58 protein-coding genes, 2 tRNA genes and 1 pseudogene (1 of these 61 running past the window's edge) are annotated in these 55,673 nt (G+C 63.2%); 37 read left to right on the forward strand and 24 right to left on the reverse strand.

The annotated features are described in order from the left end of the window. Nucleotides 1–147: 147 nt before the first annotated feature. Genes E3O25_RS10430 through E3O25_RS10435 form a run of 3 tightly spaced genes read right to left on the reverse strand, consistent with a single transcriptional unit; the run spans nt 148 to nt 1,772 of the window. A complete protein-coding gene (locus E3O25_RS10430; RefSeq protein ID WP_092110644.1) occupies nt 148–786 on the reverse strand; it encodes an aminodeoxychorismate/anthranilate synthase component II in 639 nt (212 codons plus the stop codon). After that, nucleotides 783–944, reverse strand: coding sequence for a hypothetical protein (locus tag E3O25_RS16970; protein ID WP_166787647.1), 162 nt, complete (start codon nt 942–944; stop codon nt 783–785). The genes E3O25_RS10430 and E3O25_RS16970 overlap by 4 nt, the downstream gene beginning before the upstream one ends. Before the next feature lie 9 nt (nt 945–953). Continuing rightward, nucleotides 954–1,772, reverse strand: coding sequence for a class E sortase (locus E3O25_RS10435; protein ID WP_092110641.1), 819 nt, complete (start codon nt 1,770–1,772; stop codon nt 954–956). Nucleotides 1,773–1,852: 80 nt separating this feature from the next. On the opposite strand from E3O25_RS10435, the gene E3O25_RS10440 reads away from it, so the two are divergent. Further along, a complete protein-coding gene (locus tag E3O25_RS10440; protein WP_092110640.1) occupies nt 1,853–2,098 on the forward strand; it encodes a cell division protein CrgA in 246 nt (81 codons plus the stop codon). 156 nt (nt 2,099–2,254) lie between these two features. Here E3O25_RS10440 and E3O25_RS10445 read toward each other — a convergent pair whose 3' ends face one another. Further along, a complete protein-coding gene (locus tag E3O25_RS10445) occupies nt 2,255–3,091 on the reverse strand; it encodes a rhomboid family intramembrane serine protease (protein ID WP_092110637.1) in 837 nt (278 codons plus the stop codon). Nucleotides 3,092–3,110: 19 nt separating this feature from the next. After that, entirely contained in the window at nt 3,111–3,650 is a 540-nt protein-coding gene (locus E3O25_RS10450; RefSeq protein WP_134361105.1) for a peptidylprolyl isomerase, read from the reverse strand. Nucleotides 3,651–3,802: 152 nt separating this feature from the next. Here E3O25_RS10450 and E3O25_RS10455 point away from each other — a divergent pair, with 152 nt between their 5' ends. Then, on the forward strand, nt 3,803–4,330 hold the full coding sequence (locus E3O25_RS10455; protein WP_092110633.1) for a hypothetical protein: 528 nt from the start codon (nt 3,803–3,805) through the stop codon (nt 4,328–4,330). A gap of 208 nt (nt 4,331–4,538) precedes the next feature. Here the strand turns inward: E3O25_RS10455 and E3O25_RS10460 are convergent. The 9 genes from E3O25_RS10460 to dnaA all read right to left on the reverse strand — a co-directional run bounded on the left by E3O25_RS10460 (nt 4,539) and on the right by dnaA (nt 14,851). After that, nucleotides 4,539–4,611, reverse strand: a tRNA-Ala gene (locus E3O25_RS10460). 48 nt (nt 4,612–4,659) lie between these two features. Next, a tRNA-Ile gene (locus E3O25_RS10465) sits at nt 4,660–4,733 on the reverse strand. Between the two features lie 141 nt (nt 4,734–4,874). Beyond that, nucleotides 4,875–5,279, reverse strand: a complete 405-nt coding sequence (locus E3O25_RS10470) for a DUF3566 domain-containing protein (RefSeq protein WP_092110631.1) — start codon at nt 5,277–5,279, stop codon at nt 4,875–4,877. Next, nucleotides 5,272–7,848 (reverse strand): DNA gyrase subunit A, encoded by a 2,577-nt coding sequence (gene gyrA / locus E3O25_RS10475; RefSeq protein WP_241983786.1) that lies wholly within the window; start codon nt 7,846–7,848, stop codon nt 5,272–5,274. The genes E3O25_RS10470 and gyrA overlap by 8 nt, the downstream gene beginning before the upstream one ends. A gap of 91 nt (nt 7,849–7,939) precedes the next feature. Then, nucleotides 7,940–9,937, reverse strand: coding sequence for a DNA topoisomerase (ATP-hydrolyzing) subunit B (gene gyrB / locus E3O25_RS10480; RefSeq protein ID WP_206750216.1), 1,998 nt, complete (start codon nt 9,935–9,937; stop codon nt 7,940–7,942). A gap of 147 nt (nt 9,938–10,084) precedes the next feature. Continuing rightward, nucleotides 10,085–10,624: a DUF721 domain-containing protein gene (locus E3O25_RS10485; protein ID WP_092110624.1), complete on the reverse strand. Its 540-nt coding sequence runs from the start codon at nt 10,622–10,624 to the stop codon at nt 10,085–10,087. Further along, nucleotides 10,617–11,801, reverse strand: a complete 1,185-nt coding sequence (gene recF, locus E3O25_RS10490; protein ID WP_092110621.1) for a DNA replication/repair protein RecF — start codon at nt 11,799–11,801, stop codon at nt 10,617–10,619. Before recF ends, E3O25_RS10485 begins: the two co-directional genes overlap by 8 nt. A gap of 5 nt (nt 11,802–11,806) precedes the next feature. After that, complete coding sequence (gene dnaN, locus E3O25_RS10495) at nt 11,807–12,964, reverse strand: DNA polymerase III subunit beta (protein ID WP_134361107.1); 1,158 nt, start codon at nt 12,962–12,964, stop codon at nt 11,807–11,809. A gap of 468 nt (nt 12,965–13,432) precedes the next feature. Further along, nucleotides 13,433–14,851 (reverse strand): chromosomal replication initiator protein DnaA, encoded by a 1,419-nt coding sequence (dnaA, locus tag E3O25_RS10500; protein WP_092110617.1) that lies wholly within the window; start codon nt 14,849–14,851, stop codon nt 13,433–13,435. Between the two features lie 466 nt (nt 14,852–15,317). On the opposite strand from dnaA, the gene rpmH reads away from it, so the two are divergent. The 8 genes from rpmH to E3O25_RS10540 all read left to right on the forward strand — a co-directional run bounded on the left by rpmH (nt 15,318) and on the right by E3O25_RS10540 (nt 20,522). Beyond that, the gene (gene rpmH, locus E3O25_RS10505; protein WP_010204566.1) at nt 15,318–15,455 is read left to right on the forward strand and encodes a 50S ribosomal protein L34; all 138 of its coding nucleotides are present in this window, start codon (nt 15,318–15,320) and stop codon (nt 15,453–15,455) included. A gap of 22 nt (nt 15,456–15,477) precedes the next feature. Then, on the forward strand, nt 15,478–15,855 hold the full coding sequence (rnpA, locus tag E3O25_RS10510; RefSeq protein ID WP_092110615.1) for a ribonuclease P protein component: 378 nt from the start codon (nt 15,478–15,480) through the stop codon (nt 15,853–15,855). Further along, nucleotides 15,852–16,163, forward strand: a complete 312-nt coding sequence (gene yidD / locus E3O25_RS10515; protein WP_092110613.1) for a membrane protein insertion efficiency factor YidD — start codon at nt 15,852–15,854, stop codon at nt 16,161–16,163. Before rnpA ends, yidD begins: the two co-directional genes overlap by 4 nt. An 8-nt stretch (nt 16,164–16,171) precedes the next feature. Next, nucleotides 16,172–17,155, forward strand: a complete 984-nt coding sequence (gene yidC, locus E3O25_RS10520) for a membrane protein insertase YidC (protein ID WP_092110611.1) — start codon at nt 16,172–16,174, stop codon at nt 17,153–17,155. A 149-nt stretch (nt 17,156–17,304) separates the two neighbouring features. Next, nucleotides 17,305–17,772 carry a R3H domain-containing nucleic acid-binding protein gene (locus E3O25_RS10525; RefSeq protein ID WP_092110722.1) on the forward strand — a complete coding sequence of 156 codons (468 nt, stop codon included), beginning with the start codon at nt 17,305–17,307 and terminating at the stop codon, nt 17,770–17,772. 11 nt (nt 17,773–17,783) lie between these two features. Continuing rightward, a complete protein-coding gene (gene rsmG, locus E3O25_RS10530; RefSeq protein WP_092110609.1) occupies nt 17,784–18,524 on the forward strand; it encodes a 16S rRNA (guanine(527)-N(7))-methyltransferase RsmG in 741 nt (246 codons plus the stop codon). A gap of 76 nt (nt 18,525–18,600) precedes the next feature. Continuing rightward, nucleotides 18,601–19,572, forward strand: coding sequence for a ParA family protein (locus tag E3O25_RS10535; RefSeq protein ID WP_092110608.1), 972 nt, complete (start codon nt 18,601–18,603; stop codon nt 19,570–19,572). Then, a complete protein-coding gene (locus E3O25_RS10540) occupies nt 19,572–20,522 on the forward strand; it encodes a ParB/RepB/Spo0J family partition protein (protein WP_134361108.1) in 951 nt (316 codons plus the stop codon). The genes E3O25_RS10535 and E3O25_RS10540 overlap by 1 nt, the downstream gene beginning before the upstream one ends. A gap of 427 nt (nt 20,523–20,949) precedes the next feature. Here E3O25_RS10540 and E3O25_RS10545 read toward each other — a convergent pair whose 3' ends face one another. The 6 genes from E3O25_RS10545 to E3O25_RS10570 all read right to left on the reverse strand — a co-directional run bounded on the left by E3O25_RS10545 (nt 20,950) and on the right by E3O25_RS10570 (nt 28,840). Then, complete coding sequence (locus E3O25_RS10545) at nt 20,950–21,906, reverse strand: D-alanine--D-alanine ligase (protein WP_134361109.1); 957 nt, start codon at nt 21,904–21,906, stop codon at nt 20,950–20,952. 55 nt (nt 21,907–21,961) lie between these two features. Next, nucleotides 21,962–23,311 (reverse strand): PLP-dependent aminotransferase family protein, encoded by a 1,350-nt coding sequence (locus E3O25_RS10550; protein WP_092110605.1) that lies wholly within the window; start codon nt 23,309–23,311, stop codon nt 21,962–21,964. Between the two features lie 100 nt (nt 23,312–23,411). Then, nucleotides 23,412–23,735 (reverse strand): thioredoxin, encoded by a 324-nt coding sequence (trxA, locus tag E3O25_RS10555; protein ID WP_092110604.1) that lies wholly within the window; start codon nt 23,733–23,735, stop codon nt 23,412–23,414. Between the two features lie 10 nt (nt 23,736–23,745). Then, the gene (gene trxB / locus E3O25_RS10560; protein WP_092110603.1) at nt 23,746–24,717 is read right to left on the reverse strand and encodes a thioredoxin-disulfide reductase; all 972 of its coding nucleotides are present in this window, start codon (nt 24,715–24,717) and stop codon (nt 23,746–23,748) included. A 189-nt stretch (nt 24,718–24,906) separates the two neighbouring features. Then, complete coding sequence (gene murJ / locus E3O25_RS10565) at nt 24,907–26,529, reverse strand: murein biosynthesis integral membrane protein MurJ (protein ID WP_134361110.1); 1,623 nt, start codon at nt 26,527–26,529, stop codon at nt 24,907–24,909. After that, nucleotides 26,522–28,840, reverse strand: coding sequence for a DUF6049 family protein (locus E3O25_RS10570; protein ID WP_134361111.1), 2,319 nt, complete (start codon nt 28,838–28,840; stop codon nt 26,522–26,524). The genes murJ and E3O25_RS10570 overlap by 8 nt, the downstream gene beginning before the upstream one ends. An 80-nt stretch (nt 28,841–28,920) precedes the next feature. On the opposite strand from E3O25_RS10570, the gene E3O25_RS10575 reads away from it, so the two are divergent. The 11 genes and pseudogenes from E3O25_RS10575 (at nt 28,921) to E3O25_RS10625 (ending at nt 38,429) form a co-directional block, all read left to right on the forward strand. Next, complete coding sequence (locus tag E3O25_RS10575; RefSeq protein WP_092110577.1) at nt 28,921–30,351, forward strand: CCA tRNA nucleotidyltransferase; 1,431 nt, start codon at nt 28,921–28,923, stop codon at nt 30,349–30,351. Further along, entirely contained in the window at nt 30,341–31,222 is an 882-nt protein-coding gene (locus tag E3O25_RS10580) for a carbohydrate ABC transporter permease (protein ID WP_241983779.1), read from the forward strand. The genes E3O25_RS10575 and E3O25_RS10580 overlap by 11 nt, the downstream gene beginning before the upstream one ends. Then, complete coding sequence (locus tag E3O25_RS10585) at nt 31,209–32,039, forward strand: carbohydrate ABC transporter permease (protein ID WP_092110573.1); 831 nt, start codon at nt 31,209–31,211, stop codon at nt 32,037–32,039. The genes E3O25_RS10580 and E3O25_RS10585 overlap by 14 nt, the downstream gene beginning before the upstream one ends. A gap of 45 nt (nt 32,040–32,084) precedes the next feature. After that, nucleotides 32,085–33,425, forward strand: a complete 1,341-nt coding sequence (locus E3O25_RS10590; RefSeq protein WP_092110570.1) for a sugar ABC transporter substrate-binding protein — start codon at nt 32,085–32,087, stop codon at nt 33,423–33,425. Between the two features lie 168 nt (nt 33,426–33,593). Continuing rightward, a pseudogene (gene rpsF / locus E3O25_RS17205) lies at nt 33,594–33,962 on the forward strand (30S ribosomal protein S6); the annotation flags it as partial. Nucleotides 33,963–34,226: 264 nt separating this feature from the next. After that, nucleotides 34,227–34,745, forward strand: coding sequence for a single-stranded DNA-binding protein (locus tag E3O25_RS10600; RefSeq protein ID WP_092110566.1), 519 nt, complete (start codon nt 34,227–34,229; stop codon nt 34,743–34,745). A gap of 48 nt (nt 34,746–34,793) precedes the next feature. Further along, nucleotides 34,794–35,057 (forward strand): 30S ribosomal protein S18, encoded by a 264-nt coding sequence (gene rpsR / locus E3O25_RS10605; RefSeq protein WP_035835236.1) that lies wholly within the window; start codon nt 34,794–34,796, stop codon nt 35,055–35,057. Nucleotides 35,058–35,066: 9 nt separating this feature from the next. Then, nucleotides 35,067–35,516, forward strand: a complete 450-nt coding sequence (gene rplI / locus E3O25_RS10610) for a 50S ribosomal protein L9 (RefSeq protein WP_092110565.1) — start codon at nt 35,067–35,069, stop codon at nt 35,514–35,516. Between the two features lie 578 nt (nt 35,517–36,094). Then, nucleotides 36,095–37,402: a replicative DNA helicase gene (gene dnaB, locus E3O25_RS10615; RefSeq protein ID WP_370448759.1), complete on the forward strand. Its 1,308-nt coding sequence runs from the start codon at nt 36,095–36,097 to the stop codon at nt 37,400–37,402. A 95-nt stretch (nt 37,403–37,497) separates the two neighbouring features. After that, a complete protein-coding gene (locus E3O25_RS10620; protein WP_134361112.1) occupies nt 37,498–38,163 on the forward strand; it encodes a hypothetical protein in 666 nt (221 codons plus the stop codon). Then, nucleotides 38,160–38,429, forward strand: a complete 270-nt coding sequence (locus E3O25_RS10625; RefSeq protein WP_134361113.1) for a hypothetical protein — start codon at nt 38,160–38,162, stop codon at nt 38,427–38,429. Before E3O25_RS10620 ends, E3O25_RS10625 begins: the two co-directional genes overlap by 4 nt. Before the next feature lie 67 nt (nt 38,430–38,496). Here E3O25_RS10625 and purB read toward each other — a convergent pair whose 3' ends face one another. Continuing rightward, on the reverse strand, nt 38,497–39,879 hold the full coding sequence (gene purB, locus E3O25_RS10630; RefSeq protein WP_134361114.1) for an adenylosuccinate lyase: 1,383 nt from the start codon (nt 39,877–39,879) through the stop codon (nt 38,497–38,499). Further along, complete coding sequence (locus E3O25_RS10635) at nt 39,876–40,403, reverse strand: low molecular weight protein-tyrosine-phosphatase (protein ID WP_092110555.1); 528 nt, start codon at nt 40,401–40,403, stop codon at nt 39,876–39,878. Before E3O25_RS10635 ends, purB begins: the two co-directional genes overlap by 4 nt. Nucleotides 40,404–40,529: 126 nt before the next feature. On the opposite strand from E3O25_RS10635, the gene E3O25_RS10640 reads away from it, so the two are divergent. Then, the gene (locus E3O25_RS10640; protein ID WP_134361115.1) at nt 40,530–40,817 is read left to right on the forward strand and encodes a hypothetical protein; all 288 of its coding nucleotides are present in this window, start codon (nt 40,530–40,532) and stop codon (nt 40,815–40,817) included. Further along, the gene (locus E3O25_RS10645; protein WP_134361116.1) at nt 40,814–42,229 is read left to right on the forward strand and encodes an alpha/beta hydrolase; all 1,416 of its coding nucleotides are present in this window, start codon (nt 40,814–40,816) and stop codon (nt 42,227–42,229) included. The genes E3O25_RS10640 and E3O25_RS10645 overlap by 4 nt, the downstream gene beginning before the upstream one ends. A 22-nt stretch (nt 42,230–42,251) precedes the next feature. On the opposite strand, the gene E3O25_RS10650 is transcribed toward E3O25_RS10645, so the two are convergent. Beyond that, nucleotides 42,252–42,644 (reverse strand): phage holin family protein, encoded by a 393-nt coding sequence (locus E3O25_RS10650; RefSeq protein WP_092110550.1) that lies wholly within the window; start codon nt 42,642–42,644, stop codon nt 42,252–42,254. An 89-nt stretch (nt 42,645–42,733) separates the two neighbouring features. On the opposite strand from E3O25_RS10650, the gene E3O25_RS10655 reads away from it, so the two are divergent. From E3O25_RS10655 to E3O25_RS10720, 14 genes are all read left to right on the forward strand, one after another. After that, nucleotides 42,734–43,840 carry a histidinol-phosphate transaminase gene (locus tag E3O25_RS10655; RefSeq protein WP_241988566.1) on the forward strand — a complete coding sequence of 369 codons (1,107 nt, stop codon included), beginning with the start codon at nt 42,734–42,736 and terminating at the stop codon, nt 43,838–43,840. A gap of 118 nt (nt 43,841–43,958) precedes the next feature. Then, entirely contained in the window at nt 43,959–45,050 is a 1,092-nt protein-coding gene (locus E3O25_RS10660; protein ID WP_241983783.1) for a thiamine pyrophosphate-dependent dehydrogenase E1 component subunit alpha, read from the forward strand. Beyond that, entirely contained in the window at nt 45,050–46,054 is a 1,005-nt protein-coding gene (locus E3O25_RS10665; protein WP_092110547.1) for an alpha-ketoacid dehydrogenase subunit beta, read from the forward strand. The genes E3O25_RS10660 and E3O25_RS10665 overlap by 1 nt, the downstream gene beginning before the upstream one ends. A 37-nt stretch (nt 46,055–46,091) precedes the next feature. Next, nucleotides 46,092–47,474 (forward strand): dihydrolipoamide acetyltransferase family protein, encoded by a 1,383-nt coding sequence (locus tag E3O25_RS10670; RefSeq protein WP_134361117.1) that lies wholly within the window; start codon nt 46,092–46,094, stop codon nt 47,472–47,474. A gap of 55 nt (nt 47,475–47,529) precedes the next feature. Beyond that, nucleotides 47,530–48,555, forward strand: coding sequence for a metal ABC transporter substrate-binding protein (locus E3O25_RS10675; RefSeq protein ID WP_134361118.1), 1,026 nt, complete (start codon nt 47,530–47,532; stop codon nt 48,553–48,555). Nucleotides 48,556–48,562: 7 nt separating this feature from the next. After that, the gene (locus tag E3O25_RS10680) at nt 48,563–49,360 is read left to right on the forward strand and encodes a metal ABC transporter ATP-binding protein (protein ID WP_241983777.1); all 798 of its coding nucleotides are present in this window, start codon (nt 48,563–48,565) and stop codon (nt 49,358–49,360) included. Continuing rightward, nucleotides 49,361–50,245, forward strand: a complete 885-nt coding sequence (locus E3O25_RS10685) for a metal ABC transporter permease (RefSeq protein WP_092110543.1) — start codon at nt 49,361–49,363, stop codon at nt 50,243–50,245. Then, a complete protein-coding gene (locus tag E3O25_RS10690) occupies nt 50,245–51,096 on the forward strand; it encodes a metal ABC transporter permease (protein WP_134361119.1) in 852 nt (283 codons plus the stop codon). Before E3O25_RS10685 ends, E3O25_RS10690 begins: the two co-directional genes overlap by 1 nt. Further along, nucleotides 51,093–51,497 carry a Fur family transcriptional regulator gene (locus E3O25_RS10695; RefSeq protein ID WP_092110539.1) on the forward strand — a complete coding sequence of 135 codons (405 nt, stop codon included), beginning with the start codon at nt 51,093–51,095 and terminating at the stop codon, nt 51,495–51,497. Before E3O25_RS10690 ends, E3O25_RS10695 begins: the two co-directional genes overlap by 4 nt. A 195-nt stretch (nt 51,498–51,692) precedes the next feature. Further along, entirely contained in the window at nt 51,693–51,929 is a 237-nt protein-coding gene (rpmB, locus tag E3O25_RS10700) for a 50S ribosomal protein L28 (RefSeq protein ID WP_035835252.1), read from the forward strand. Beyond that, a complete protein-coding gene (gene rpmG, locus E3O25_RS10705; protein WP_035880539.1) occupies nt 51,929–52,096 on the forward strand; it encodes a 50S ribosomal protein L33 in 168 nt (55 codons plus the stop codon). The genes rpmB and rpmG overlap by 1 nt, the downstream gene beginning before the upstream one ends. Nucleotides 52,097–52,098: 2 nt before the next feature. Beyond that, nucleotides 52,099–52,404 carry a 30S ribosomal protein S14 gene (gene rpsN, locus E3O25_RS10710; protein ID WP_092110538.1) on the forward strand — a complete coding sequence of 102 codons (306 nt, stop codon included), beginning with the start codon at nt 52,099–52,101 and terminating at the stop codon, nt 52,402–52,404. Between the two features lie 311 nt (nt 52,405–52,715). Beyond that, nucleotides 52,716–53,003 carry an HU family DNA-binding protein gene (locus tag E3O25_RS10715; protein WP_035835256.1) on the forward strand — a complete coding sequence of 96 codons (288 nt, stop codon included), beginning with the start codon at nt 52,716–52,718 and terminating at the stop codon, nt 53,001–53,003. A gap of 127 nt (nt 53,004–53,130) precedes the next feature. After that, nucleotides 53,131–55,119, forward strand: a complete 1,989-nt coding sequence (locus tag E3O25_RS10720) for a cytochrome c oxidase assembly protein (RefSeq protein ID WP_092110536.1) — start codon at nt 53,131–53,133, stop codon at nt 55,117–55,119. 105 nt (nt 55,120–55,224) lie between these two features. Here the strand turns inward: E3O25_RS10720 and E3O25_RS10725 are convergent, their stop codons facing one another. Then, nucleotides 55,225–55,673, reverse strand: the final stretch of a protein-coding gene (locus tag E3O25_RS10725) for a hypothetical protein (RefSeq protein ID WP_134361120.1). Its footprint extends 634 nt past the window's final position; only the last 449 of its 1,083 coding nucleotides appear in the window; its start codon lies beyond the right edge, outside the window; it ends in the stop codon at nt 55,225–55,227.

The raw sequence follows: 55,673 nt of genomic DNA on the forward strand, positions 1-55,673 counted from the left end.
CGGATTCTGTTCGTCGGTCGAGGGCTCATTGGTCGGGTTTAACGTGGTCATACAAACTCCCAAGAGTCTGGGTGTTGCAACGACCAGTAGAACCCAAGAAATCATGGGCCCGGTTGCCTAAGGTGGGCCCGGAGACGCGGGTCGGAGTCAGGTGAGGCGCAGCAGCGGATGCAAGGACTTCGACGTTTCCTGCGCGCCCGCTAGGCCCGTGAGAGCCAGCCAGTTGCCGAGCATGCGGTAGCCGCCCTCGGTCAACACCGACTCCGGGTGGAACTGCACCCCAAGAATGGGAGCGGACGCGTGCCGTAACCCCATGATGACGCCGCCCTGCGTGCGCGACGTGACGATCAGATCGCTCGGAACGGTCGATGCGACGACGGCGAGCGAGTGGTATCGAGTAGCCGTGAATGGCTGCGGCACGCCCTCGTAGAAGTCGCTACCATCGTGCGTGATGAGCGACGTTTTACCGTGCATGAGCTCTTCAGCGTTGGTGACCGTGGCCCCGAAAGCCTCAGCGATGGCCTGGTGCCCCAGGCAGACGCCGAACAGGGGCAGCTCGACGGCCAGCGCCGCCTCCACCACGGCGATGGACACACCGGCGTCCGACGGCTTGCCGGGACCCGGGGAAACCAGAACGCCGTCGTAGTCGGCGAGGCGGGCGGCAGAATCCGCCTTCTCGAACGAGTCGTTCCGCACAACATCCGTCTCAGCGCCAAGCTCCATCAAATACCCATTGAGGGTGTAGACGAAGCTGTCGTAGTTGTCGATCACGAGAATACGGGTCATGAGCCGCCCACCGTCGCTTCCTGGCTGTTGAGAATGCCGTCAATCCACGGGTATACCCAGGTCGCGAGCATGGCGAGTACGGCCACCACCAGGATCACAGCCAGAATGATGCGCACCCAGAGGGGTCCGGGCAGAACACGCCACAGTGCTGCGTACATGGGAGCCTCCTAGCCCTGAGCTGCGATGATCGGTGCGAGTTCGGCCGGAGCGCCGGCCGAAAGCGGCTGCCACGATTCGAGCACGCCGTAAGCGATAATGCGCTCAGCGGTGGAATAGAGCGGGTTGCAGCTGGTCAGGGTAATGATGCGGTCCACCGCCGTGTTGTCGGGATTGTTCGGAACGGATGCCAGCACCTGCACCTGCGATGGTGCCACATACTCGGTATCACGGTAGCGGTAGGTGTAGTAGCCGTCGGCGGTCTGCACATAAATGGCATCGCCGAGTTGGAGCTCGTTGATCAGGTGCATGGCACCGCCGAACGCGCTGCGGTGGGCGGCGACGGCGAAGTTGCCGATCTCGCCGGGCATCTGGGTACCCGCGTAGTGCCCGATGCCGAGCCGGTTACTGTTCAAAACGTCATGACCGGTACCCTCAGCGATGCTGCGGTGATACTCGGCACCGAAACGGGGAACGTAGAGCACCGCGAAGGCTGTGGCGTTGGACGGAGCGGCAGCCACGACCGGAGAACCGTAGTCGACGGCAACCGGTACGGCGCTCGGCTCGACCGGATCGACGGTTGGAACAGGTTTTGGCGCCGCAGTGTCCTGGTCGATCCAGTCCTGGCTGATCTCGCTGGCGGCGCTGGACTGCGAGCTGGCCATGAGCATGTCATTCCACCAGAGCTGCCAGCCCAGAAAGAGCAGAACGAGTGCACCCACGGTGATAAGCAGTTCGCCCAGAACACCGACAACGGTGACTTTGCCCTTTTTCACGCGGCGCGGGCGCACAGCGGCAATCTCGACGGGTTCGTCTGCCTGTGGACACATACTGCGAGTCTACTGACCCGAGTGCCCCGGAGCTCCCTCGTCAAATCCACTAAAACAGGTGGAGCCGCTAGGATCGCAGAATGGCACGTAAGAATCCCCGCACCCGGCCCGCCCGCACCGAAGTTGCCCGCTCGAACGAGGACACGCCCAATGCCGTCTGGTTCAAGCCGGTCATGTTCGGCTTCATGCTACTCGGCTTGGCCTGGATCATCGTGTTTTACGTCAGTGGCAGTCAGTTGCCCATTGCCGGCCTCGGTGCCATGAACATTCTGGTCGGCTTCGGAATCGCCTTCATCGGCTTTCTCATGACGACCCGCTGGCGCTGAGCCAACTTCCAACCGGCAGCTGCCGGTCATCCCGCGAACGCGGAGTCGTTACCGCCCGGTTACCGGCAGGTACTAACAGGGGTAATGACACGGGTGTAATTATCCCCATGTGGATAGACCTGTGGATAACTCGTCGGTCCTGGCCGACCACGATCGCTAGAACGCGAGAAAGCGCACGAAACTCAGCAACACCAACACGGTAGCGAATACTCCGATCAGCCCCACCTGCAAGGACTTCTGGCGAATGCGCCTCGTCTGTACGAAGATCAGGCCGAGCACCGCGCCACCGATCAATCCGCCGATGTGCGCCTGCCACGCAATTTGCAGCCCCGGTATGAAGCCGATCACGAGGTTGATGCCGACCAGTACCAGCAATTGTTTGGCATTGCCACCGAGTCGGCGCTGAATCACCAGGAACGCGCCCATGAGGCCGAAAATGGCACCGGATGCTCCCACCACCGGCGTCGAGGGACTCGACAGGAACAGCACCCCGAGCGAACCGGCCAGCGCGCTCAGCAGATAAAGCGCCAGGTAGCGCCCTCGTCCGAGTAGTTGCTCCAGAAGCTGGCCGAAGATCCACAACGTGTACATGTTGAGCAGCACGTGAAAGATGGAACCGTGCACGAGCGCCGTGGTGAGCAGGCGCCAGGGTTCGAAACTGCCCGGATAGGAGTATGCCCCGGCGTACCAGAGCAGCACGGTGATCTGCGAACCGAAGACGAACTGCAGCAGGTAGACGACCAGGGTGATTCCGATAATGGAATACGTCACCGTTGGACGGTCGCTGCCGGTCAGCCGGGTCAGAATGGCGGGCTTGGTGCGGGGAGCGTTCTTGCGCTGCTCTTTCATGCATTCCGGGCAGATGACCCCGACGGCGGCCTGGGTTTGGCATTCGACACAGATGGTGCGCCCGCAACGCTGGCACAGAATGAAGCTCTGCCGCCCCGGATGGCGGTAACAAAAATTCGCCGCCGAGGTCGGCAGATCACTCATTCTGCAGGGAAGGTGGTGGTTAGATGGACTCGACGGAGACGCTCTGAATGACGACGTCCTCGATCGGGCGGTCGCGACCGTCGGTGGCGACGGTTGCGAGCTTCGCGACGATCGCGCGGGAATCTTCGTCTTCAACGGCACCGAAAATGGTGTGCTTACCCTGAAGCCAGGTGGTCGGAACGACGGTGATGAAGAACTGCGAGCCGTTCGTGCCGTGGCCGCCCTGGATGCCCGCGTTCGCCATGGCGAGCACGTAGGGCTGGGTGAAGTCGAGGTCGGGGCTGATTTCGTCGTCGAACTGGTAGCCGGGTCCGCCAGTGCCCTGGCCGAGCGGGTCGCCGGCCTGGATCATGAAGTCTTTGATGATGCGGTGGAAGATGGTGCCGTCGTAGAGCGGCGTGGTGGAGGCGACGCCCGTTGCGGGGTGCTTCCACTCGAGTTCGCCGGTCGCGAGGCCGACGAAGTTTTTAACCGTCTTCGGGGCATGATTGCCGAAGAGGTTGACCTTGATCGGTCCGAGGGTGGTGTTCAGGGTGGCGACAGCGGTGTGCTTAGACATACAGCGATTCTTGCACAGCAATCTCCACCGAATCTGATTGCCGCAAACTGCTCCCAGTGCATTAGCTGGCAACACGGCGATTGAGTGGCAAGATAGGCACTCAGTGGCAAGATGGATAGACATTCGCCACACGACATCAACGGAGGGTCCAGATGAGCCTGTCACGCAAGCGCCGCAAGGAACTCACTCGGCTGCGCAAAAGCGCAGACGAACTATGGAGCCACCAGCAAGAAGTATTGGAACGAGCGAACGTCCTCGCTCACCAGGCCGGTCATCAGGCCGGCATCCTCGCTCGCGAGGAAGTCGCGCCCCGCGTCCGCGAGGGCTATGACCACTACGTCCGCCCTGGCGTGAACGCCACGCAGGAAGCCGCCGACGGTGTGCGCCGCCGTGTCGTCAACACCGTGCTCCCCGGCATCGGTACCGCCATCGGTACCGTCATGTCCGTCGGCGACGTTGCCCGCGACGCCCGCGTGCGTGCCGCGCTGGGTCGCATCCGCTTTCAGAAGCCCGTCGTGGTGGAACCCAAGGGTCCGGGAGCCGGAACCTACTTCGCCCTCGGCCTGGCCGTCGTGGCCGCTGTGGGCGTGGCCTACGCCGTTTGGCAGACATTCCGCGCCGACGACGAGCTCTGGGTCGCTGACGACGAGGTCGAGCCGACCACGCAGCAGGAAGACTAGGGGCAGAACGCCCACCAGCTCGGCAGGGCCCGCATCCACCGGATGCGGGCCCTGCCGCTTTAACCGCCTGAAACGCCAACACAGGCCCACTGACGGCTGTACATTCACCCTCACAGCGGATGCCCGGTGCCGCACCACCGCTCCCGCACCAGAATGAACCCGGGTAAACGAAAAGGCCCGTCCGAAGACGAGCCTTATGGGTGAATTGTGGAGCCACGGGGAATCGAACCCCGGACCTCCTGCTTGCAAAGCAGGCGCTCTACCAATTGAGCTATGGCCCCGACTTCTCGGCGAAAATGGGCCGGGATCGGAATGAATCTGGTGCTGCGTGGGGATACCGGGATTTGAACCTGGGACCTCTTCATTATCAGTGAAGCGCTCTAACCAACTGAGCTATATCCCCCTCTTGGGCAGATTGAAGACTACCGGAATCTGGCCGGAACCTGAAATCGAGTCACCGTCCGAACGGAGGAAATGCCTGAATTCGGGTTACGAGGGCTGTTTTCGGGGAAAAACAGCCCTCGATCGTGCGTTAAACGAGAAGCTAGTTGTTGGTGAAGCCCACGAGCAGGCCGCCGGTGATCTTGACGCTCAGGTTGTACAGTACGGCGTAGATCGCGCCGAGGGCGGTGATCACGACCATGTTCAGAATGGCCACGACGACCGCGAAGCCCATGACGTTGCCGATTGAGAGCATGGCGGCCAGGTCGGCCGATTCTCCCGCGACGGTGGCGTACAGCTCGTCAACCTTGCTCAGCACCTCGGTCGACACGAGCACCGTGTAGATGAGGAACGTCGCCACGACGGTAACGATGGCGAGACAGACGGCGACCAGGAAGGAAAGTTTCACGCTCGACCAGAAATCGACGTAAACCAGTTTCAGACGAACCTGCTTGGTCGTGGTCTTGCGGGTGGATTTCTTGGCAAGCTTTTCGGCGACGCTACTCATTCGGTGTCTCTACTTTCCCTGGATCACGTTCGGGAGCGCCGTCTACAGCACTGCTGTCGACGGTACCAGCCGCTGCACCGGCATCCGCTGCGCCCGCACCCTCAGCTTCTGATTCGGCGGTGGCGACCAGATTACGTTCGATGTTTTTCGCGATAGAAATGATTCTGTCTTCATCCGCGAACTTCGCGAAGACGACGCCCATCGTGTCCCGACCCTTGGCCGGAACCTCGGCGACGTCAGAGCGTACCACCTTGCCGCTGGCAAGAACCACAAGAACTTCGTCCTCGGGATTCACGATCAACGAGCCGACCAGGTCGCCACGATCGTCGTTGAGTTTGGCCACCTTGATGCCAAGGCCCCCGCGATTCTGCAGCCGATACTGGTCGGCAGCGGTGCGCTTGGCGTAGCCGCCCTCGGTGACGACGAAGACATAACCGTCATCGTTGATAACGGATGCGTCGAGGAGCGTGTCCTCGCCGCGGAAGTGCATCCCGATCACACCGGAGGTGCTGCGGCCCATTGGGCGCAGCGCGTCGTCGGTGGCGGTGAAGCGGATCGACATGCCCTTGCGGGAGACCAACAGCAGGTCGGAGTCATCTTCGACCAGCAGAGCCGAGACCAGCTCGTCGCCCTCGCGCAGCTTGATGGCGATGATGCCACCGGTACGGTTGGTGTCGTATTCGCTCAGTGCGGTCTTTTTGATCAGCCCGTCACGGGTGGCGAGGGTCAGATACTGGGCTACTTCATAGTCGCGAATGTCGAGAATCTGCGCGATTTCCTCGCCCGGTTGCAGGGCGAGCAGGTTGGCGACGTGCTGGCCCTTGGCGTCCCGACCGGACTCCTGCGCCTCGTAGGCCTTGGCCCGGTAGACCCGGCCGGTGTTGGTGAAGAACAGCAACCAATGGTGCGTCGTGGTGACGAAGAAGTGTTCGACCACATCGTCGGCGCGCAGCTGGGCGCCTTTGACGCCCTTGCCGCCGCGGTGCTGGTTGCGGTAGTTGTCACTGCGGGTGCGCTTGATGTAGCCGCCGCGGGTGACGGTGACCACCATCTCCTCTTCGGGAATGAGGTCTTCGATCGACATATCGCCGTCGAAGCCGAACATGATCTCGGTGCGGCGCTCGTCGCCGAACTTCGCGGTGATCTCGGCGAGTTCTTCACTGATGATCGTGCGCTGACGTTCGGGGCTGGCCAGGATCGACTTGAATTCCGCGATCTGCAGTTCGAGTTCGGCGGCCTGGTCGATGATTTTCTGGCGCTCGAGGGCCGCCAGGCGACGCAGCTGCATGGTGAGGATCGCGTCGGCCTGCAGTTTGTCGACGTCGAGCAGGGCCATGAGGCCCTCGCGGGCATCGTCAACCGTGTTCGAGCGACGAATGAGCGCGATAACGTCATCGAGCGCGTCGAGTGCCTTCAGGTAGCCGCGCAGGATGTGGGCATCCGCTTCGGCCTTGTTCAGGCGGAACTGGGTGCGCCGAACGATGACCTCGATCTGGTGCGCGACCCAGGCCGAGATGAAGCCGTCGAGGGCGAGCGTGCGCGGCACGCCGTCGACGATGGCGAGCATGTTGGCACCGAAATTCTCCTGCAGCTGGGTGTGCTTGTACAGGTTGTTCAGGACGACCTTGGCAACGGCGTCGCGCTTGAGCACGATCACGAGGCGCTGGCCGGTGCGACCGCTGGTCTCATCGCGGATGTCCGCGATTCCGGTGATCTTGGCGTCCTTGACCAGGTCGGCGATCTTGATCGCGAGGTTGTCGGGGTTCACCTGGTAGGGCAGTTCGGTGATGACGAGGCAGGTGCGACCCTGAATCTCTTCGATGCTGACGACGGCTCGCATCGTGATCGAGCCACGACCGGTGCGGTACGCATCCTGAATGCCTTTGACGCCCAGAATTTGCGCGCCGGTGGGAAAGTCGGGGCCCTTGATGCGCGCAATCAGTGCGTCGAGCAACTCGTCGCGGCTGGCGTCGGGGTTCTCCAGGTACCACTGGGCGCCTGAGGCGACCTCGCGCAGGTTGTGCGGGGGAATATTCGTGGCCATACCGACGGCGATACCGACAGAGCCATTGACCAGCAGGTTCGGAAAACGGGCCGGCAGCACGGTCGGCTCGAGCGTGCGGCCGTCGTAGTTGTCTTGAAAGTCGACGGTATCCTCGTCGATGTCGCGCACCATTTCCAGGGCGAGCGGGGCCATTTTTGTTTCGGTGTATCGCGGGGCAGCGGCTCCGTCGTTGCCGGGAGACCCGAAGTTTCCCTGACCAAGGGCCAGCGGATACCGCAGGCTCCACGGCTGTACGAGGCGCACGAGCGCGTCGTAAATCGAGGAGTCACCGTGCGGGTGGAACTGGCCCATGACGTCACCGACGACGCGGGCACACTTGGAGAAGGCCTTGTCGGGTCGGTAACCGCCGTCGAACATGGCGTAGATCACGCGACGGTGCACCGGCTTCATGCCGTCTCGTACATCGGGCAGCGCGCGACCGACGATGACACTCATCGCGTAGTCGAGGTAGGACCGCTGCATTTCCAGCTGCAGGTCAACCTGGTCGATCTTGCCGTGCTGCACGAGGTGCGCGGCCGCAGCGGCAGCCGTTGCGGCGGTGTCCGTGGTGTTGGCGGAATCGGGATTGAGGCCGTCGGAGTTGCCCGTGGTGTCGTCAGATGTCAAGGAAACGCACGTCCTTCGCGTTTTTCTGGATGAAGTTGCGTCGTGATTCGACGTCTTCACCCATCAGGGTGGAGAAAATTTCGTCGGCGGATGCCGCGTCGTCCAGGGTGACCTGCAGCAGGGTGCGGGATTCGGGGGCCATGGTGGTCTCCCACAGCTCCTTGTAGTCCATCTCGCCGAGGCCCTTGTAACGCTGGATTCCGTTGTCCTTCGGGATGCGCTTACCCGCGGCGGCACCGTCGGCCAGGAGCGCGTCACGCTCGACGTCGGAGTACACGTACTGGTGCGGCGAGTTGCTCCACTTGAGGCGGTACAGCGGCGGCTGGGCGAGGTACACGTAGCCGAGGTCGATCAACGGACGCATGTAGCGGAACAGCAAGGTCAGCAGCAGGGTCGTGATGTGCTGGCCGTCGACATCGGCGTCGGCCATCAGAACGATCTTGTGGTACCGCACCTTGTCGGGGTTGAACTCCTCCCCGATTCCGGCGCCGAACGCGGTGATCATGGCCTGAACCTCGTTATTGCCGAGGGCGCGGTCAAGTCGAGCCTTTTCAACGTTGAGGATCTTGCCGCGCAGTGGCAGGATCGCCTGGGTCTCCGGGTTACGTCCCTGAACGGCGGAGCCGCCGGCCGAGTCACCCTCCACGATGAAGATCTCGGAGATCGACGGGTCTTTGCTCTGGCAGTCCTTGAGCTTTCCGGGCATGCCGCCGCCCTCGAGCAGACCCTTGCGGCGCGCCGTCTCGCGGGCCTTTCGCGCTGCCATCCGGGCGTTGGAGGCCTGCAGTGATTTGCGGATGATCTCGCGGGCCGGGTTCGGGTTGCGGTTGAACCAGTCGGTGAGCTGGTCGTTGGCGACCTTCTGTACGAAGGACTTCGCCTCGGTGTTGCCGAGTTTGGTCTTGGTCTGGCCTTCGAACTGCGGTTCGGCCAGCTTGATCGACACGACCGCGGTCAGGCCCTCGCGCACGTCGTCACCGGTGAGGTTGTCATCCTTTTCTTTCAGGATGCCTTTCTCACGGGCGTACTTGTTCACGAGCGTGGTCAGCGCGGCGCGAAAACCCTCTTCGTGGGTGCCGCCCTCATGGGTATTGATCGTGTTGGCGTAGGTGTGCACGCTCTCGGTGTAGGCGGTGGTCCACTGCATGGCCACTTCGAGGGCCATCTTGCGTTCATGGTCTTCCCACTCGAACGAGATGATCTCGTCGTTGACGAGGTCGGCCTTCTTGGCACGGTTGAGGTATTCGACATAGTCGACGAGTCCCTTGTCGTACTTGAAGGTGTTGGTGACGGCCTTGCCCTCGTCGGTGCGGTGAGCTTCACGCTCGTCGGTGAGGGTGAGGCGCAGGCCCTTGTTGAGAAAGCCCATCTGCTGAAACCGCGCGCGCAAGGATTCGTAGTCGAAATCGATGGTCTCAAAGGTTTCGGCACTGGGCCAGAATGTGATAGTCGTGCCGGTCTCGTCGTTGGCTTCGCCCTGTTCTAGGGGAGCGTTGGGAACACCGTTAGCAAAGCTCTGCCGCCAAATAAATCCCTGACGGCGAACCTCAACCTCGAGGCGGCTCGACAGGGCATTGACGACGGAGCTTCCAACGCCGTGCAACCCACCGGAAACTGAATAGCCACCGCCACCGAACTTGCCGCCCGCGTGCAAAACGGTCAGCACGACCTCCACGGTGGACCGTCCCTCAGCCTTGTGGATGTCGACCGGAATACCTCGGCCGTTGTCCTCGACGCGGATCGCGCCGTCGGCGAGAATACGAATGTCAATGGTGTCGCAGTGTCCAGCAAGAGCCTCATCGACGGAGTTGTCCACGATCTCATAGACGAGGTGGTGCAGTCCGCGCGGTCCGGTGGACCCGATATACATTCCGGGTCGCTTGCGAACGGCTTCCAGGCCTTCCAGCACCTGGATGTCGTCGGCACCGTATTCGTGTTCCGGCTCCCCCTCTGGCTGGGAAATAACTGGGGATATCTCTGGGGACATGCCTTCGGGCGTCGGTTCAACTGTCATCTGAAATTAGGCTCCTGACCTGGCACGGGCGACCATTTAGTCTACCAAACGGGGGGAGACGAACCGGCCATAATCGCCGTTTGACGCGTTTTGTTCAAGGGGTTGACCTTAAATGTTGGGTTACCCATAGGTATCGCGCGGACCACGCCCTGGAATTGATCTGGGACCCTTTTTCCAGGACGGCGCGTTGGGCCCCTGGAAACGAATTGATTGGATGCCGGCATCCGGGTACCGATTGGCAATGTGTTCCATGATGACATTACGCATCAACCGCAATTGGGTGGCCCAGGCGGTGGATTCACAGTGCACCGTGAGGACACCGTCATCGATGCCAGCCGGGGTGGAATGGTTGGCGGTTTCCTCCCCAGCGAGTTCCACCCACGACGCGAGAAGTTCAGATTGGGCCAACGGTGAGTTCCAGCCAAGCTGCATGGTGAGCGAGTTGATCGTGTCGCCGAGCCCGTGCGGATCACGCCCTATTCCAAAAGGAACGCTTGAACCGGCGACGGGCGCACTTCGCTTGCGCCCGCGTGACCGCCGAGCATTCGGATCCCCGAAGATGCTTTTGAAGCGCAGGTAGACATTCGCCGCTTCGCTGGTACTCGATTCTAGTGAAACGGGCAGCTCGGTAGTTTCACGTGGAACATCGTCGTCAGCCATGATTGGCCGTTCCAGACTGCACCTGACCGGCGTGAATGTGAATCGTGTTAGCAACGAGGGCTTTGGGGACGTCTTCGAGTACGGCGGCTGTGATCAGTACCTGTTCGAACGATCCGATCGCAGCGGCCAACCTGGCTCGGCGATCCAGGTCGAGTTCAGCGAACACGTCATCGAGAATCAATACCGGGTCGCCACTGGCAGAATCCTGCCGCAACAGCGCAGCGGATGCGAGTTTCAACGACAGCGCGAACGACCACGACTCCCCGTGGCTGGCATAACCCTTGGCTGGCAGGGAATTAAGCATGAAAACCAGGTCGTCGCGGTGCGGTCCGGCGAGGGTGATGCCCCGTTCCAGCTCCCGCTTACGCAGTCCGGCCAGCGCAATGCGAAAAATCTCATTGGTAGTGGATTCCACCGGGCCGACGTTTACGGACGACGCCGAGGATTTGTCCATGCCGAGATCAGCATCTTCGTCCGCGCCGAGGATGCTGAGACTCGCTACCAGGGCCGGACCATGGTCTTCATTCACGACGGCCCGATAGGCAGCCCGCAGCGGTTCCCCGAGCTGCTGCACCAGTTTGGCTCGTTCGTCAATAATTTCCGAACCAAATTCCACCAGGCGGTCGTCCCAGATATCGAGGGTCGAGAGCTGGTTTCCACGCACACCCGACGACCGCGCCGACTTCAGCAGCGTGTTGCGCTGCTTGAGAACCCGGTCGTAGTCGCTGAGTACGGCAGCGAGGCGCGGGTTGCGCAGCACGAGAAGCTGATCGAGAAACTTGCGACGGCCGGAAGGATCGCCTCGTACCAACGCGAGATCCTCAGGGGCGAACACCACGCTCGAAAAATACCGGGGAAGATCCCGAATTTTAATAACCGATCGATTGACTTGCGCCCGATTTTGCCCGGTGCGATTCAGCTGCACCTCGGCCAGGATATCCCGGCCGTTGTACTCCAGCCTGGCCCGAATGATGCCGGCATCCCGACCGGCCCGGATCATGGCTTTATCGTTGGAAACACGGTGCGAACTGAGCGTACTGAGAAAGCCGAGAGCCTCGACCAGGTTGGTCTTGCCTTGCCCGTTACGGCCGACGATGAGGTTCGGGCCGGGAACGAGCCCAACCTCGGCCGTCGCATAGTTACGAAAGTCGGTCAGCGAGAGGTGGGTAACTCGCACCAGCGTTAGCGCAGCAGCAGGTTGGGCTGAAGCAGGTACTTGTAGCTGTCCGCTCCGGCCTGCTCACGCGAGGTCTGGCTGGTGATCAGAACAGGCCCGGGCTTGTTCGGGTTTTCCGTCTTGGTAAACGAGATGCGCACAAATTCGGAGCGCACGGCACTGAGCCCGTCCAGCAGAAACTGCGGCTTGAGCGAGACGACTGTCTCGGTGCCGGAGAGGATGGAGTCGATGGTTTCTGTGGCCTGTGCCTGCTCGGAGCCCACGGCTTCCAGGGTGACCCCATCGACGGCGAAAGTAAATCGCAGGGCCGCTTCACGCTCGAGCACGAGCTGCACACGACGGGTCGCTTCGATGAGTTCGGCCGTGTTCATGACCGCGTAGTTGTCTACGGTGGCAGGGAACAAACGACGCACCGGGGGAAAATTGCCCTTGATGAGCAACGAGGTGACGGTTTTCTTATTGGCGGTGAACGCGATCAGTTCTCGATCGTCGCTGTTGGTGATCGAGACGGAGATCGTTCCGCTGTGGCCGAAGGTCTTACCGACTTCCTGCAAGGTTCGCGCTGGAACGAGGGCCGTTGTGGTTCCCGTTTCACCGGCGGTGGTGTTGGTGCCCGGATCCCAGTCGATCTCACGAACCGCGACGCGGTAGCGGTCGGTGGCGACGAGACTCAGGCTGTGTTCGGTGACTTCCAGCTGCACGCCGGTGATGACGGGAGTGACGTCGTCCCGCGATGCGGCAACGGCGACCTGGGCGACTGCTGCGGCGAAATCTTCAGCCGGTACGAGGCCGGATTGGGTGCTGACGACCGGAATGCTCGGATATTCCTCAACAGGCATGGACAGCAGGGTGAAGCTCGCGGAACCACAGCTGACCTTGATGCGCGAGTTCTCCGTGGAGAAACGCACGGGTGCGTTGGGGAGACGGCTGGCGATTTCAGCGAGCAGCCGGCCAGAGACGAGCACCTTGCCGGTTTCTTCCACCTCGGCGACGATTTCGGTCTGGGCCGAGACTTCGTAGTCGAAAGAGGAGAGGATCAGGCCCGTGGCGGTGGCTTCGATGAGCACGCCGCTCAGAATCGGCAGGGTCGTTCGTTGGGGAAGAAGTTTGACGGCGAAGGACACTGCCTCGCTGAAGACATCCCGATTTGCCTGAAATCTCACGAAACAGTCCTTGCGTTCGACGGGCGGGTGGGTGGGCCTCAATGCTAGCTGTTGTCACCGACCGGTTCGGCACCGCGTTGGATTGCACGGCCTGGTCGTCAAGGTTGTCGGCTAGATCCAGTTAAGTAATTCTTGTTAATCTTCTTAACCGTTGTGGAAACTGTGGATAACTCTGTGAAAACCGCTGAAGCATTGAGAACTACACGTTTGTAAGTTGTGGGCGAGCTGTGGAAGTTTGTCATTCGTTTGAGCAAGTCGAACTTCGTGTAACTACAGGTTTCAACAGGCTGGCCCAAAGTTTCTACAGGAATGGCCACGTTGTGTGAGTTAATTCCACAGGGTTATCCACAGGTGTGAAAACTAAAAAAAAAAACCCCCCCTCCGGGGCTAAACGTCTTCCAACACGGTGAAAAACGTGAAAACTCTCGGAGGGGACGCAGAATTTGGGCGCTCCCTGACACTGATGAACTACTTGTAGCGGTGGTCCTGCTTGATCCGGTTGGTCAGCTCAGTCACCTGGTTATAAATAGACCGACGCTCTTTCATGAGCTCACTGATCTTCTTGTTCGCGTACATGACCGTAGTGTGATCACGGTTGCCGAAGAGCTGTCCAATCTTGGGCAGCGACAGATTCGTGAGTTCACGGCACAGGTACATCGCGATTTGTCGAGCCGTAGCAATCGCTTGGGACCGGCTGGAGCCGTACAGATCGTCGACCGAAAGCTTGAAGTAGTTGGCCGTGTTCGTGATGATGTCCACCGGCGCGATCACGTTGTCTTCGTCGAGGGTGATGAGGTCTTTCAAGACTGTTTGCACCAGATCCATGTCGACCGGAGTTCGATTAAGGCTCGCGAAGGCGGTCACCCGGATGAGAGTACCCTCCAGTTCTCGAATGTTCGAGGAGACCTTGGACGCCATGAATTCGAGGATGTCATGTGGAACCTGCAGCTTTTCGCTCTGGGCCTTCTTACGAAGAATGGCGATGCGGGTCTCGAGGTCGGGAGCCTGGACATCCGTGATCAGGCCCCACTCGAAACGACTGCGCATGCGGTCTTCGAAGCCGGTGAGATGCTTGGGCGGCAGGTCGCTCGTAATGACCACCTGCTTGTTGTGGTCGTGCAGGGTGTTGAAGGTGTGGAAGAAAGCTTCCTGGGTTTCCGCCTTGTTCTGTAGAAATTGGATGTCGTCGATCATCAGGATGTCGATGTTGCGATAGCGCGACTGGAACGCCGCGCCACGGTTGTTCGCAATGGAATTGATGAAATCGTTGGTGAATTCCTCGGAACTGACATACCGCACTCGGATGCCTGGATACAGACTCATGGCGTAATGCCCGATGGCGTGCAGGAGGTGAGTCTTACCGAGGCCCGAGGATCCGTAGATGAAGAGTGGATTGTAGGCCTTGGCCGGCGCCTCTGCCACCGCGACGGCGGCGGCATGCGCAAACCGGTTCGACTGGCCGATGACGAAGTTATCGAAACTGTACTTAGGGTTGAGCCTGGTCTCATGCGGTTGCGCCGGAACGACACCTTCGAACACCGATTGTGGCGGGGCCGGCGTAACGACGTCGGGCGGAGTCAGCGTCTGCTGCACCGGACGCAGTGATTCCTGCTCGAGTTCGGGGTTGACGACCACATAGAACGTCGAGACTGCGGTGGCTTCATCGAGCTGCCCCATCGCGGTGAGCAGGGGAACTCGCATGCGCTGGTTGAGCATGCTGGCCGTGAATTCGTTGGGCACCTCGAGATAGAAGGTACCGGCGGCGATGCCTTTCGGCTCGACCAGGCTGAGAAAGCCGTAGAGCATGGGCGTGATGGTGGCGTCGGATTCCAAGGTGGTCAGAACGGACCGCCATGTCTCGGCTATCGGCGCTTCAACATCTGCCATTGTTCCTACAATCTGTGTATTTCGGGTTTGTACGATCGGGCCGCGGGCGAGCGTGTTGCGCGGGGCCGGTGTTGCACGTGGTTCCCGCTACGGTTACGTAGGCCGGACGATGGGTGTTTCCGAGCATGCTTCGAGCTCATCGTTTAAGTTATCCACCGCTTGTGTATAAAACCGACCCAATTCTCAGGTTGAGGCCTCCAACCTGTGGATAACTTGTCTTTACGGTAGTCAATCCCGGTCAGTGTGGCGAATTCACCCGTGACGTCGCCTGGCCTGTTTGGTATGTACGTTGGAGTCATTATTGTGGAGATTCCGATGATTCGGGGCCTGAGTTTGACCAGGAGTCCCCAAGGCCGTAGTTTTAATCAGTTGACCCCATCCCGCGGGCTTCCAACTTCTGTGCGCGCTGCTGTTCTGGCCGAGGGGAATTTGGCCAGCGGTGATTCAAATACGTGGAGATTGAACTATGAGCAAGAGAACCTTCCAGCCGAACAACCGTCGTCGCGCCAAGGTGCACGGCTTCCGTTTGCGCATGCGTACCCGTGCAGGCCGCGCCATCCTCGGTGCTCGCCGTCGCAAGGGCCGCACCGAACTCTCCGCGTAGGTCTCGTGGTCGCCAGGTTCTCGTGCTCGCTCACGTAAATCGCATTACGAGCGGCAGCGACTATCAAGGCGTCGTTCGGCGCGGTGTGCGCATCGTAGGTGCGCATACCGTTCTCTATGTACGAAAAAGTGCCGGGGGCCCCTCGGGCCCACTCGGTACACCGGTTCGTTTCGGCTTCATTGTCGCGAAGAATGTGGGTAACGCCGTGCGGCGCAATCTCGTTCGCCGCCGCCTCAAGGCGGTCACGTTCGAGATGCTCTCCCTGGTGCCTCCGGGAACGGATGTCGTGATCCGTGCTTTACCGACGGCGCGCGATGCCGCGTGGCAGACGCTGCACGAAGAAGTCCGATTTTCCCTGTCGCGTCCGCTACCGGCGCGAAAGGGAACTGCCAGCCGATGAACGCGATCCTCGCGACGATCATTCTGCTGCCCCGCAACGTGGGTGTGCTGGTTCTTCGCGTCTATCGGGCCGTTATCTCACCGCTGTATGGCGATGTTTGCCGGTTTTACCCGTCCTGTTCGGCTTACGCACTGGGGGCCGTTCAGGAACACGGACTAACGTGGGGCTGCGCCCTCACTGCTCGCAGACTGAGCCACTGTCATCCGTGGTCTGAAGGCGGCATCGATGATGTACCTCTCAAGAAGAAACGTCGCTTTAGGGTGACGTCGTTCGGTTTTGTCGTCGCACCCAGCCACGGAAAGGGCTAACCCACAGTATGGACCTCATAGGTACGATCCTCTGGCCTCTGAAATGGGTGGTCGAGCTGCTCCTCGTAGCCTTCCACTGGCTCTTTTCCCAGATCGGATTCGCGGGACTCGGCTACGACGACGGTCTCACCTGGGTGCTGTCCATCGTCGGCCTCGTCCTGGTTGTGCGCGCGGCCCTCATTCCCATCTTCGTGCGGCAGATCAAGAGCCAGCGCAAGATGCTTGAGGTCGCCCCCCAGCTCAAGAAGATCCAGGACAAGTACAAGGGCAAGAAGGACCAGTTCTCACGCGAGGCCATGAGCCGCGAGACCATGGCCATGTACAAGAAGACGGGTACCAACCCGCTGAGTTCCTGCCTGCCGCTGCTGTTGCAGATGCCGATCTTCTTCGCCCTGTTCTCGGTACTGAACGACGCCCAGCGCTCCACCCGTGGTGTCGGCCCGCTCAATCAGAGCCTCGCCGAGAGCTTCGGTAGTGCCACGCTGTTCGGTAATGCACCCTTGCACGATACCTTTGCCTCGCAGTGGTCGCTCTGGACCGCGGGTGAACCCTTCAACGTGACCGTCATGATCATCGCCGCCACCATGGTCGTGCTGATGACGGCGTCGCAGTTCATCACGCAGCTGCAGATCGTCTCCAAGAACATGTCACCGGAGACCAAGGCGAGCCCCATGTTCAAGCAGCAGCGCATCATGCTCTACCTGCTCCCCCTCGTCTTCGCCTTCTCCGGAGTGGCATTCCCGCTCGGCGTCATGTTCTACTGGCTCACCTCCAACTTCTGGACCATGATTCAGCAGTTCCTGGTGATCCGAAACATGCCGACCCCGGGCAGTGAGGCCGCCAAGGCGCGCGAAGAGCGTATGGCCCGCAAGGGCAAGCTCATCGCGACCGATGGTGACATCATTGTCGTTGAGGAGCCTGCCAAGCCTGTGCAGCGCCAGCAGCCGGTGGGCAAAGCCCGCGCCAAGAAGCAAACCGGCCCGAAAAAGTAGTGGAGATCACCGTGACGGACAAGACCGGCCTCACCGAGGTCAGCATCGAGACCACGAGCGTCTCGGCTGCCAGTGCAGTTCCCACTGCCCCCGCCACGACGGATGCCTCCCCCGCGGTTCCCGAGACGGGCAGCGTCGCTGAGGTACCCCTGACAACCGACCAGCTCGAGCGTGAAGGCGACATCGCTGCCGACTACATCGAAGAATTTCTCGACATTTGCGACCTGGATGGCGATATCGACATCGATGCCCGTAACGGCCGTGCCTACCTCTCGGTCAAGGCGTCCGATGCCGACAACCTGCGGGTGCTCTCCAAGCCGGAAACGGTCAATGCCCTGCAGGAACTGACGCGGCTGGCGGTGCAGAACAAAACGGGCTCGTTCTCCCGCCTGATTCTTGATATCGGTGGGTCTCGCGAGGTGCGTGAAGCTGAGCTTGGCACGCTCGTAGCGCGTGCCATTGAGCGGATCGTGGCTGGCGCGAGCGAGGCTGACCTTCCCGCCATGTCTTCGTACGAGCGCAAGCTCGTGCATGACATTGTCGCCGAGAGCGGCGGCTATCGGTCCGAGTCCTCCGGTGAGGGTCGCGACCGCCATACCGTCATCACCGCAGCGTAGCCTCGCTGGTCATGTCGGAATCTGCCACGCCGGAAGTAACTCGTTTCGCCGGAAACACGCCTGTGCCCGCGAGCGCAGAACCAGTCGAGTCCGCCCGGGATGTCTCTGACTCAGGTTCTGTGGAGCCGGCGGTTCTGGAGATCGAACCGGCCGCAGCGGCTGAACTTTTCGGGTCCCAAATTGATGCCATTCGTGCTTTTACCAACAATTTAGCTGATCAGGGCGAAATCCTGGGTCTGATTGGGCCGCTGGAGCTCCCCCGGCTCTGGTCTCGTCACATTCTCAACTGCGCCATCGTGGCACCACTCTTGCGACCGGGCTTCGTCGGTGACGTGGGTTCCGGAGCCGGCTTGCCCGGACTGGTGCTGGCCATAGCGCGGCCAGACGTTAATTTCGTGCTGATCGAACCGATGGAACGTCGGGTGGCCTGGCTGAATGATCAGGTTGCCTCGTTGCAGCTGGCGAATGTGTCGGTGGTGCGGGCGCGTGCGGAAGACGCGCGGCTGGCGCATCCGCTCGACCAGGTCACGGCTCGCGCTGTCAGTGCGTTCAGCAAGCTCATTCCCTTGACGGCGCCGTTGTTGCGCACCGGCGGTGAGCTTATTCTCATGAAGGGCGAGGGAGCCCAGCGTGAAATCGACGCCGCAGCAAAGCCCGTTCGCAAGTATCGGCTGCGTGATGTCGAGGTCATCACCCTCGGTGCTGGCGTGCTGCCCGAGGTAACCCGGGTCATCCGAGCTACAGTGGACTAGTCCCGAATGTCACCGGTTTTGGTGTTCGGGAGTCCCTTTCGGGTGGCTCATCAACCGTCGAACGTAAAGGTTTCACGTGAAACATCCTGCTGAAAATCAGCGCACGGGCAAGGCGGCCGGGTTTGACGGTACAACGCCGCTCGCCCGCGAGATAGCTGAACTCACGCGCCGCCGCCAGGTCATCGCGGCAGGCGAGTTGCCCAAACCCGAGAAGACCCGGGTGCTTACGATCTCCAACCAGAAGGGTGGCGTCGGTAAAACCACGACGGCCGTCAACCTCGCAGCCGCTCTTGCGCGGCAGGGAGCTCGCGTGCTGGTCATCGACCTGGACCCGCAGGGCAACGCTTCAACCGCTCTCGGTGTGGAACACCGCGCCGAGACGCCGAGCGTCTACGACGTCATTATCAACGACATGCCAATGTCTGAGGTCGTGCAGAAGAGCCCGGAATTCGGTGCCCTGTACTGTGTGCCCGCCACCATTCACCTTGCCGGAGCAGAGATTGAACTGGTATCGCTCGTCGCCCGTGAGCAGCGCCTGCGCCGGGCCCTTGACCTCTATCTGGTTGAGATGGCTGAGCCCTACGACTACGTCTTCATCGACTGCCCGCCATCGTTAGGGCTGCTCACCATCAATGCCTTCGTCGCGGCACGTGAGGTTCTCATTCCGATTCAGTGCGAGTATTACGCGCTTGAGGGTCTGAGCCAGCTGCTCAAGAACATCGCCCTGATCGAGAAACACCTCAACCCCGACCTGGTCGTATCGACAATTCTGCTCACCATGTATGACAGCCGCACCAATTTGGCGACCCAGGTAGCCCAGGAAGTACGCGATCACTTCCCCAAAGAAGTGCTGAACACCGCAATTCCGCGATCTGTGCGCGTTTCTGAGGCCCCGAGCTACGGGCAGAGCGTCGTCAGTTACGACCTCAACTCCGCAGGATCGCTCTCCTACCTCGAAGCAGCAGCAGAAATGGCCCATCGTGGGGCTCCCGGAACGGGAGAACCGGCCGAAAGAGGAGAAAAGTCCCAATTAGGAGAAAAGCAATAATGGCGAAACGAACTGGTCTGGGCCGCGGCATCGGTGCACTTATTCCGGTACAGGATGATGCTTCAGCTCCCCGCCCGGTTGACGTCTTCTTTCCCCGCGGTGTGGCGACTGCGGCGGATGCCTCCCCCGAGCTGATTCCCGTACCCGGGGCTCGCCTGGCTCACCTAAACCCGCAAAACATCGTGCCGAACCGGGCCCAGCCGCGCACGATTTTCGACGAAGATGACCTCGCCGAACTGGTGCACAGCATTCGCGAGGTCGGGGTGCTGCAGCCGATCGTCGTGCGTCCCCTGTCTGATGAGCCGGGCAAATACGAGCTCGTCATGGGTGAACGTCGTCTGAGGGCCACCAAGGAGGTTGGGCTCGACAGTATTCCGGCGGTCGTGCGCGAAACGGCCGACGTCGACATGCTGCGCGACGCCCTGCTGGAGAACCTTCACCGCGCCCAGTTGAACCCGCTCGAAGAGGCGTCTGCGTACCAGCAGCTGCTCGCTGATTTCGGTATTACCCAGGAAGAACTGGCGACCCGAATCGGTCGTTCGCGCCCTCAGATCACCAACACGCTGCGCCTGCTGAAGCTGCCGGAACCGGTGCAAATTCGAGTCGCCGCCGGCGTGCTGTCGGCTGGCCACGCGCGAGCAATTCTGTCGGTGGGTGACCTGGCCGGCATGCTGCGCCTGGCCGACAAGATCGTCGAGGAGGACCTGTCCGTGCGCGCAGCGGAGGCTGCAGCGACGGCCGTTCCGAAACTCGTTAAGGCTAAACCGCTTTCCGGGCGCCGCCAGGGACACCTCGATGAGATCGCCGAACACCTGGGTGACCGTCTCGATACGCGCGTGAAAATCAACCTGGGCGCACGAAAAGGCCAGATCACAGTGGATTTCGCTACCATCGGAGATCTCAATCGCATTCTGACCGTACTCGGAGAACCAGGCTTCAGCGCGAGCTAGAACTGTTTGGCAACTGCGTAGTTTCACGTGAAACATGATTTCTCGCCGGAGTGCTCGTGAAGGGGTGGGCATCGTCAACGGGTCATGCGCTCCCCGCCCAGACATTGAGGTGTTTGGGAGCATTGCGCGAAGTGCGTGCGCAACACCCCGAAACTCCTCAAAACTCGCAACTCCGCGGACAACCCGCCGCCGCTGCCTCAGCGTACATGTTGTTTCACGTGAAACATGGCGTATCGTGGGTCGACCTTACCGAGACCGTAATCACCGTCCCGATGGCTGGTTTCCGCGAGTCTGGACGCGGCTGTTTCACGTGAAACATACGTTCATTGTTGATCGAGTTGATCGACCTGGCCGAGACCACCAGCGCCGTGCCGCGAGCTATCTGCGGTAGGGCGATGGGATGTTTCACGTGAAACGGCGCGAGCGGCTACCGGTCAGTGCGGGCGTGAGTGGCGAGGGCCGAATAGGTCGCGCCGAGGGTCTGACCGGCGGCTTCGATAGCCTGGGGCACCAGGGAGGTCTCGGTGAGGCCGGGGAGCACGTTGGCCTCGAGGAACCAGGGGGTGCCGGCCGCGTCGACGATGAGGTCGATGCGGCTTAGGTGGCGCAGTCCGAGAAGCACGTGAATGGCGATAGCGGCCTCAGAAACGGCCCCTGCGATCTCGTCAGCAAGGCGGGCTGGCGTGTAGAAGTCGGTTTCGCCGGCGTTGTAGCGCGCTTCGAAGCTGTAGACGCCGTCTACGGGAACAATTTCTACAATGGGAAGGGCTGTGGGGCCGTCGCCGGTGTCGATAATGGCCACGGTGACCTCGGTGCCTTCGATGTAGGCCTCAACGAGGGCGGTATTGGCGTAGGTGTAGGCGTCTACCATGGCGCGCGGCAGGTCGGCGGGCGTGCGCACGATGGTGACACCCTGGGAAGATCCGCCCTGGGCGGGCTTGACGACGAGGGGCAGGCCGATCGCGCTGATCAAGTGCTCGAGCACGCTCGTGGCGCCGAGGTCTCGAAAGGTCTCGGTGGACAGTGCAATGGCCGGGGGAGTGTCGATACCGGCCCGCAGCACGAGCTCCTTGGCGGTGGCCTTGTTCCAGGCCAGGGCGGCCGCGGGGCCGCGCGATCCGAGAAAGGGAATACCGGTAGTTTCGAGCAGCGACAGCAGCGCGCCATCCTCGCCGGTAGCGCCGTGCAGGGTAGGCCAGACCAGATCGGGAGCCTGCTGGCTGAGGGTGGTGAGCAGGTTGGATCCGGGGTCCAGTACGGTGACGGAGTGGCCCGCGTCACCGAGGGCATCCGCTACTCGGCGCCCGGAGCGCAACGAAACGTCGCGTTCGTGTGAGATTCCGCCAGCGAGAATGACAATTTTCAGTGCGGTGAATTCGCTCATGATCAGGTCTTTTCCTAGCTGATTGCGGTTGAGGAGGCTCATCGACGTGACGGGGTCACGAGATATTGGCTGGCGGGCCGGCATATCGCTGGTTCGTGGCCCCTGGTCGGTCGGGCGCGGCGCCGAGCGCGCCGGTGCCGGCGAAGGTGTCGAGCAGATCCATCTCGCCGCGAATCACCGTGGCAAGACGACGGATGCCCACCCGAATGTTCTCCGGACTGGGATAGCAGAAAGCCAGACGCATACTCTGCCGCCCCTCACCATCGGCGTAGAAGGCCGTGCCGGGCGTGTAGGCCACGAGTTCCGTGACCGCGCGGGGCAGCATGGCCTTGGAATCGAGCTGTTCGGGCAGGGTTACCCAGACGTAAAAGCCCCCGGCGGGGTTGGTCCAGGTGAGGTCGGGCAGATATTCGTCGAGCGCGGCCAGCATGGCGTTCTTGCGTTCCTGGTACACGCCGCGGAAAGTGTTGATCTGCCCCTTCCAGTCGGCGGTGGAGAGATACTCCGAGATGACCATCTGCGTGAAGGAGCTGGGGGACAGCACGGCGGCCTCGTTCGCCAGAACGAGTTTTTCCCGGATTGCGTGCGGGGCGAGGGCCCAGCCGACCCGAAAACCAGGGGCGAGGGTCTTGGAGAAGGTGCCGAGGTAGACGACCCCGTCGCGCTCGAGCGAGCGGATGGCGTCCGGTGCCGGTTTGTCGAAGTACAGCAGCCCATAGGGGTTGTCTTCGAGCACCAGAATGTTGTTGGAACGGCAGATCTCAAGAATTTGCAGGCGCCGCTCCCAGCTGAGGGTGACACCGGCTGGATTGTGGAAGCTGGGGATCGTGTACAGGAATTTGATGGTGCGTCCGGCGGCCTTCAGGGCAGCGATGTGCTCGATCAGGGCGGCCGGGATCATGCCGTCCTCGTCCATCGGTACGTGGTCGACCTCGGCCTGATAAGACTTGAAGATGACCATGGCTGTGACGTAGCTCGGGCCCTCCGAGATTACGACGTCCCCGGGGTTCAGAAAGAGCTTGCTGACCAGTTCCAGAGCGTGCTGGGAGCCGGTCGTGACTACGACGTCGTCGGCGTTGGCCTTGATTCCTTCGAGCGCCATGACGTCGAGAATCTGTTCGCGAAGCAAAGGAACTCCCTGACCAGAGCCATATTGCAGGGCGGTCGCCCCCTTTTCGCGCATGACGCGGTCCATGGCATCGATCACCAGATCCTGCGGCAGGGCTGCCACGTACGGCATACCGCCGGCAAGTGAGACAACTTCGGGGCGGGAGGCCACAGCGAAGAGAGCGCGCACCTCGGAGGCTTTGAGGCCGGCGGCTCGCTCGGCGTAGTGGTGGTACCACGGGTCGAGGTTGTTGCCGCCTTGTTTGCCAACGGCCTGTGGAGAACCCTGATTTGTCACGTCGCATCCGTTCTGCTGTCGTCTTCATCGTATGGGGTGGTACCCGGCACGAAAAAACCCGCCCGGTCGAAGCCGGGCGGGTTTCACGCAGAAAAACTGGTTAGACGAGGTAGTCGGCCAGGTCCTTTTCGAGCTGCGGCTTCGGCTTGGCACCGATGACGGTCTTGACGACCTCGCCCTTCTGGAAGACCTTCATGGCCGGGATGGAGGTGATCTGGTATTTGGCCGCGAGAGCGGGGTGCTCGTCGACGTTGAGCTTGACGATGTCGAGCTTGTCGGCGTTCTCGGCCGCGATCTGGTCGAGAATCGGGCTGACGGCGCGGCAGGGGCCACACCACTCAGCCCAGAAGTCCACCAACACGGTCTTTTCGTTGTTGATGACTTCCTGGTCGAAGTTGGCTTCGGTGACGGATCGTGCGGTCATTCGGTGCTCCTTAGTTGACTGAAACGAGTTCGGTGTCGCCGGCCTGAGCCAGCAAAGCGGTGGGAAGAGTGCTGAGGTAGTGCTCGGCGTCGAGAGCGGCCGCGCAGCCGGAGCCGGCGGCGGTGATGGCCTGACGGTAGCTGGAGTCGATGACGTCGCCGGCTGCGAAGACCCCGGCCTGGCTGGTGAGTGACGACCGCCCGGCGACGGCGATGGTGCCCGCGGGGGTGAGGTCGAGCTGCTGGTGCACGAGATGGGTGCGTGGGTCGTTGCCGATCGCCACGAAGACGCCGCCGACCGGAAGGCTGGTCTCGGTGCCGGTGACGGTGTCGCGCAGGGTGAGACCGTCAACAGCGTCGGTGCCGGTGATGCCGACGACCTCGGAGTTCCAGGTGAACTCGATCTTGTCATTGGCAAAGGCGCGTTCCTGCATGATCTTGGAGGCGCGCAGCTCGCCCTTGCGGTGAATGACGTACACCTTGGAGGCGAACCTGGTGAGAAAAGTCGCTTCTTCCATGGCGGAGTCACCGCCACCGATGACGGCGATTTCCTTGCCCTTGAAGAAGAAGCCATCGCAGGTGGCACACCAGGAGACACCGCGCCCGGAGAGTCGTTCTTCGTCGCTCAGGCCCAGTTTGCGGTAGGCCGACCCGGTCGCGAAGATGACCGCGAGGGCTTGCTCCACGTCGCCGTTGCCGAGGGTCACAGTCTTGATCGGGCCGGTCAGATCGACCGACTCAACATCGTCATAGACCACCTCGGTACCGAATCGCTCGGCCTGTTCCTGCATCTTGGTCATCAGGTCGGGCCCCTGCACTCCCTCCGGGAATCCGGGAAAGTTTTCGACGTCGGTCGTGTTCATCAGCTCACCGCCGGCCTCCACCGAGCTGGCGATCAGGAGCGGCTTGAGGTTGGCTCTAGCGGCATAGATCGCCGCGGTGTAACCGGCCGGTCCGGAACCGATGATGATGATCTGACGCACGCGCACACTCCTTGCAATGGTGGGCAAGACGGGCAAAATCCCGGCTCACGTTTCGATACAACACATCCTAATCGGATGCTATTCCGGGCCCTCCCAGCTTGGGAGGTGCTGCACAGCCACGGGAACCCGCCCGACGAACGGGGGCGGCTCTCAGCCGGGCACCGTGGGTGTGACTGAGCGTCGGGGTACTCAGCGGCGAAGTCGCGCCCGCAAGGGCGTGAGGAACGCTGTGAGCTCCCCGCTGCGCATCACTAGCAGCAGGCCGAAGTAGGCGGCCGCCATGACAAGGCCGATCAGAACCATGGACACCATGGCGGTGAGACGCGACGATACGGCAAAGTCGTTCTCACCGGCGACGCCGAGGGTGAAGAGCAGGGTCAGGCCGAGGCCGATGGGAAGCATCGCGGCGGCGAAATACTTCACCAGGCTGCGTAGGATGCGACGCCCGTCGATGCCGCCCAGCCGACGCCGCAGCAGGATCGCCGCCAGAACGGCCTGCAGGGTGCCGGTCACGGTGATCGACGTGGCGATGCCGACCGCGATCCAGTCCGTGGGCAGGAGTGCGCAGGCAAGCACGGCGCCGATCAGCAGAACGACCTGGAACAGCGTGAAAAAGAACGGCGTGCGGGTATCACCGATGGCATAGAACGTGCGCTGCAGCACGAACAGCAGGCAGAACGGCACGAGCCCCACAATGAAGGCCAGGATGACGTTGCCCACGGCCGGAACCTGGTCGAAGGGAACGAAGACCGCAGCGAACGGATAGGCACAGACCGCGATGACGGCCGTAGCGAGCACGATCAGCAGTGACGTTCCCCGAATCGCGCTGGAGGCATCCGTTTTCAGCAATGACCAGTTACCGACCGAGGCGTGTTCGCTCATGCGGGTGAAGTAGGCCGTCGCGACCGACACGGTGATGACGGAGTGCGGCAACATGAAGATGAGCCACGCCGTTGCAAGCACGGCAACGGATGCCTTGCCGTGCGCGAGCGTGACGACCTGCGTTTCGATGATGCCAGCGTAGGTCGTGAGCAGCAGCATGCCGAAGGTCCAGCTCGCCAACTTGCCTGCGGCTCCGAGCCCGACGCCGCGAAAATGAAAGTCCGGGCGAAAGCGCAGGCCGATCCGCCGCCAGAAGTAAAACAAAACGACGGCCTGCGTGATCACACCCAGTGTCGCGCTGCCCCCGAGAATGGCCACCATGGCCGCCGTGGTGTCGGCGGCGGACCGATCACCCGCCGGGTCGGGGCTGAACACGGCGGCAAAGACGATCAGGCCGATGATGGCAACGACGTTGTTCAAAACCGGGACCCAGGTGAATGGCCCGAACGACTTGCGGGCGTTGAGCACCTCGCCGAGCAGCGTGTACAGACCGTAAAAGAACATTTGCGGCAGGCACCAGTAGGCGAAAGCCACGGCGAGTGCCTTCTGGTTCTCGGGAAGGTTAATTCCGATGAACCCGGTGATCATCGGCGCCAACAGAGTGGCGACGAGGGTCGTCGCGAACAGTATGACCAGCGCCAGGGTCAGCAATTTGTTGATGTAAGCCGTGCCGCCGTCGGCGTGCAGGGTGGCTCGAACGATTTGTGGCACCAGGACGGCGGTCAGGATGCCGCCGGCCACGATCGTATAGATCGTATTGGGCAGCTGATTGGCGATCGAGAACGTGTCGGCGGTGGCGCCGACGGCGCCGATGATGGCGGTCAAGACGATGACCTTCACGAACCCGAGAATGCGCGACACGATCGTGCCGGAGGCCAGGAACGCGCTGGCTCGACCGATTCCGCCGTTGCCGGTCACTGTGTCAGACATCGGGTTCCGCCGCCGGTATCGCCGGTTCAACTGCAGCAGCGGATGCCTCAGCGGCGCGTTCCCGGCGTCGACCAACGATATTGCGCCAGATGCCGAATCCGAAGAAGCCGATGACGAGGATCGCGAAGATGGTCGCGCCGACTCCCTCCCAGTCGGCGCGCACGCTGACATCGATGGGGGCCGGTTGGCCGAGCGGGGTGCCGTTCAGGGTGAACAGGGTGACCCGCAGGACGACGTCGCCGTTGCCGACGGCGGCGCTGAGCGGCACGGAGACGGCCTGTGCCGAGTTCGGTTGAATAATGGTCTCGAGGGTCTCACCGACGACGAGGCGTCCGTTGGACGGTACGATCTCGGTGCGCACGGTGACAGCCTGGTCGAGGGCGTTGTTGAGCGTGATGCGCAGGTCGACCTTGCTCCCCACCACGATGATGGGCCCGCGGGTGGTCACGGTCACGGCGTGCATCAGGTCGAAGGAAGCGGCGAGGCTCGCTCGAACCTGGTCTTCCCAGACCGACGTTTGGGCCGTCCAGGTCGTGTCCAGCAGAGCCAGCAGGTCCAGGCGGGCCGGGGCCGTGATGGCTACCGGATCGGCCAGGATCGTCGCGAATTCGGCGAGGGCACCTTCGCGCTCCAGCAATGATCGGGCGAGCGTGACCCGGCTGCCGTCGATGGCTTCAGCCTGAAAGGTCACCGTGGTGGCCGGGGTGGCGGCCAGGGCCGACTGTAGTGACGCCGCCGTCGACCAGGCGGCGCCGTCGAGGGCCGTGAGCGTTTGGCCGATTCTGGTCGCGGTCGCAGGACTGCTGCGGTCGAAGGTGACCAGCAGGGTGCGCGCCGAATCGGGATTCTCCGCCGAGACGATCGCCAGGAGCGAAGCCGCCTCGGTGACATTCACCCGCCATTCCTCGTCGGTGGTGGCTTCGGCGGCGGCACGGATGGCCGCAGAGAGCGGGCTGTCACTGACCAGGCCCAGCCCGGTCGGAAGGGTGACCGCGGTATTCGGCGTGAAGACGTCTGATTGCTCCACGTTGCCGCTCGAGAGGATGGTGGTGGTCAGGCCGCTCGCGGCGAACACGTCCAGGTCGCTGCGGGCGACCTGACCGGCGGCCGGCCAGCCGATGGCGGTGCTCGTGTAGTTCCAGGCCAGCAGGTCGCTCGTGCTCGGAATGACCGTCTGGCCCGGCTCCACCGTGGGCGTGGGTGACGGCGTCGGTGACGGGCTGGTCTGGGCCTTCGTGCGCGACGTCACACTGGGCACATCGGTCGGATCAGTGGTTGTCTCGGGGGCCGGTGTACTCGGGGGGACCACGAATAGACTCGCATCGATGGCCGGGTCGAAGGATGTCGGCGCGAGCAGTGTCGGGGCGCCCGCCTGCGCTTGCACCGCGATGTCGGCATCCGCGTAGCTGAGCGGAAAGATGTCATTGCTCGCGCCGGCCAGGCGATCGAGCCAGGCGAGCGCCGACGCGGGAGCTGCTGTGCCGAGCACCCGAATAGACGCGATAATCTGCGGATCGATCGCGATCGTTGCCGTCGGCGCGTCGATCGCGGCATCCAATTGGCGGGAGAGCAGACCGACCGAGCTCGTGTACGACTCGAGCGCCTTGGCGGTGATCAGGCCGGTCGCGCTGGCCGGAGTCGTGATCGGCAGAATGGTTGTGAGTGCCACCGGGGTGATCGCGCTGCCCTGCGACCACACGAACGTGCCGCGGCCTTCTGCCCGAACCACATCATCCGCGCTGAGAATCGCGGCGATTCCCCGAGCTCCCCACGCGTTCTGATCGGTCAATCCGACGGATTCCGCCGGCACCGTGACACTGACGGTCGTGCCGGCACCGGCTGGAATGATTCCCGCCGTCGGCACGCTCACGAGCTGGTCGCCGGAATTCGTGTCAGCGGAGGGTCGCAGCCAACTGTCGAGCGCAGCGCGGGTGGTGAGGGCCAGATCCGCCAGGTAGACATCGACTCGGCCGACGGGAATGTCGGCGTCGGTGTTGTTGTGCACGGCCACCGTCAGCAGCAGGTCCTGGCCGGGCGAAAGCTCGGACGAATCGCGCGGAGAAACGGTGATGCCGACCGTATCGGCGGGGGTGGTGGCGCTCGAAGCGGTGCCCATCTCGGTTTGCGCGCTGGCCGGTCGGAGGGATGGAGTCGGCGCAAAAATCAACGACGCGAGGGTGAGAAATCCGACCAGGACGGCCGTGAACGGTCGCCTGATTCGTCGCTTCTGACGGCGCCGGGCCGGGCGCACGGCACTGCACGCGGCAGCCGAGAGCGCGGGCCGATGCGCGGAATCTGAATCGGCCACCATAGGTGGATTCTACGGCGTGCCAGCCTTGAGCCACCTGCACCGCGACTGCGCGCCCTCCGATGGCAACTAATATGGGGCATATGCAGAGCGTCGCGGCAGCCCTCGCACGACTGGGCGACCTGGCTGCCACCCCCACGGTATCCCGTCTGGCGAACGCATTTGCGGCGGCCGGCCATGAGCTGGCCCTGGTGGGCGGCCCGGTGCGCGATGCTTTCCTGAACCGTACGCTCCACGACCTCGACTTCACAACCGATGCGACGCCGGATCAGATCCTTGCGCTCGTCAAACCGCTCTCCGAAGCCCAGTGGGACATCGGCCGGGCCTACGGCACGATCGGTGCCAGCCTGGCCGGCGAGACCGTGGAGATCACCACCTATCGAGCAGACAGCTACGACGGCACCACCCGTAAGCCCGACGTTCAGTTCGGGACGACCCTCGAGCCCGATCTGCTCCGCCGGGACTTCACCGTCAACGCGATGGCCCTGCGGCTGCCCCAGCTGACGCTGGTCGACCCGGCCGGCGGAATTGATGACCTCCTCGCCGGGCGCCTGCGTACCCCGAGCACTCCGGAGGTTTCGTTCGGAGACGACCCGCTGCGGATGCTGCGCGCGGCCAGGTTCACCGGACAGCTCGGTTTCACGCTGGACCTCGACACCGCGCTCGCGATGGAGAAGATGCGCGACAGCATCCGAATCGTGTCGGCCGAGCGCATCGGTGACGAGCTGTCGAAATTGTTGGTCTCAAAGGACCCGCGCGCCGGCATCGAAGTGCTGATGGAATCGGGCCTCGCCGCGATCGTGCTTCCGGAGATTCCCGGCCTGCAATTGGAAATCGACGAGCACCACCATCACAAGGACGTCTACCAGCACACCCTCACCGTGCTGGAACAGGCCATCGGCTACGAGACTTCTCGCGGCAACCTCGAGTCCCCCGACCTGATCGTACGTCTTGCCGCGCTGCTGCACGACATCGGCAAGCCCGCCACCCGTCGGCTCGAGGCGGGGGGAGTCGTGAGCTTCTACCACCACGATGTGGTCGGGGCGAAGCTTGCGAAGAAGCGATTGCGCGCCCTGCGTTTCGACAATGACACCATCAATGCCGTCGCCCGCCTGATTGAGCTGCACCTGCGGTTCTTCGGTTACACCGAGGGGGCCTGGACCGACTCGGCTGTGCGCCGCTATGTGCGCGACGCCGGGGATCAGCTGGAACGACTGCACATCCTGACCCGTGCCGACGTCACGACCCGCAATCGGCGCAAGGCCGACCGGCTCGGCTTCGCTTACGACGACCTTGAGCAGCGCATTGCCGCGCTGAATGAGCAGGAAGAGCTCGGCGCGGTGCGCCCCGACCTCGACGGAGAACAGATCATGGCCGTGCTCGGCGTGAAACCGGGGCGTGAGGTGGGCGAGGCCTACCGATACCTGCTGGAACAGCGGCTCGACGATGGGCCGATCGGCGAGCAAGAGGCCACCCGCAGGTTGCTCACCTGGTGGGCGGAGCGTGTTCAGTAGGGGCAGCCTACGTCGACGAAGTGCGATCACCGGCTATGCCCTGCTCGCCCCCAGCTTGTTCGGCGTGGTCTGCTTTTTGCTGCTTCCGGTGCTCGTCGTGCTCTGGCTCAGCTTTCAGAGCTGGGACCTGATCGGCCCGATCACCTTCGTCGGCCTCGACAACTACCGATCCGTGCTCAGTGACGGGGTCTTCGGCAACTCCCTGTTGGTCACGCTGATCTTCGTGCTGCTCGTTGTGCCGATTCAGACCCTGATCGGGCTCGGCGCTGCGACCCTGCTCACCCGGAGTCTGCCCGGGTCCGCCTGGTTTCGCACGATTTATGTACTGCCGTGGATTTGTGCCCCGCTTGCTCTCGGTGTGGTGTGGAAGTGGATTCTCGCGCCCACCGACGGAGCCCTCAATACCCTGCTCGGCCAGCGCGTCGAATGGCTCAGTGATCCCACCCTGGCGCTGCCGGCGGTGGCCGCCGTCGTGATCTGGACCAACGTCGGCTACGTCACACTGTTCTTCATGGCCGGACTGCTCAATATTCCGGGGCAGATTCTGGAGGCGGCCCGGATCGACGGTGCCGGTGCGGTGAAGATGTTCTGGCACATCAAGCTGCCGCTGCTGCGTCCGACCATGTTCTTCGTACTCGTCACCACCGTTATTTCGGCCTTTCAGGTCTTTGACCAGGTGTACGCACTCACCCAGGGCGGACCGGCGCGATCAACGGATCTCGTGGCCGCGCGTATCTATTACGAAGCGTTCGATGCTTTCGACCTCGGCCGGGCGGCCGTCATGGCCGTCGTTCTGCTGGTGATCCTGGTGGTCATCACCCTGGCCCAGCAGCTTTACTTTCGCCGGAGGGTCACCTATGAAATGGACTAAATTCGGTTCAACGGCGGCCATCTACCTGGTGCTGCTGCTCGGCGCCCTGTTAACTCTGGGTCCGTTCCTGCTGAGCATCCTGACCGCGTTCAAGACGCGAGAGCAGTTTGCGCAGCAGTCAGCGTTGAGTTGGCCAGACCCGTTCACGGTGGAGAATTTTGCGCAGCTGCTCACCGGGCCGGCACAATTCGGCCGCGCCATCGTGATCACGGTGCTCGCGGCCATGCTCATTCTGGTCGGGCAGTTGATCTGCTCGATCCTCGCCGCCTACGCCTTCGCCCGGGTCGATTTTCCCGGTCGCCAGGTGCTGTTCTGGGTGTACCTGTCGACCCTGATGATCCCGCCGGTCGTGCTCGTGGTGCCGCTGTACCTCATGATGACCGAGGCTGGGCTGCGCAACTCGTTCTGGAGCCTCGTGCTGCCGTTCGCTTTTGCGTCTCCCTACGCGATCTTTCTGCTGCGCGAATATTTTCGTGGGATTCCCCAGGAACTCATTGACGCCGCCCGGCTTGACGGGGCGAACACCCTCGACGTTCTGGTCGAGATCGTGGTGCCGCTGTCGAGACCGATCATCGCCACCTTGACCCTCATCACGATCGTGAGCCACTGGAACAGTTTCATGTGGCCGCTCGTGGTGACCACCGGCACCGAATGGCGGGTCGTGACCGTCGCCACCGCGAGCCTGCAGAGCCAGTTCAACGGCAACTGGACGCTCGTCATGGCGGCCACCACGCTTGCCCTGGTTCCGCTCCTGGTCTTGTTTCTCCTGTTCCAGCGCAGCTTCGTGCGGTCGATCACCATCGCGGGTTCTGCGTAGTCTGGTCTATTGGGGTTTAGGTTCGAACCGTCAACAGAGGACATCATGGCCAAGCGTTCCACCATCATTGCTGCCGGCGCTGCCGCCGTGTTGCTCGTCATCGTCGGGGCCGTTGCCGCACTGAACTTCTCCGACTCTGATGCGCCCGGCGAGGCCACACACGTCACCGTGCGGCTCTGGGACGAACCGGTCGCCGCCGCCTATGAGAAGTCCTTTGCCGCTTTCGAGGACAACAACACCGACATCGAGGTCGACGTTGAGGTCGTGCCCTGGAACGATTACTTCGAGAAGCTGCGCACCGACGTGGCCGGTGACGGTGCTCCGGATGTCTTCTGGGTCGACGGCGGCAGCTATCCCGCGTACGCCGACGCGGGCGCGCTGCTCAACATCACGACCGCTCTTTCAGCGGATGCTCCGGCCGGCTGGTCCGCGGCCGTAACTGATCAGTACACCCGCGACGGCGCACTCTGGGGGGTGCCCCAACTCGCCGATCCCGGCATCGCGGTGTTCTACAACGCAGACCTGCTCGGTGACGCCGGCCTGACCCCCGCCGATGTGTCCGCACTCACCTGGGATCCCACCGGGGAGACCGACACCCTCATTGCGGTCCTGCAGAAACTCACTAAGGACTACAACGGCAACACGGCTGACAGTGCGGAGTTCGACGGTTCCAACCTCAGCCAATACGGCTACAACGCGGGCTACGACCTGCAGGCGATGGTGCTGAACTATCTGGCCTCCAATGGTGCCCAGTTACAGGACGATAGCAATGAGTACTCCTTCGCGTCCGACGCCGGAGTCGCTTCGTTCCAATACCTTGTCGATCTCATGAATAAGTGGCAGGTCGCTCCGTCGGCCGCCGATACGAACACCAATGGTGATTTCAGTCGCGAGCAGTTCCTCCAGGGCAAGATGGCTCTGTTTCAGAGTGGTGTCTACAACCTTGCCAACGTGAGCGCCGGGGCGAACTTCGATTGGGGCGTCGTGCAGCTGCCGAGCGGTCCGGCCGGCGCGATCAGCGCCGTTGACGGCATCGCGGCCGCCGGCAATGCCGCGTCTTCGCACCCGGATGAGACCCAGCGGGTTTTGGAGTGGCTCGGAAGCGCGGTTGGAGCCGAGTTCCTTGGAACCTCCGGCGCTGCTTCCCCAGCCGTGCTCGCAGCGCAACCCGCGTATGCGGCCTATTGGGCCGCCGAGAAGGTCGACATCAGCCCGTTCTACGACGTCCTGGCCGCCGGAACGGCGCCGGCTCCGCGCGGAGCCGGCTGGCCGGCCGCCGAGAACGCCATGCGCCCGCTGCTCAACGAAGTCTTCCTCGGGCGCACGCCGGCCGGCCACGGTGTGCGCGCCGCCCAGGACGCCGCCAACGCCACCCTCGCCGAATAGCCCCCTGCGCCGATCAACGGATCGGTCGACTGGCGCATGGGCCGGGCATCCGGTAGTCTGGGCAGGTTGCCTGCGTGCCGGATTCCCGGCCTCCGCATTCAGCACATGCACAACCCTCCTGTTGCAGAAAGTCTGCAGCCGTTTTAGTCCGAAGGAGGTGGGTTAGTCATGCATCAGTACGAACTTATGGTTATCCTCGATCCCGAGATCGATGAGCGCACCGTAGCTCCCAGCCTTGACAAGTTCCTCAACGTTGTTCGCAACGATGGTGGCACCATTGACAAGGTTGATGTCTGGGGTCGTCGTCGTCTCGCATACGAGATCAACAAGAAGACCGAAGGCATTTACGCCGTCGTTGACTTCACCGCGAACGCCTCAGCGACGGTCGAACTCGACCGCCAGCTGAGCCTGTCCGAGGCAGTCATGCGCACCAAGGTGCTCCGCGCCGAAGAGGGCATCGCCCAGGTCGTCGTAGCCACCAAGCTGGCCGCAGAGAAGGCCGCCCGCAAGGCTGCCAACCCGAAGGTCATCGCTGCCAAGGCTGACGCCGCTGCTGCAGCCGCTGCCGCTCCGGCTGCGAAGGTAGCCGCTGCTGCCAAGCCCGTCGTTGCCGACGCAGCCGAGGTTCCGGCCGCTGCTGCTCCGGTTGCCGCCAAGGTTGAAGCTGCCGTTCCGGTTGCTGCCGCCTCCACCGCGGTTCCGGCCGCCAAGGTTGCTGCTGCCAAGCCCGCTGCTGCCAAGCCTGCTGCTGTCAAGCCCGCCGCGGCCGCTGTTGCCGACAAGGCGAGCGACAAGTAGCCCATGGCTGGCGAGACCGTAATCACCGTGGTGGGCAACCTCACCAGCGATCCGGAGCTGCGTTACACGCAGAACGGGCTGGCGGTTGCCAACTTCACCATCGCTTCCACTCCGCGCACGTTCGATCGTGCGGCTAACGAGTGGAAAGATGGCGACGCGCTGTTCCTGCGCGCGAGCGTTTGGCGTGAATTCGCCGAACACGTGGCGGGTTCATTGACCAAGGGGTCGCGTGTCATCGCTTCCGGGCGTCTCAAGCAGCGTTCGTATGAGACGAAGGAAGGTGAAAAGCGCACGAGCATGGAGCTCGAGATCGACGAAATTGGTCCTTCGCTGCGCTACGCCACTGCTTCCCTCACTCGCGCGCAGTCGTCCGGTCCCCGCAGCGGTGCTCCCGCTGCCGGTGGCCAGGGCAACGATGAGCCGTGGGCACCCAGCGCCCCCGCCAAGACTGCGTCGCCCGCAGCATCTGGTGGAGACGTCTGGAACAGTCCAGGCAACTTCAGCGACGAGACCCCCTTCTAAGCCACGCCTGGCGCGTAGCTAAAACCTTTTTGAGAAAGTAAGGAAATCATGGCTGGAAAGTCGAGCGGCGACCGCCGCAAGCCGCTTCGCGGAGCTAAGGGTGGCAAGAACGCCGCTCCCGCGAAGTCGATTCGGGTTGGTGTCATCGATTACAAAGATGTCCCCACCCTGCGCAAGTTCATCTCCGAGCGTGGAAAGATCCGCGCCCGTCGCATCACAGGCGTTTCCGTTCAGGAACAGCGCCTCATCGCCCGTGCCGTCAAGAACGCCCGCGAAATGGCTTTGCTGCCCTACGCAGGCTCAGGCCGGTAAGGAAACCAAATGTCGAAATTGATTCTGACGCATGAGGTCTCCGGCCTCGGTGCACCCGGCGACGTCGTAGACGTCAAGAACGGATTTGCTCGTAACTACCTCGTTCCCAAGGGCTTCGCTGTTGCGTGGACCCGCGGTGGCGAGAAGCAGATCGAGCAGATCAAGGCCGCTCGCGCAGCCCGCGAGCACGCCACCTTCGAAGAGGCTGAGGCGCTCAAGGTCAAGCTTGAGAACACCAAGGTCACCCTGGTCGTCAAGGCCGGCGCCGGCGGACGCTTGTTCGGTTCGGTCAAGACCACGGATGTGGCCAACGCCGTCGCAGCTGCCGGTCTCGGCACGGTCGACAAGCGCAAGATTGAGCTCACCGCCATCAAGCTGACCGGTGAGCACACGGCAACGGTTCGTCTTCGCGACGAGCTCAGCGCCACGATCACCCTCGTGGTCGTCGCCGCAAAGTAGCATCGCACGCCAGTAGGTCCGGTGCTGTGCGGCCGGTTGTTTGTCCTACTCCCATAGCGGGGGGTTCCGAAAGGAACCCTCCGCTATGCGGCGTTAAGAGCCCCTTTGGGGGCATTGACCCGCCGCTTTTGTGCACAGGTGAGCATTCGTCTCAGTAAGGTTCAAGGGTTGATTGAAGTTACTTTATTCACACCCGTGTGTAAAACTTAAACACCCGATCAAAGCATTTTTAATTGGACAAAAATAATGTTTGTCCACAGGCGAGTGCACAGGTTCTGCACAATCTCCACGGCGTTTCGCGCAGATTTTCCACAGACTTATCCACAGGGGGGTTTGTGACGGGTGTTGTTGGCTCCTTAGTGTGTTCCAGTACCGGCATCTCACTCACGCTGGTGCGTCACGTCCCGTGTCGGTGGGTCCTGATACACCTATTAGCACGACAGAGAAAGAGGTGCCGAGTGTCGATCGCTCACCTGGGTCTGGCCAACCAGCCAGCATCAAACGAGTACGGTTCATCGGCCCGCGGAGCGGTCGACCGTGGCGAGCGACCCGCCGAAGCCTGGAAGTCGGAGCGAGCGCTGCCCCACGACCTCCTGGCCGAACAGAGCGCCCTCGGTGGAATGATGCTCAGCAAAGATGCTGTCGCCGACGTCGTCGAGACCGTGCGAGGCGGAGATTTCTATATCCCCAAGCACGAGATCATCTTCGATGCGATCCTTTCGCTGTACGCCCAGGGTGAGCCCACCGACGTCATCACGGTCACCGATGAGCTAACCAAGGTTGGCGAACTGTCCCGAGCCGGTGGCGCCGATTACCTGCACACCCTCACGAGTCTGGTTCCCACCGCAGCCAACGCGGGGTTCTACTCGACCATCGTGGCGGAACGGGCACTGCTGCGCCGGCTCGTCGAGGCCGGCACGCGCATCGCCCAGATGGGTTACGCCGCCGAGGGTGAGGTGCTCGACCTCGTGAACACCGCCCAGGCCGAGATCTACTCGGTCACCGGGGGCACCCAGACCGAAGATTACGTTCCGCTCACCGACGCCGTCACAGCGGCCATCGAAGAGATTGAGGCCGCCAAGCTCAAAGACGGCCAGATGAGCGGCGTGCCGACGGGGTTCGCCGACCTCGATGAACTCACCAACGGGTTTCACGGTGGCCAGCTCATCATCGTGGCAGCGCGCCCGGCGCTGGGTAAGTCCACGCTCGCCCTCGACTTTGCACGGTCGGCCTCCATCCACCACAACATGCCGAGCATTTTCTTCTCGCTTGAAATGGGGCGCAGTGAAATCGCGATGCGCCTGCTCGCGGCGGAGGCATCCGTTCCCCTGCAGAGCATGCGCAAGGGAACCGTTGAGGCCCGTGACTGGACTACGATCGCCGCCACGCGCGGGCGCATCAACGATGCACCGCTGTACATCGACGACAGCCCGAACATGACCCTGGTGGAGATTCGTGCCAAGTGCCGCCGGCTCAAACAGCGGGTGGGGCTCAAGATGGTCATCATCGACTATCTGCAGCTGATGACCAGCGGCAAGAAAGTCGAGTCCCGGCAGCAGGAAGTCAGTGAGTTCTCGCGAGCGCTCAAGTTGCTCGCCAAGGAGCTTCAGGTTCCGGTCATCGCGCTCTCCCAGCTCAACCGTGGGCCCGAGCAGCGCGCCGATAAGATGCCGGCCATCTCCGACCTTCGCGAGTCGGGCTCACTCGAGCAGGACGCCGACATGGTCATTCTCCTGCACCGCGAAAGTGCCTACGAGAAAGACAACCCGCGGGCTGGCGAGGCCGACCTCATCGTGGCCAAGCACCGTAACGGCCCGACCCGGACCGTCACCGTCGCATTCCACGGCCACTACTCCCGGTTCGCCGACATGGTCGCGGGCGGGTAATCCCCACGATTCGGGCATGCAGGCGGCTCGCAGATGCGCCGGTGGGTCGCCGCGTAGACTAGGCCTGACAAATTTTGCAACGAAAGAGGTTGTGCGTGGCGAACGCCCAGGCACCATCAAGCGTCGGTCCTGGGTATTGGTCCGTGGCCGTCGGTCGCGCCCTGATCGCCGTGCTACCCGCCGTGATCATCACCTTCAACCGCGATCACTCCGCCCAGCTGGGCCTGATCGTATTCGGTGCCTTCGCCCTGGCGAGCGGCCTCCTGCTCGTTCTGAGCGTGCGACGTACCCTGACGGTCGCGGTCGATCGAAACCTGTTCCTCATCAACGGCATCGTGAGCATGACCGCCGGCGGGCTGGCCCTGGGCTTCCACGCTGGCGGCCACGGCTTCTTTTTGTTCGTGGTGAGTGTGTGGGGAGCAGTCACCGGTTTTCTCGAAATCTATGCCGGCATCCGTGTGCGTAAACGCCCGGCGCCCGCCAAGGACTGGCTGTTTACCGGGCTTGCCACCGCCACGCTCGCCCTGCTCTTGCTGCTGCTGCCGCCGAACCCGGTGGTCTCGGTCGGCTTGTTCGGTGCCTATCTGGTCTTCCTGGCTGTCTTCCTGCCCATCGCCGGACTCTCCCTCAAATGGGATACTCCCCGCCAGCGCCGCGCCGCACCAACGAACAGCGCACCCACGAGCGCTGCGCCCATGAACACCGCACTCGTGAAAAATGCACCTACGAACACCGCACCCAATGATTCGGACTCCCTGTGACCCCTACGACTCCTGGTACCCCCAACTCGGCGCACCAGCCCAGCCGATCCGACCGGTTGAAGCCGGCCGAATTGCTCGCAATCTCGGGCGGGATGGCCTTGTTCGTCGGCCTGACCATTTTGGTGACCACCCGCGAATTGATGCTCTCGGCCATCGGGCTGGGAGTGACGTTCATTGTGGCACTCGTGGTGATCGCGATGCTCGTGCTCGGAATGAAGCCGAATGCGTCGGAGCAGACCGACTTGGACGAGCAGAACGGCCACTAGCCGGCACGGGAGCAGAAAAATGGCACCTTCGTCGAACCGACGAAGGTGCCTTTATTTCTGACCCGGGTCAGGGCAGGTAGTCGACCAGGGGGTCGGCCAGCCCGACGTAACCCGCCGGCGTAAGGGCGAGGAGCCGGGTCTTGGCGGCGGCACCGATGTCGAGGGCGGAGACGAACGCCGACAGGTCGGTGCTCGTGATGCGCTTGCCGCGGGTGAGTTCCTTGAGCAGGGCGTAGGGATCCTCGATCGACGAACGCCCGGCCGAGACCTCCGCACGAATCACGGTCTGGATCGCCTCACCCAGAATCTCCCAGTTCGAGTCGAGGTCGCTCGCCAGGAGTGCGCGGTCGATGTCGATCTCGCCAAGGCCGCGCAGAATGTTGTCGAGGGCGAGGAGTGAATGCCCGAAGCCGACACCGATGTTGCGCTGGGTGGTGGAGTCGGTGAGGTCACGCTGCAGACGGCTGGTCACGAGGGTGGCCGCGAGCGAGTCCAGAATGGCGCAGGACAGTTCGAGATTCGCTTCGGCGTTCTCGAAGCGGATCGGGTTGATCTTGTGCGGCATCGTCGACGAGCCGGTGGCGCCGACCTGAGGAATCTGGCGGAAGTAGCCGATGGAGATGTAGGTCCAGATGTCGGTGGCCAGGTTGTGCAGAATACGGTTCGCGTGTGCGGCGCGCGAGTACAGCTCGGCCTGCCAGTCGTGTGATTCGATCTGGGTGGTGAGCGGGTTCCAGCCCAGGCCGAGGCCCTCGACGAATTCGCGCGACACGGCGGGCCAGTCGACGGACGGCTCGGCGGTCACATGGGCGGCGAAGGTGCCGGTGGCGCCACTGAACTTGCCCAGGTATTCGCCGGACTCGATCTGGCGCACTATGCGCTCGAGACGATAAACGAACACGGCGAGTTCTTTACCCATGGTGGTCGGCGTCGCGGGCTGTCCGTGGGTGCGGGCGAGCATCGCATCCGCTCGAAACTCGAGTGCGTTGCTGCGCAGCGCCTCGATGACTTGGCGCAGCTTGGGCAACCAGACCGTCTGTACGGCGTCACGCACGGTCAAAGCGTAGGAGAGGTTGTTGATGTCTTCGCTGGTCGCGGCGAAGTGGGTGAGTTCGCTGATGTGGTCGAGGCCGAGCGTGCCGAGGCGTCGCCGCACGAGGTACTCAACGGCCTTCACGTCGTGGCGGGTGGTGGCTTCAAGCTCGGCCAGTTCGTCGATCTCGGCCTGGCCGAAGTCGGTCACCAAGGCGCGCAGGGACAGCTTCTGCGCGGTCGTCAACGGCTCGGAGCCGAACAGGGAACGGTCGGTGAGAACGATCAGCCATTCCACCTCCACGCGCACCCGGGCACGGTTGAGGCCGGCCTCGGACAGGAATTCGCCCAGATCGGAAACGGCGGCTCGGTAGCGGCCATCTAGCGGGCTCAGAACCTGTACGGGTAGGTGACTCATCGGACTCCCTGTCGAATTGCGGGTGCAAGTTGTTTCACAAGTGCGTGGCTTGCCCTCTCAATCATGCCTAATACGGCGTCAAACAACGCATCGTCGGAATAGTAGGGGTCTGGAACGTCGAATAGGGCGGCCTGCTCCGCGTCAAAGCTCAGCAACAGCCGGATCTTGGCACGATCGCGATCTTCCAGGGCCCAATTGCGCAGAATACGCTCCTGGCTGCGATCCAGCACCACGACGAGGTCATGTTCAGCGAACCAGAGCGGGTCGAACTGGCGAGCTCGATGATGGCTGCCGTCGTACCCGCGTTTGGCCAGGGCCGCGATCGTGCGACCGTCAGCCTGCTCACCGACATGCCAGTCTCCGGTGCCGGCGGAGCTGCTATTGATGAGTCGGCCGAGTCCGAGCTTGGCCGCGAGGTCACGCAGCACAACCTCGGCCATCGGCGATCGGCAGATATTTCCGGTGCAGACAAAAATGATGCGAAACGGCGTCGACTCGTCGGGGGTGAGTGACGCAAAGGGCATGCCTCCCATTGTGGAACAGATTCGACTTCTCCACACACCCAGTATTCGGCGTCTGTGCACAGATAGCCCGAAGAACGGCCCAGCGAGGCTTGAGGCTGCGAGGATCGGCCCCGACCGGGAGGTGTCATGGACGTTCCCTACGGTAATTTCGAACCCAATCAGGCCGATCAACTCGCTGCGCTATGGGCACAGCGAAAACGCATTCTCCTGCTGACCGCAGACATCAGGGATGCGAAACTGCGACTGTCGATGCTCGATCCCAGTGAATTCTGGAGTTCCAGTGCCCAACGGGCCTACCGCGAGCGGATCGCGGAAATAGTGCACGATGTGCAGGGCGTGCTAAACCACCTCATCACCGCCCAGGACCAGATTTGGCGCAACATCCGCCAGTTGCAGGCGGCAGGCGAGGAGTGAGCGAGCGTCCGGATGCGGTGCCGGAGGGTGAACTGACTATTTCCGTGGGCGGAACGACGCTCGTGGCGACCGACGCAGTCCTGGCACAGGCCGAGATGTTGCGAAACGCTCAGGTGCAGGCCGGTGACTGGCAGAGTCGGGTGGAGAGCATCCGACAGCTGGATCTGGGCGGGGTGTGGACCTGGACTCCGGAGGACCCCAGCCTGACTTTGACCTGGGCGGGGGTTGCGCTCGGTCAATTGGAAGAGCGCACCGGCGATCTTGCCGCGAGTCTCACCGACGCCGCCGAACGGTACGGTTGGACGGAACGAGCGGTGATGCATATGGCCGTGCTGGGGAGCGCGGGGCTGGGCTACGACCTGGGCCGGTTTCGCGCTCTGGTATTTCTTCTCGCCGCTGGGCCCGCGGCCAGGGGCGCGCTGGCCTGGCGGGCGTGGAACAGCCATCATGGCTCACCCGGGATCGACTACCGGTTTCTGACGAGTCCGGCGGCCGTCGTCCTCACCAAGTTGATCGTCACATCCCTCGATGACGTCGCTGCGGGTGCCCTCGGTGTGCCGTTGCCCATCGATTTGTTGCTGGGCGACAGCGGCCTCGGCCTGGTCGGGGTTTCGACCACGGCGGTTGCCGTGCTTGCCGCTGCACGCAGTCGTGGGCTGTTTCGGGAGGGCCCGGTGAAAGTGGCGACGGCGGGCGCGGCTACGAGCGCGACGCCGCCCACGGGTGTCGGTGATTTGGCCGCCAGAATTCCCAAGGCGATCGCCGGGCAGCCGCAGGTACTCATCGAGAACTACGGCACGCCCGAGAATCTGTCCTGGGCGGTCTACGTCGGTGGCACGATCGACTGGAATGCCGTCGCCACGACCGAGCCCTGGGATCTCACCGCCAACGTCACAGCGATGGCCGGGCAGAATGCCGGCTCCCTCCAGGCAGTCATGCAGGCTATGCACGCCGCGGGCATTACCGCGGGCGATCCGGTTGTGATTGCCGGTCATTCACAGGGTGGACTGGTAGCCACCCAGGTCGCCGCCTCAGGCGCTTTCGCCGTGCGGGCGGTCGTGACCTTCGGGGCGCCCGAATCGCGTGTTAGCGTTCCTTCCGGCGTCGCCACTATGACGGTCGAGCACACCGACGACGTGACGACCGGGTTAGGCGGGGCGAGCATGGTCCAGTCCGAGGACCGGATAACGGTTCGGCGTGAGGCTTTCTTCTCAGCGGAACCACCGGCCGGCGAGGCACTGCCGGCGCACCACCTGGATACCTATCGGGAGACGGCGCTCCTGATCGACGCCTCGCCGGAAAAGAACCTGACCGACTTTCGCGACACCGTGACCCGTGTTCTCGGGAGCGAACCCGGCGACGCCGTCTTGTGGCGCGGCATCCGCTTGCCGGAACGACCGACGCCACGGTAGAAGGCGCGCGGGTATGACCGGATCAGTCGCGGGTGGTGACCGGGCGCAGAATGAGGCCGAGCAGCCAGGAGATGATGCCGAGCACCAGGGCGCCGAGTACACCCCACCAGAAGCTGTCCACGACGAGGCCGAAGCCCAAAAATCCGGAGATCCACCCCACGAGCAACAGCAGCAAGCCGTTGACGATCAAGGAGAACAGACCGAGCGTCAGGATGTAGAGCGGAAAAGCGACGACGCGCAGCACCCCGCCGACAACGCTGTTGACGAACCCGAAGATGAGCGCGATGAGCAGATAGGTGAGCACGCTGGCACCGGCGTCGGGGGCGTAGGGGGTGACGTGCACCCCGGTCACGAGCAGGGCGGTGAACCACAGGGCTACCGCATTGACGATCAGTTGGATCAGGAATCTGGCCATATCTCTACTATCTCACCGGCTCGGGGCGGGCGAAAGTCACGCGAACATTCATTCGCTATTGCGAATATATCCGGGCGTAGACTCACCGGGTGAGCCCTTCAGACCGACCCACCGTGCGCCTGCGCCCGGAGATCATCGCCCTCCCGGCCTATAAGCAGGGAAAACCGGCTGACGCCAGTGCCTTCAAACTTTCGAGCAATGAGAACCCCTTCGACCCGCTGCCCGGGGTCGTCGCCGTGGTCACGGCCGAAACGGCGTTCAACCGTTACCCGGATGCCTCGGCGCTCGCGCTGCGTGAACGCCTCGCCGCCAAGTACAGCGTCGACGTCGATCAGGTGCACGTTGGCTCCGGCTCAGTCGCGCTGCTGGCTCAACTGATTCTTGCTGCCGCCGGTCCCAATGATGAGGTGCTCTACTCCTGGCGGTCGTTTGAGGCGTATCCCTCCCTTGTGACGGTGGCCGGGGCCACGAGCGTGCGCGTCGCCAATCGTAGCGATCACGGCCACGACCTGCCCGAAATGGCCGCGGCCATCGGCGACCACACCCGGGTCGTCATCGTCTGCTCGCCGAACAACCCCACCGGCACCATCGTCACGAAAGACGAATTCGAGGCCTTCATGGCCGTCGTCCCGACCGATCTGCTCGTTATTCTCGATGAGGCATATATCGAGTTCGTCACCCAGACGGATGCCGTGAACGGCCCGCCCCTGCTGGCTCGCTACCCAAATCTGGTTGTACTGCGCACGTTCTCGAAGGCCTACGGGCTCGCCGGACTGCGGGTCGGCTATGCGCTCGGCCCGGTGGACATTCTGAATGCTGCCCGCTCAACCGCGATTCCTCTTTCGGTGACAGCGCAGGCTGCCGCCGCCGCGATTGCCTCACTCGAGGCTGAGAAGGAGTTGCTCGCCCGAGTTCGGATCCTGGCTGCCCGCCGCGACGCGACCTGGCAGGCGCTCACCCGCCAGGGGTGGAACATCCCCGTGCCGCAGGGAAATTTTCTCTGGCTGCCGACCGGGGCTGAAACGACGAGCGTGGCTGAGGCGCTCGGTGCGGCCGGGCTCGTCGTGCGTCCCTTCGCGCCCGAAGGCATTCGAGTCTCCATCGGGGAGGAGGAGGCTGTGGCGACACTCCTACTTATGAGCGCGGATCTTGTCGACGCCCTTCCCGCCGATCACCCGGCTCGGAAGATAGGTTAGAACGGTGTCAGCCACCCGAGACGACTCGACCGCACCAGCTCCCGACATGCGCACTGCCGCAGTGACTTCCTCCGCAGCTGAGGCCTTCGGCCTCGATGGGGCCGAAACCTGCGTGCGCATGATCGCCCCGAACGGGGCGTTCGAGCCGAATGCGGCCGCCGAAGAGTACCTGCCCTATCTGGATCGGCTGACCGAAGCCGATCATCGACGGTTTTACCGCGACATGGTCGTGGTGCGCCGGTTCGACACCGAGGCAGCCAACCTGCAACGGCAGGGCCAGCTCGCCCTCTGGGTGCCGAGCCACGGGCAGGAAGCCGCCCAGGTCGGGTCGGCCTACGCCACGCGAGTGCAGGACCACGTGTTCCCCTCCTACCGGGAACACGTCGTTGGCATGATCCGCGGCCTCGATGTCGTCGACATTCTGCGCATGCTGCGCGGGGTCACCCTCGGCGGCTGGGTGCCCGAAGAACACGGAAACTTTCATCTGTACACCCTGGTGCTCGCCTCGCAGACCCTGCACGCGACCGGCTATGCCATGGGCATGCAGCTCGATGGTTCAACCGCGACCGGCAATCCGCAAACCGATCAGGCCGTCATCGTCTACTACGGCGACGGTGCCTCCTCACAGGGTGACGCAAACGAGGCGCTCGTCTTCGCGGCGAGTTACCAGACGCCGCAGGTGTTTTTTTTGCAGAACAACCACTGGGCCATCTCGGTGCCCGTCGCGCGGCAGTCCCGCACCCCGCTCTACCTGCGTGCCGGCGGTTTCGGTATGCCCGGCACGCAGATCGACGGCAACGACGTGCTCGCGAGTTTCGCTGTCACGGCCAAGTCGATGGACGACGCCCGCGCCGGGCACGGCCCGTCACTGATCGAGGCGCTCACCTATCGCGTCGGTGCCCACACCACCGCCGACGACCCCACCAAATACCGTGATCCCGACGAACTCGCTTACTGGGTGGCCCGCGACCCGATCGTGCGCTTTCGCAGCTACCTGCAAGGCCGGGGCATCGAGCAGCAGTTCCTCGACTCCGTCGACGAGGAAGCCGCCGATTTCGCCGCCGACACCCGGCGTCGGGCGCTGGAGGTCACCGGCCCCGAGAAGTCGGTGATCTTCGATAACGTCTACGCCGAACCGCATCCGCTCGTGGCTGAGCAAAAAGCCTGGCTGGAACGCTACGAAGCGTCTTTTGACGAGGGTAAGAATTGATGATCGCTGCTACCGACACGAGCGTGGCATCCGCTGCGCTGCCGATGACGAAGGCCCTGAACGCCGGGCTGCGCCGCGCGATGCTGGATGACCCCAGGGTGCTGCTGATGGGCGAGGACATCGGCCCGCTCGGCGGCGTTTTTCGCGTGACCGAGGGCCTGATCGCCGAGTTCGGTGACAAGCGGGTGCTCGACACCCCGCTCGCTGAATCCGGCATCATCGGCACGGCCATCGGCCTGGCCATGCGCGGGTTCCGGCCGGTCTGCGAGATTCAGTTCGACGGGTTCGTCTTTCCCGGCTTCGACCAGATCACCAGCCAGCTGGCCCGCATGCGCAACCGCCACGAGGGCGGCTTGATCATGCCCGTGGTCATTCGCATTCCCTACGGCGGGCACATCGGCTCGGTCGAGCACCACCAGGAGAGCCCCGAGGCGTACTTCGCGCACACCCCCGGACTGCGCGTGGTGAGCCCGTCCAACCCGCACGACGCCTACTGGATGATGCAGGAAGCCATTGCCAGTGACGACCCGGTGATCTTCTTCGAACCGAAGAGCCGTTACTGGCCCAAGGGCGAGGTGCGTTTCGGCGCGAGTGGAACTCCGCTGCACGCCAGCCGCGTGGTGCGGGCCGGTCTCGACGTCACCGTCGTGGGCCACGGCGCCATGGTGAGTGTGCTGCTGCAGGCGGCCGACCTCGCCGCAGCCGAGGGCATCAGTCTCGAGGTCATCGACCTGCGCTCGATTTCCCCGATCGACTACGGCCCGATTCTCGGCTCCGTGCAGAAGACCGGCCGACTCGTCGTGACCCAGGAAGCCCCCGGCTTCGTGAGTGTCGGAAGTGAGATCGCCGCCACGGTCGCCGAACGCTCGTTCTATACCCTCGAAGCTCCCGTGCTGCGGGTCTCCGGCTTTGACACGCCGTTTCCCCCTGCCGCCGTCGAGACGCACTTTCTGCCGAGCCCCGACCGGGTGCTCGAAGCCGTCGACCGCGTTCTCGCCTACTGATCATTCTTACTTTTACCAGCAGCAGGAAAGGCGCAGCATGAACGCGATGAAGTTCACTCTCCCCGACGTGGGCGAAGGCCTGACCGAGGCCGAGATCGTCGAGTGGAAGGTTGCCCCCGGCGACACCGTGACGATCAACCAGGTGCTGGTTGAAATCGAAACGGCCAAATCGCTCGTCGAACTGCCGTCGCCGTTCGTGGGCGTGGTCGGGGAAATCCTGGTCGCTGCCGGCACCACGGTGGACGTCGGCACGCTCATCATCACGATCAATTCCGACGCCACTGCGAGCACAGACCAGTCGGCGGCGGCTTCGACGGCGGATGCCGCAGCATCCGCCGCCGACACCCTGGCAGCGACTGCACTGGCTGCAGACGTGAGCAGCAGCATCAGCGACGAAGCTCCGGAGCCGGTGCTCGTCGGTCGCGGCGCCACCGCCACGATGCCGACCCGACGTCGCCGGCACACCGGCGCTCCCGTCGCCCACGAGACCCTGGCCCCGCAAGCCCCGACGCGATCGCACTCCGAGCCGCTGGAACCGACCCGGCGCGCGGCATCCGCTGGACCGGTCATGGCGAAACCACCCATTCGCAAGCTGGCCAAGGACCTCGGCGTCGACCTGACGCTCGTTGAGGCAACCGGGCCCGTCGGCGACGTGACCCGGGAAGACGTGCTGCGCGGCGCGACCCAGGCCAGCGTGTTCCGCAACATTCAGACGCCGGAATGGCCAATCGATCGCGACGAACACATTCCGGTGAAGGGCGTGCGCAAGGCCATCGCGCAGGCGATGGTCAAGAGTGCGTTCACCGCGCCGCACGTGAGCCTGTTCGTCGACGTCGATGCCACCCGCACCATGGAATTCGTCAAGCGACTCAAGGCGTCCACCGATTTCGCCGGAATTCGGGTGTCGCCGCTGCTGATCATGGCCAAGGCCATGATCTGGGCGGTGCGACGCAACCCAACGGTGAACTCCACCTTCACCGATGAGGAAATCATCGTGCGGCACTACGTGAACCTCGGGATTGCCGCTGCGACCCCGCGCGGGCTGATCGTGCCGAATATCAAGGAAGCGCAGGACATGAGCCTGCTCGAGCTCGCCTCAGCCCTCGAGAAGCTCACGATGACCGCGCGTGACGGCAAGACCAGCCCGGCGGAGATGAGCAACGGCACTATCACGATCACCAATATCGGTGTGTTCGGCATGGACACCGGAACCCCCATCCTCAACTCGCCCGAAGCCGGAATCGTGGCCCTCGGCACGATCAAGCAGAAGCCGTGGGTCGTCGACGGTGAGGTGCGGGTACGGTACGTGACCACGATCGGTGCAAGCTTTGACCATCGGGTCGTCGACGGTGATGTCGCAAGTCGATTTCTCGCCGACGTCGCGAGCATCATCGAGGAGCCCGCACTGCTGCTCGAGTAGCGCAATCCCTGCTAATGGTTTTGACAATCATTATCAGCAAGGATAGTGTCGAGGAATGCACAAAAGATTTTTTATTGTTCCCGCACTCCTCGGGTCAGCCACTCTAGCTCTGTCGGGGTGCACGGCCGGCACCACAGCGAGCGCCGACGGGGGTGGCGACCTCAAAGTCGTCGCGACGACCACCCAGGTCGCCGACTTCACCCGCAACGTCATTGGTGACTCCAGCGGTGTCGACCTGACCCAGCTCATCCAGCCGAACCAGAGCGCCCACAGCTACGACCCCTCTGCGGCCGACCTGACCGCGCTCGGTGCCGCCGACGTGCTCGTGGTCAACGGTGTCGGCCTCGAAGAATGGCTCGACGATGCCATCGCCGCGTCCGGCTTCGACGGCCTCACGATCGATGCCGACGAGGGCATCACCATCTCCGACGTGGGAGCCGGAGCGGGTCACTCCGGTGAAACAACGGACGCACACACCGACGTCACCGAGGACGAGCACGCCCACGAGGGCGGCGACCCGCACATCTGGACGGACGTGCAGAACGCCGAGACCATCGTCGCGACGATCGCCGACGGCCTCACTGCCGCAGACGAGGCCAACGCGGCGACTTTTGAGTCCAATGCGACGGCGTATACGGCCCGGCTCAGCGCCCTCGACGAGTGGATCCGCACCAACGTCGCGACCGTTCCGGAGAGCGACCGGTTGCTCGTGAGCAACCATGATGCCCTCGGCTACTTCACCGCGGCGTACCACATCGACTACGTCGGCTCGGTGATTCCGAGCTTCGATGACAACGCTGAGCCGAGCGCCGCCGAAATCGACACCCTGGTGGCAGCCATCACGGCGACCGGCGTCACGGCCGTGTTCTCCGAGGCCTCACTCAGCCCCAAAACCGCCGGGACGATCGCGACCGAGGCCGGCGTCACCGTCTACTCCGGCGATGATGCCCTCTACGTCGACTCCCTCGGACCCGAGGGGAGCTCGGGCGACACCTACATCAGGGCGCAGCTGCACAATGCAACGCTCATGCTCGAATCATGGGGCGTCACGCCCTCTGCGCTGCCCGCCGACCTGCAATAGTTAACCCGTGATCGAGAACACTTCTCAAGTAACACCCACAGCGAACGCTGCCGCCGCTCTCCGAGTGGCGGCGGCGTCGTTCGCGTACGATGCTGAGCCCGCGCTCACCGGGATCGACTTCATGGTGCTGCCCGGCCAGGCCGTTGCCCTGATTGGCCCCAACGGTTCGGGCAAGTCCACCCTGCTCAAGGGTATTCTCGGGCTCATCGCCCGCACGGCGGGTGACGTCGAGGTGCTCGGGCAATGGCCGGCTCCGGCCGGCTACATCGGTTACGTGCCGCAGACCGACCAGCTCGACCCGAACTTTCCGGTCTCGCTCGAGCAGGTCGTCATGATGGGCCGTTACCGCTCGCTCGGCTGGTGGCGCATGCCAGCCAAAGCCGATCGCCGGGCAGTCGCCGAGGCGCTGGAGACCGTCGGCCTGGGCAACCGCGCGAAGACTCGCTTCGGTGAGCTGTCGGGCGGCCAGCAGCAACGCGGTCTGCTCGCGCGCGCCGTCGCATCCGCCCCGCGCTTGTTATTGCTGGATGAGCCGTTCAACGGTCTGGACCAGGTCAACCGGGATGCCCTCATTGACACCGTGAAACGGCTCAAGAAGCAGGGTGTTGCAGTGCTGGTCTCGACGCACGACCTTGATCTGGCTCGTGCCGTGTGCGAGAGCGTGCTGCTGCTCAACGGGGCGCAGGTGGCGTTCGGGCCGCGCGACACGGTGCTGACTCTGGCGAACGTGCAGCAGGCCTTCGGGTCGGTCGGTGTGGAGATGGACGAGCACACCATCGTTGTTCCGGGCCACGGAGGTCACTGAATGGACCTGGCCATGCTGTTCACCGCCTTCGACCTGCCGTTCATGGCGCGGGCGCTGCTCGTGCTCGTTGTGCTCAGCCTGGTCGCCGGGCTCGTCGGTGTGCTCGTCAACCTGCGCGGGCTCGAGTTCATCAGCGACGGACTGACCCACGCGGTCTTTCCCGGGGTGGCCATCGGATTCGTCTGGGGCGGCCGCGACGGCCTGTTCGTGGGTGCCATGGTGGCGGCCCTCATCGCCGCCGTCGTGCTGACAGTGATCGTCAAACGCGCGGTCACCTCGGACGCCGCCATCGCCATTGTGTTCACCGCCATGTTCAGCGTGGGAATCATCGTGGTTTCACGGGAAACAAATTATGTCGGTCAGCTCGATGCCCTGCTGTTCGGACGCCTGTTGACCGTGAGCCCGGCCGAGGTCAATCAGACCGTCGTGGTCTGCCTGATCGCGTTGATCATCGTGGGGTCCACCCTCAAGGAGCAGGTCTTTCGAGCCTTCGACCTCGAAGGCAGCCGGGCAGCCGGATACCGCCCGCTCGTGCTCGACGTTCTACTCAATGTCGCCATCGCCCTCGTCGTGGTGGCCGCGAGCAGTGCCGTGGGCAATCTGCTCGTGCTCGCCGTGCTGATCGTGCCCGGCGCGGTCGCGCGTCTGGTGACCAATCGCCTGTGGCTGCTCTTTCCGGTCGCCGCCGGCTTCGCGATCCTGGCGGCATGGGTCGGGCTCGCGCTCGGCTACGACGCCTCGGTGAACGGTGGCGTCGACCTGCCGAGCGGAGCCACCGTCGTGCTCGTGCTCGTTGCGGGCTACGTGGTGGCCCTGATCGTGCGCCTGGCCCTGGACCGGACCGGCGGTCCGCGCCGAGCACGCCGTGTGGCGGTGGCGCACTGATGGGCTACTTCGAGCAGGCACTGCTGGCCGCGGTATTGATCGGGGCGGTCAGCGGCCTCGTGGGCACCCTCGTGGTCTTGCGGCAGCGCACCTTTTTCGCCCAGGCCCTCACCCACGCGACTTTTCCGGGAGCGGTCGGCGCGGCCATCCTGGGAGTGAGCATCCCCCTCGGCGCGGCGCTGGCGAGTGTGATCATCGTGGGCGTCATGACCATGATCGGGCGCGTCAAGCGGCAGGGCAACCAGGTGGCCTCCGGCATTCTGCTGACCGCGGGATTCGCCCTCGGCGTGCTGTTGCAGGGGCTCAACCCGTCTTTGCCGGTGAAGGTCGACTCCTATCTGGTCGGGTCCATTCTCACGGTGACCGAACGCGATGTGACGCTCGTGGCCGTCGTGCTGGTGTTCGCGGTGCTCGCCATCGTCTTTCTCGGCAAGCAGATCATGTTCTCGACCTTCGACGTGAACGGTTTTCGCGCGGCCGGCTACCGGGAGTGGCCCATCGAACTGCTGACCCTCGTGCTGATCACAGCCACCGTGGTGACCGCGATGCCGGCCGTCGGAGCCATTCTCGCGATCGCCCTGATCGCCGCGCCCGCCGCGGCCGCCCGGCTCGTCTCCCGCACGACGACCCAGATGTTCGTCATTGCCCCCCTGCTCGGTGCCCTGTCCGGCCTGGCCGGCGTGCTGTTCTCGCGATCCTTCGACGTGGCGGCCGGCCCGGCGATCGCCCTCACGGCGGCTGCGCTATTCCTGCTCGCCCTGCTGCTGCGGCGGCTTGTGCGCGCAGGAGGAGGCCCAGGCCCCGCGGATGCGAATCGGAGGTCGCGAACATCGCTACGGTTGAAGTCATGAAGCGAAACACCTGGCAGCGCGAGGCCGTGCGTGGCGCCCTCGACGCGAACGACGGCTTCGTCAGCGCCCAGGCACTGCACTCCGCCCTGCACGCGACCGGATCTCCCATCGGCCTTGCCACGGTCTATCGGGCGCTCGCCGACCTCGCGACCAAGGGCGATGCGGACTCGCTGCAGTCGCCGGAGGGTGAAAGCCTGTATCGCGCCTGCAGCACGAGCAAGCATCATCACCACCTGATCTGTCGCAATTGCGGGTTGACGATCGAGATCGAACCGCATGCCGTCGAGCAGTGGGCGAACGACGTCGCCGCCGCGAACGGGTTCACCCAGGCGGAGCATGTCGTGGACGTCTTCGGGCTGTGCGCTGCCTGCAGTGCCCTGGCCGCGGCATCCGCTTCGTAAACTATTCAGCGCTGATGCGCTGACGAGTTTGCAGGACGCTCTGCCATCGAGTAACGTAGGGAGCTGCTACGCCTGTGTGCGTACACTGCGGGCGTTTCTCTCCCGGCCTTGAGTTCGCTCGGGGCTGCTGTGGGGTTGTGCCCGTCGACAAGGGATCTTGGGAAGGGCACTCGCCCTTCGGTAATGGAGGTAACCATGGCATCTGTATGCCAGGTGACCGGAGCTGTTCCCGGCTTCGGACACAACATTTCGCACTCGCACCGACGCACCAAGCGTCGTTTCGACCCGAACGTTCAGAAGAAGACGTACTACGTGCCGTCGCTTCGTCGCAAGGTCACACTGACCTTGTCCGCAAAGGGCATCAAGGTTATTGATGCTCGTGGTATCGAGAGCGTCGTCAAGGACGTTCTCGCTCGTGGGGTGAAGATCTAATGGCTAAGGCTCATGACGTACGTCCGATCATCAAGCTTCGTTCCACGGCTGGAACCGGTTACACCTACGTGACCAAGAAGAACCGCCGTAACGACCCCGACCGTCTCGTGCTCAAGAAGTACGACCCGGTCATCCGTAAGCACGTTGACTTCCGTGAGGAGCGCTAAACATGGCGAAGAAGAGCATGATTGCCAAGAACAACCAGCGCAAGGTCATCGTCGAGCGCTACGCCGTCAAGCGCCTTGAGCTCAAGAAGGCACTGGTTGACCCGGCCGGCACCGACGAGTCGCGTGAAGCAGCTCGTAAGGGCCTGCAGAAGCTGCCGCGCAACGCGAGCCCGGTGCGCCTGCGCAACCGTGACGCCGTTGACGGTCGTCCCCGTGGCCACCTCTCCAAGTTCGGCATCTCGCGCGTTCGTTTTCGCGACATGGCGCACCGCGGCGAGCTGCCCGGCATCACCAAGTCCAGCTGGTAACTCCTGCTGGAAGCCGGTTTTACCGGCCCCTGCACCATAGAAACGGGATGTCGACTTCGGTCGGCATCCCGTTTTGTGTTCGGGCGGTGTTCACCGTAGCCCCTCTGATGTTTCGCGGAGAGCGAAAATCGGGTGCCACTGAGGGGGAAATTGCCTTGAAATGGCCTAAAAACGCCGTAAATCCGGGGATTTTGGTGGATCAATGCTAGATTTCAACTCGGTCGAACCGACCAGCGGGGTTTCTCTCTCGAGGAGCATCCGTACTACGAATATCGCTGTTTTTACAGACGAAGGTCCGAGGAGGACACTCAATGGCTGACAAGTCGCTGAACAAGACCGAGCTCGTTGCCAAGGTTGCCGCTGACTCCGGACAGAGCCAGGCCGCCGTTGACGGCGTTCTGAACGCATTCTTTGCAACCCTGGCCGAGACCGTTGCCGCTGACGGCAAGGTCACCATCCCGGGATGGTTGGGCGTCGAGCGCACCGCAACCGCCGCTCGCACCGGCCGCAACCCGCAGACCGGCGAAGAGATCGCCATCGCCGCCGGCCACCGCGTCAAGCTGACCGCCGGAAGCAAGCTCAAGGCTGCCGCCAAGTAGCTTTTGCTGTAACAGAGGGGCGTCGGCTACGGTCGGCGCCCTTTTTTCGCGCCCGAAGGCATCCATTTGGCGGGTGCGGTCGCCAGCTGGCGACGGATGCCCAGGGCTGGGCGAATAAGCTGGGCTGGTGCCCCGTCTCGTCCGCGTTCTCGGACCGGCAGCCCTGCTGCTGGTCGCTGTGTTGTCCACCCTTGTCGCCCTGTCCTATGGCGGGGGTGCCTCGGCCCAGCTGCTCGCCGACCCCGGGCCGGTGGTGCGCTGGGGACTCCCCATCGCCAAGCTCGTGGTCAACCTCGCGGCGGCCGGCACGATCGGTGCCCTCGTGCTCACTCTCTTCGCGCTCAGCCCGAAGGAACGCGAGTTCGGTACCGCCCTGGACTTCGCTGCGGCGTCGGCGGCAGTGTTCGCCGTCGCATCCGCTGTGACGGGGTTTCTGACCTTTCTGCAGGTCACCAACGTGCCCTTCGGCGTCAGCGACCAGTTCAGCGCGACGGTCGGCCAGTTCTTCAGCCAGATCGAACTCGGGCAGGCCTGGCTCGCCACGACCCTGATCGCAGCCGGCGTCACCGTCTTGTGTTTCGCCGTGCGCAACCAGACTGCGCTGGTCTTCGTGACCGTGCTGGCCCTCACCTCGTTGCTGCCCATGGCCCAGCAGGGCCACTCGGCGGGCGCTGCCGGGCACAACGCCGCGATCACCGCCCTGGGTCTGCACCTCGTCTTCGCGGCGATCTGGCTGGGCGGCCTGCTGACCATCATCGTGCTGCGCACCCAGCTGGACGGCGAACGCATCCGCCAGGTGATCGGTCGGTATTCCGCGCTCGCGCTGGTCTCCTTCGTCGTCGTGGCGGCGTCCGGCTATGTCAGCGCTGAGCTGCGTATCGGTACCTGGGAGAACCTGTTCAGCCCCTACGGCATTCTGGTTCTGGTCAAGGTCATCGCGCTCGTGGCCCTCGGCGCCTTCGGGGCACTGCAGCGCCAGTTCTTCATCAAGCGGATGCAGCGGGCCGAGCCCGCGCGCGGCCGCTGGTTCTGGTGGCTCGTCGTGACCGAGCTCGGCTTCATGGGGCTTGCCTCCGGCGTGGCTGCGGCGCTCGCCCGCACGGCGACACCCGTGGCCCAGGTGGTCGCGACCGAGATTCCGCAGAGCACCCCGGCGCAGATCCTCACCGGTGAGCTGCTGCCGCCCGAACTGACCTTTTCGCGCTACTTCACCGAGTGGAACTTCGACCTCGCCTGGATCCTGTTCTGTGCCTTCGGCATCTTCTTCTACCTCGCCGGCGTCTGGCGGCTGCGGCATCGCGGTGATGCCTGGCCGATATACCGCAGCGTGCTCTGGATTCTCGGCATGCTCACCCTGTTCTACATCACCAACGGCGGTGTGAACGTGTACGAGAAGTACCTTTTCTCCACCCACATGCTCATGCACATGATGCTGACCATGCTCGTACCGCTGATGCTCGTGCCCGGCGCCCCGGTGACGCTCGCCGCGCGCGCCATCGCCAAGCGGCAGGACGGCAGCCGCGGTGCGCGCGAATGGATCCTCACCGCGGTGCACTCGCGTTTCGCTGGCATCGTGGCCAATCCGATCGTCGCTGCCATCCTGTTCGGCGTCTCGCTCTGGGTGTTCTACTACACGTCGATCTTCAGCTGGGCGACGACCGACCACATTGGCCACCAGTGGATGATCGTGCACTTCTTGATCACCGGCTACCTGTTCGTCCAGTCCCTGATCGGTATCGACCCGGTGCCGTTCCGGTTGCCGTACGCCTTCCGCCTGTTGTTGCTGCTCGTGACCATGGCGTTCCACGCGTTCTTCGGTCTCGCCCTGATGAGCGGCACCGGGCTGCTCCTGGCTGACTGGTACGGGGCGATGGGCCGTACCTGGGGCCTCTCGGCCATCGCCGACCAACAGATGGGCGGCGGCGTAGCCTGGGGAATCGGAGAATTGCCGACCTTCGTGCTGGCCGTCGTAGTGGCGATCCAATGGAGCCGCGACGATACCAAGGTCACCAGGCGACTCGATCGCAAGGCCGACCGTAACGAGGACGCCGAGTTGATCGCGTACAACGCCAATCTGGCCCGAATCGCCCAGCGCGACGCGCAGACCCCCGGCTAGCTGCGACCTCCATCCCCGGTGAGGGGGCGTAAATCGACCTTCCGGAGGCTGTTTTAGGTCGATTTGTAACCCCTCACAGGCGGGTCGCGCGGCGGGCGGGCTCGGCTAGTGCAGTTGGATGGCGAGGGCGCCGCTGGGCTGCACGACAACGCTGAGGCCCATCGTGAACGGCACGTCTTCGTCGCGGATGTTGATATCGCCGTCGAACAGGGACTGCACCTCGACCACAATATGGGCCAGCCCGTCGGTGGACACCATTTCGAAGGACAACTCGCCGGCGGTCAGGGTGACGGGAGGATACGCCGTGATGGACCACGCCGGTGCGCCGTCAATGCGGTCATCGATGGGAAAGCTCATCGGGCAGCTGGTCGGTTGCAGCACCGTCTGGGTGGCGCATGCGTCGAGGAACTTGTTCAGTTCCGACTGCACCTGGGACACCATGGCCTCGTTGGGTACCGCGTCGACCTCGACAGCGGTCGGGCCGGCCGCTGTGACGCGCACCGTGGCCTTCTTCGCGGTGAGCATCGCCGACTCATGCTTGAATTCGTAGCGGT

The sequence above is a fragment of the Cryobacterium sp. TMT1-3 genome (assembly GCF_004402315.1).
Lineage (GTDB): Bacteria > Actinomycetota > Actinomycetes > Actinomycetales > Microbacteriaceae > Cryobacterium > Cryobacterium luteum.

What these genes read in the sequence shown, in the direction of transcription:
- E3O25_RS10430 (WP_092110644.1), bottom strand. Translation starts at nt 786, where the DNA reads ATGACCCGTATTCTCGTGATCGACAACTACGACAGCTTCGTCTACACC.
- E3O25_RS16970 (WP_166787647.1), bottom strand. Translation starts at nt 944, where the DNA reads ATGTACGCAGCACTGTGGCGTGTTCTGCCCGGACCCCTCTGGGTGCGC.
- E3O25_RS10435 (WP_092110641.1), bottom strand. Translation starts at nt 1,772, where the DNA reads ATGTGTCCACAGGCAGACGAACCCGTCGAGATTGCCGCTGTGCGCCCG.
- E3O25_RS10440 (WP_092110640.1), top strand. Translation starts at nt 1,853, where the DNA reads ATGGCACGTAAGAATCCCCGCACCCGGCCCGCCCGCACCGAAGTTGCC.
- E3O25_RS10445 (WP_092110637.1), bottom strand. Translation starts at nt 3,091, where the DNA reads ATGAGTGATCTGCCGACCTCGGCGGCGAATTTTTGTTACCGCCATCCG.
- E3O25_RS10450 (WP_134361105.1), bottom strand. Translation starts at nt 3,650, where the DNA reads ATGTCTAAGCACACCGCTGTCGCCACCCTGAACACCACCCTCGGACCG.
- E3O25_RS10455 (WP_092110633.1), top strand. Translation starts at nt 3,803, where the DNA reads ATGAGCCTGTCACGCAAGCGCCGCAAGGAACTCACTCGGCTGCGCAAA.
- E3O25_RS10470 (WP_092110631.1), bottom strand. Translation starts at nt 5,279, where the DNA reads ATGAGTAGCGTCGCCGAAAAGCTTGCCAAGAAATCCACCCGCAAGACC.
- gyrB (WP_206750216.1), bottom strand. Translation starts at nt 9,937, where the DNA reads ATGTCCCCAGAGATATCCCCAGTTATTTCCCAGCCAGAGGGGGAGCCG.
- E3O25_RS10485 (WP_092110624.1), bottom strand. Translation starts at nt 10,624, where the DNA reads ATGGCTGACGACGATGTTCCACGTGAAACTACCGAGCTGCCCGTTTCA.
- dnaA (WP_092110617.1), bottom strand. Translation starts at nt 14,851, where the DNA reads ATGGCAGATGTTGAAGCGCCGATAGCCGAGACATGGCGGTCCGTTCTG.
- rpmH (WP_010204566.1), top strand. Translation starts at nt 15,318, where the DNA reads ATGAGCAAGAGAACCTTCCAGCCGAACAACCGTCGTCGCGCCAAGGTG.
- yidD (WP_092110613.1), top strand. Translation starts at nt 15,852, where the DNA reads ATGAACGCGATCCTCGCGACGATCATTCTGCTGCCCCGCAACGTGGGT.
- yidC (WP_092110611.1), top strand. Translation starts at nt 16,172, where the DNA reads ATGGACCTCATAGGTACGATCCTCTGGCCTCTGAAATGGGTGGTCGAG.
- rsmG (WP_092110609.1), top strand. Translation starts at nt 17,784, where the DNA reads ATGTCGGAATCTGCCACGCCGGAAGTAACTCGTTTCGCCGGAAACACG.
- E3O25_RS10540 (WP_134361108.1), top strand. Translation starts at nt 19,572, where the DNA reads ATGGCGAAACGAACTGGTCTGGGCCGCGGCATCGGTGCACTTATTCCG.
- E3O25_RS10545 (WP_134361109.1), bottom strand. Translation starts at nt 21,906, where the DNA reads ATGAGCGAATTCACCGCACTGAAAATTGTCATTCTCGCTGGCGGAATC.
- trxA (WP_092110604.1), bottom strand. Translation starts at nt 23,735, where the DNA reads ATGACCGCACGATCCGTCACCGAAGCCAACTTCGACCAGGAAGTCATC.
- murJ (WP_134361110.1), bottom strand. Translation starts at nt 26,529, where the DNA reads ATGTCTGACACAGTGACCGGCAACGGCGGAATCGGTCGAGCCAGCGCG.
- E3O25_RS10570 (WP_134361111.1), bottom strand. Translation starts at nt 28,840, where the DNA reads ATGGTGGCCGATTCAGATTCCGCGCATCGGCCCGCGCTCTCGGCTGCC.
- E3O25_RS10575 (WP_092110577.1), top strand. Translation starts at nt 28,921, where the DNA reads ATGCAGAGCGTCGCGGCAGCCCTCGCACGACTGGGCGACCTGGCTGCC.
- E3O25_RS10585 (WP_092110573.1), top strand. Translation starts at nt 31,209, where the DNA reads ATGAAATGGACTAAATTCGGTTCAACGGCGGCCATCTACCTGGTGCTG.
- E3O25_RS10590 (WP_092110570.1), top strand. Translation starts at nt 32,085, where the DNA reads ATGGCCAAGCGTTCCACCATCATTGCTGCCGGCGCTGCCGCCGTGTTG.
- E3O25_RS10600 (WP_092110566.1), top strand. Translation starts at nt 34,227, where the DNA reads ATGGCTGGCGAGACCGTAATCACCGTGGTGGGCAACCTCACCAGCGAT.
- rpsR (WP_035835236.1), top strand. Translation starts at nt 34,794, where the DNA reads ATGGCTGGAAAGTCGAGCGGCGACCGCCGCAAGCCGCTTCGCGGAGCT.
- rplI (WP_092110565.1), top strand. Translation starts at nt 35,067, where the DNA reads ATGTCGAAATTGATTCTGACGCATGAGGTCTCCGGCCTCGGTGCACCC.
- purB (WP_134361114.1), bottom strand. Translation starts at nt 39,879, where the DNA reads ATGAGTCACCTACCCGTACAGGTTCTGAGCCCGCTAGATGGCCGCTAC.
- E3O25_RS10635 (WP_092110555.1), bottom strand. Translation starts at nt 40,403, where the DNA reads ATGCCCTTTGCGTCACTCACCCCCGACGAGTCGACGCCGTTTCGCATC.
- E3O25_RS10640 (WP_134361115.1), top strand. Translation starts at nt 40,530, where the DNA reads ATGGACGTTCCCTACGGTAATTTCGAACCCAATCAGGCCGATCAACTC.
- E3O25_RS10650 (WP_092110550.1), bottom strand. Translation starts at nt 42,644, where the DNA reads ATGGCCAGATTCCTGATCCAACTGATCGTCAATGCGGTAGCCCTGTGG.
- E3O25_RS10660 (WP_241983783.1), top strand. Translation starts at nt 43,959, where the DNA reads ATGATCGCCCCGAACGGGGCGTTCGAGCCGAATGCGGCCGCCGAAGAG.
- E3O25_RS10665 (WP_092110547.1), top strand. Translation starts at nt 45,050, where the DNA reads ATGATCGCTGCTACCGACACGAGCGTGGCATCCGCTGCGCTGCCGATG.
- E3O25_RS10670 (WP_134361117.1), top strand. Translation starts at nt 46,092, where the DNA reads ATGAACGCGATGAAGTTCACTCTCCCCGACGTGGGCGAAGGCCTGACC.
- E3O25_RS10675 (WP_134361118.1), top strand. Translation starts at nt 47,530, where the DNA reads ATGCACAAAAGATTTTTTATTGTTCCCGCACTCCTCGGGTCAGCCACT.
- E3O25_RS10685 (WP_092110543.1), top strand. Translation starts at nt 49,361, where the DNA reads ATGGACCTGGCCATGCTGTTCACCGCCTTCGACCTGCCGTTCATGGCG.
- E3O25_RS10690 (WP_134361119.1), top strand. Translation starts at nt 50,245, where the DNA reads ATGGGCTACTTCGAGCAGGCACTGCTGGCCGCGGTATTGATCGGGGCG.
- E3O25_RS10695 (WP_092110539.1), top strand. Translation starts at nt 51,093, where the DNA reads ATGAAGCGAAACACCTGGCAGCGCGAGGCCGTGCGTGGCGCCCTCGAC.
- rpmB (WP_035835252.1), top strand. Translation starts at nt 51,693, where the DNA reads ATGGCATCTGTATGCCAGGTGACCGGAGCTGTTCCCGGCTTCGGACAC.
- rpmG (WP_035880539.1), top strand. Translation starts at nt 51,929, where the DNA reads ATGGCTAAGGCTCATGACGTACGTCCGATCATCAAGCTTCGTTCCACG.
- rpsN (WP_092110538.1), top strand. Translation starts at nt 52,099, where the DNA reads ATGGCGAAGAAGAGCATGATTGCCAAGAACAACCAGCGCAAGGTCATC.
- E3O25_RS10715 (WP_035835256.1), top strand. Translation starts at nt 52,716, where the DNA reads ATGGCTGACAAGTCGCTGAACAAGACCGAGCTCGTTGCCAAGGTTGCC.